Origin of the sequence: uncultured Arthrobacter sp. (assembly GCF_947493765.1) — a bacterium.
GTDB lineage: Bacteria > Actinomycetota > Actinomycetes > Actinomycetales > Micrococcaceae > Arthrobacter_D.
Map to the genome: position 1 here is coordinate 57,672 of NZ_CANLSZ010000003.1, position 57,328 is coordinate 114,999.

Consider the following 57,328-nt stretch of genomic DNA (forward strand, 5'->3'; position numbering starts at 1 on the left):
GCGCCGTACGGCCGACGAGGCCGCGGACCGGCACGTGCCCCTCCTGGTCAAGATCGCGCCCGACCTGCTGGACCAGGACATCGACGACGTCGGTGCGCTGGCGCTGGAACTCGGCCTCGACGGCGTGGTGGCCACCAACACGACGATCACGCGCGGGAACCTCCGCACCGCTCCGGACACCGTCATCGCGCAGGGAGTCGGCGGCCTCAGCGGTGCCCCCCTCAGAGCGCGATCCCTCGAGGTCCTCGTCCGTCTCCGGGCGGCCGTGGGTCCCGAGCTGGCCATCATCGGCGTGGGCGGCATCGAGAGCGCCGAGGACGTCGTGGAACGGCTCGAGGCCGGGGCCACACTCGTCCAGGGCTACACCGGTTTCCTCTACGAGGGGCCCTTCTGGGCGCGGCGGATCAATCGTGCGCTGGCCGCACGGGTACGATCGACCGCCTGAGGCCCGATCGACCGGGACGAGCGAGGGCAGCGCCGCGTCAGAGCGCCCCGGTGTGATCGCGCCCCCGGGTGCGATCGCGGGGTGTGATCGCGGGGTGTGATGCCGGGGTGCACCCCTGGTCGGTGGCTACGACGGGTAGTCGCCCCGGCGCACCTGCGGCTTGGGCAGCCTGAGCCGGCGCAGTTGCAGCGCGCGGGTGGTCGCGTACCAGAGATCGCCCTGGTTCGGTTCCCCGAACTTCTCCGTGAGCCTCTTCTTCACCTTCCGCCGCATCACGATCGTGTCGAGGACGACGGCGACGATGAGCACCCAGAACGCCATGAGGACGGCGCTCTGGACCGTGAGTGACCGGAAGAAACTGAGCACCACGAAGAAGAGGGCCGCGATCATGAGGAACTCACCGAGATTCACGCGCGCGTCGACGAACTGGCGGATGTAGCGGCGCTGCGGCCCCTTGTCGCGCAACGGCAGATAGCGCTCGTCGTCGGTGTCGAGGGCCTGACGCGTCCGTGCCCGCTCGTCCCGCGCGACGGAACGGCTCTGGTCCCGGGCGGCCTTGCGGTCGTCCGGCACGAGGGGCCGCCGACGTGCGGCCTCCTGCACGCTGCGCTTGGGCGTGGGTGCGCCCTTGCCGGGCGAGCGGCGCTCCTCGGGCAGCTTCGAAGCGTTGTCGACCACTTCCTGGGCAGGGGGGGCTTCTCTGTTTCGTCCGAACACCTCTTCAGGATACCGGGTGATCACCGGCCCGCCCTGACCGTCGGGGCGTACGAGGCACACCAGGCACACGAGGGGCCGCCCGGGAGCGATCCGGACCTCCGTCGCGGGAACCGGGACGCTCCGTCCGAACGGTCTGTGTATAGGGTGCTGGCATGACAGATACCTCCAGCACGCCATCGAACGATACGACGCGCATCCCCGACCTCCTGCGGAGCAGCGTCGATGCCGCCTTCCCGCGCATCGTCGAGCAACTCTCGGACCTCGTCGCGATCCAGGGGATCGCCTGGGACGCCTTCGATTCCAGCGAGCTCGACCGCAGCGCGGACGCCGTGGTCGACCTGATCCGGGGCGTGGGCATCGACGACGTCCGGATCCTGCGGGTCGACAACGACGGCGTCCCGGGCGGGCCGGCCGTCGTCGCCCGCCGCACGGCCGCCGAGGGTCGGCCGACGGTGCTGCTGTACGCCCACCACGACGTCCAGCCGCCGGGGGACGAGGCACTGTGGGAGACGCCGCCGTTCGTCGCGACCGAACGTGACGGCAGGCTGTTCGGCCGCGGGGCAGCCGACGACAAGGCAGGCATCATGGCGCATATCGGGGCCTTCGGGGCGCTCGGCGAGGTGCTTGGTGACTCCTTCGGCGTCGGCGTGACCCTGTTCATCGAGGGGGAGGAGGAGGCGGGTTCGCCGACCTTCCGCACCTTCCTCGAGACCTACCGCGACGATCTCGAGGCGGACGTCATCGTCGTCGCCGACTCGAGCAACTGGAAGGTCGGCGTGCCCGCCCTGACCACGAGCCTGCGTGGACTCGTGGACGGCACCATCGAGGTGCGGGTGCTGGAGCACGCCGTGCACTCGGGAATGTTCGGCGGCCCGGTGCTCGACGCCCCGACCCTCCTGGCACGACTCATCGCCACCCTGCACGACGACGCCGGTGACGTGGCCGTCTCCGGGCTCACCGGCGGCGACCACGCCTCCGTGGACTATCGGGAGGAGGACTACCGGTCCGACGCATCGGTGCTCGACGGCGTCGAACTCGCCGGGACCGGCTCGATCGCCTCACGCCTGTGGCACAAGCCGGCACTGTCCATCATCGGGATGGACATCCCGAGCGTGGCACTGTCCTCCAACACCCTGCTGCCGCAGGCCCGCGCGAAGTTCAGCCTGCGGCTCGCACCGGGGCAGGACCCGGCAGCGGCCATGGACGCCGTCCGGGCGCACGTCGAGGCGCATGCACCGTTCGGGGCGCAGGTGACCTTCACTCCGGGGGAGACGGGAAGTCCCTTCCGAACGGACACTTCCGAGCCGGCGTCACGGGCCGCCCTGGAGGCCCTCCGGGAAGCATGGGGGGTCGACGCCGTCGAGGCAGGCATGGGCGGATCCATCCCCTTCATCGCGGACCTCATCGAGGTGTTCCCCGCGGCGCAAATCCTCATCACCGGCGTCGAGGACCCCGACTCGCGGGCCCACAGCGCGAACGAATCCCTCCATCTCGAGGAGTTCCGGAAGGCGATCCTGGCCGAGGCGATCCTCCTCGCGCGGATCGACGACGGCGCGTTGACGCGGCCGTAGGGTCCACGGCGGACGACCGGGAGGAATGGACGGCTCCTCCCGGTCGTTCCACCCGGTGAGGCGCCCGGCGTAGAATTGACCCAGGCCGCATCAGACAGCGGCATTCAGAGCGGACGCACCGAAGGTCCGAGCTAGGAGAAACACCATGAGCACGCCCACCGAGACCGCACCCACCATGGATACCGCAGAACTCGCCGCCCACGAGGTGGAGCTCTCCGAGGTGGCCGCCGGGAAGGTTCGCAGCCTGCTCGAGCAGGAGGGGCGGACGGATCTGCGACTTCGCGTCGCCGTCCAGCCCGGAGGCTGCTCGGGCCTGATCTACCAGCTGTACTTCGACGAGCGCGTCCTCGAGGGCGACGCGGTCCGCGAGTTCGACGGCGTCGAGGTCATCGTCGACAAGATGAGCGTCCCCTATCTGTCGGGTGCCTCCATCGACTTCGAGGACACCATCTCGAAGCAGGGTTTCACCATCGACAATCCCAACGCGGGCGGATCCTGCGCCTGCGGGGATTCCTTCCACTAGCACGCGAGGACGGGGCCCGGAATTCGCCGAAACGGCGGGTTCCGGGCCCTTCCCATGTCACCGAATCGCCGGTCGTACAGGTAAGCTCTACAGTGAGTAGTAAAACTGGAGGTGCACCCCGGACAGCTTCCTGGGCGGGTGGCAACGCACGTAGAAAAGGAAGGTCCGTCTGTGAGATCGCAGGACCGAACCGGTAGCAGGAGCGTCAGGATCGCGAAGATCTCCAGCATCTCGCTGGCCGGCGCTCTCCTACTGAGTGGTTGCTCGGCAGAGGCCCAGAAGGGCTGGCTGCCGGCAGACCGCGACAACACCAACCACACCGGTCTCGTGACCGACCTCTGGGTGAATTCCTGGATCGCCGCGACGATCGTCGGACTCATCACCTGGGGTCTGATCATCTGGTGCATGGTCGCCTACCGCCGGCGCAAGAACGACACGGGATACCCGCGCCAGATCAGCTACAACCTGCCCCTCGAGGTCTTCTACCTGACGATCCCGGTCTTCATGGTGCTGGTGTTCTTCTACTTCACGGAACGTGACATCGCCACGATCGATGCCCGCGTGGACGACCCGGACGTGGTCGTCGATGTGCGCGGCAAGCAGTGGTCCTGGGACTTCAACTACGTGAAGGAGGACAAGTACTCCACCGGAGTGCAGGCCAACCTGAACGGCGAGGAGGGAGTCCCCGACAATCTCCCCACCCTCTACCTCCCGGTCAACCGGTCGGTCGAGCTGCAGCTCAACGCCCGCGACGTCCAGCACTCCTTCTTCGTGCCGGCGTTCCTGCAGAAGCGTGACCTGTACCCGGGCCGCACCAACTACATCAACCTGACCCCCACGAAGGAAGGCACCTTCGCAGGCAAGTGTGCCGAACTGTGCGGTCAGTACCACTCGGAGATGCTGTTCAACGTCGAGGTGGTCTCCCAGGCCGAGTTCGACGCACAGATGGCACAACTCGAGGACGGCCAGCTCGGAGACGAGTACGACCGCGACTCCTACCCGGATGATGATCCCGACACCGACCCAGCCAGGAGCAGCAGCTGATGTCCACCTTCGAATACACCCTCGAGGAAGCCGGCACCGTCGCCGCTCCACGTGTTGTTCCGAGGTCCAAGGGACGCATCGTCGTCAACTGGATCACGTCGACCGACCACAAGACCATCGGGTACATGTACCTGATCGCGTCCTTCGTCTTCTTCTGTTTCGCCGGGGTCATGGCGCTGATCATCCGGGCCGAGCTGTTCGAGCCCGGCATGCAGATCCTGCAGACCAAGGAGCAGTACAACCAGCTCTTCACGATGCACGGCACCGTGATGCTCCTGATGTTCGCCACCCCGCTGTTCGCAGGCTTCGCGAACGTCATCATGCCCCTGCAGATCGGTGCCCCCGACGTCGCCTTCCCGCGGCTCAACGCCCTGGCGTTCTGGTTCTTCCTGTTCGGCAGCACGATCGCGGTGTCCGGCTTCATCACGCCACAGGGCGCCGCGTCGTTCGGCTGGTTCGCCTATGCACCGCTGTCCAGCACCACCTTCTCCCCGGGCGTGGGCGGGGACCTCTGGGTCTTCGGTCTGGCCCTGTCCGGCTTCGGGACCATCCTCGGCTCGGTCAACTTCATCACGACCATCATCTGTCTGCGTGCTCCCGGCATGACCATGTGGCGGATGCCGATCTTCACCTGGAACACGCTCATCACCGGCATCCTCGTGCTGATGGCCTTCCCGCCCCTCGCCGCGGCCCTGTTCGCCCTGGGAGCCGACCGTCGGTTCGGTGCCCACATCTTCGACCCGGAAGCCGGTGGGGCGATCCTCTGGCAGCACCTCTTCTGGTTCTTCGGGCACCCCGAGGTCTACATCATCGCGCTGCCCTTCTTCGGCATCGTCTCCGAGATCTTCCCGGTCTTCAGCCGGAAGCCGATCTTCGGCTACAAGGGCATCGTCTTCGCGACCATCGCGATCGCCGCGCTCTCGGTCACCGTCTGGGCCCATCACATGTACGTCACCGGAGCGGTTCTGCTGCCGTTCTTCGCCTTCATGACCATGCTGATCGCGGTGCCCACCGGGGTGAAGTTCTTCAACTGGATCGGCACCATGTGGCGAGGGTCGATCACTTTCGAGACGCCCATGCTCTGGAGCATCGGCTTCCTGGTGACCTTCCTCTTCGGCGGGCTGACCGGCATCATCCTGGCGTCGCCGCCGCTGGACTTCCACGTCTCGGACACCTACTTCGTGGTTGCCCACTTCCACTACGTGGTCTTCGGCACCGTGGTCTTCGCGATGTTCGCCGGATTCTACTTCTGGTGGCCGAAGTTCACGGGCAAGATGCTCAACGAGCGGCTCGGGAAGATCCACTTCTGGATGCTCTTCCTCGGGTTCCACGCCACATTCCTGATCCAGCACTGGCTCGGCGTGGACGGTATGCCCCGCCGCTACGCGGACTACCTGCCCGAGGACGGGTGGACCGCCATGAACCAGTTCTCCACCGTGGGATCGTTCGTGCTCGGCGCCTCGATGATCCCGTTCTTCTGGAACGTGTACATCACCTGGCGCACCGGTAAGAAGGTGGACGTGGACGACCCGTGGGGCTTCGGAGCGTCCCTTGAGTGGGCCACCTCCTGCCCGCCACCACGGCACAACTTCACCTCCCTGCCGCGCATCCGCTCGGAGCGCCCGGCACTCGACCTGCACCACCCGGAGCTGCAGCAGACCCACACTCCCGATGAGAGTGCTGCGGGCTTCATGGGGGCGGCCGACCGACAGGACACCAACGCGTGAAAATCGAGACGAAGCTCTTCACCTACCTCACCCCGTTCTTCTTCCTGGTCGGGACCGTGTACGGCGTCCTCGTCGAGTGGCAGGAGCCCGTGGGGTTCCTGGCCCTGTACCTGTCGGGCGGACTGTCGGGCATGATCGGGTTCTATCTCGGGTTCACGGGCAACCGGGTGGGACTGCGCCCGGAGGACCGCCTCGATGCCGAGATCCACGAGGGCTCCGGCGAACAGGGGCACTTCAGCCCGTGGAGCTGGTGGCCCCTGGCCCTGTCCCTCGCCGCTGCCACGGGTTTCCTCGGTCTGGCCGTCGGATTCTGGATCCTCTACATCGGGATGGGTTTCGCAGTGATCGCCCTCGTCGGCTGGGTGTTCGAGTACAGCCGTGGGGACCACGCCCACTGACCGAATGATCAGTATCCGTCCGGGAAGCCTGCCAGCGGCAGGCTTCCCGTCGTTTAAGCACTCCCTCTCGATCAGGCCCGGCGCGAAGGGGAAGCCGCGGAATCGACGACCTGCAGAGCGGGGAGGCAGACCATGATCCTGCCTCGTCCCTTCGACGCGGAGCGCCTCGATCCTGCCTCGGCGGAGGCCAAGCACGTGCAGCTGCGGGAGAGCCTCAGGACCTACGTGGGGGAGCACGGGGAACCCGGGGCAGCGATACCCTCGGAGCGCCGGCTGGGTGAGTACTACGGCGTGGCCCGAATGACGGTCCGCCAGGCGATCGACGCACTCGTCGCGGAGGAGATCCTGGAACGGGTCGTGGGCCTGGGCACCTTCGTCTCGCGGAGCAAGCTCGATCTGCAGATGAAGCTGACGTCCTACACGGAGGAGATGATCCGCCGGGGGATGGTGCCCGATGCGAGGGTCCTCAGCTTCGAGCAGCAGGCGGCCACACCACTCGTGGCCCGGGAACTCCAGATCGAGATCGGGCAACCGGTCATCAGGTTCAGGCGGCAGCTGCTCGCGGACGGAGAGCCGATGAGCGTGGACGAGAACTTCATCCCGGCCCACCGCGTGCAGGGCATCCTCAATGGGCCTCCGCCCACCTCGCTGTACAACGTGCTCAGTGAGAAGTACGGGCTCGTCATGGAGTGGGGCGAGGACACCATCGAAGCCACGGCCGCATCACCGTCCATAGCCCGCCTGCTCAATGTGGAGATGAGCGCACCGCTCCTGAAGATCCAGCGCCACGCGTATGTGGCACGGGCCATGATCGACTACTCGGTGTCCTACTACCGGGCCGACCGGTACAAGCTCTGGGTGCCGCTGCAGCGACCCGGCGTACGCACCCCGCGGGCCTACAGCTCCAAGCGTCTCGGGTAGGACGGAGAGGGCAGCAGGAGCCTTCTACCCGGTACCCCTCGGCCGTGCCGCCGAGCAGTCCGAGCAGTCCGAGCAGAATGGGTGAGGCAGTACCGCGACCGGCACAGACGAAGGGCCCGAGCATGTGCTCGGGCCCTTCATCACTGCTCTGCGTCCGTCACCGTGCTACGGCACGGCGCTACCGACTCGAGATGGCCTCGCGGTCCTTGGCACCGGCAACCTCCTCGTGGTGGTCACCGTGCGATGCCGCGAGCTCCTTCGGGGTGACCGGGGCCACCCTGTCCTCGAAGAAGAAGCGGGACACCCGTCCGTGAACCTTGTCGAGACGGCTCACCTTGCCGTTCCTGCCCGGCGTCGGCAGTTCCGGCAGGGGCGACTCGAAGCTGGTCAGCGTGTACAGCTTGTAGTCGTCCACCGGCTCGTGCACCTCGATGAACTCACCGTGGGGGAGCCGCACGATCCGACCGGTCTCCCGCCCGTGCAGGGCGACCTCGCGGTCCTTGCGCTGGAGGGCGAGCGAGATCCGCCGCGACACCATGAATGCCAGGATCGGGCCGAGGATCACGAGGACCCGGAGCCAGTAGGTCACATCGTTCAGCGAGACCATGAAGTGGGTCGCAATGAGGTCCGAGCTGGCCGCCGCCCACATCACGCAGTAGAAGGTCACGCCGGCGACGCCGATGGCGGTGCGGGTGGGAGCGTTGCGCGGACGGTTCAGCAGGTGGTGCTCACGGGTGTCCTTGGTGACCCACGCCTCGATCCAGGGCCAGGCGAACATCAGGGTGAAGAGGATGATGGCCGGCACCAGCGCGGGGATGAGCACGTTCAGCGGCAGGGCGTTGGTACCCCACGGGAACGGGATCATGAACTCGAAGTCGAAGTTCCCGATGGTCCCGGGCATCAACCTCAGCGCACCGTCCACCCACCCGATGTACCAGTCCGGCTGCGTGCCGGCCGAGACGGGAGAGGGGTCGTAGGGCCCGTAGTTCCAGATCGGGTTGATGGTGAACGCCGCCGCGATCGCCGCGAGGATGCCGAAGACGATGAAGAAGAATCCACCGGCCTTCGCTGCGTACACCGGGCCCACCGGATAACCGACCACGTTGGTGTTCGTGCGGCCCGGGCCGGGGAACTGCGAGTGCTTGTGCAGGACCACGAGGAAGAGGTGCAGGCCGATCATGAGCAGGATGACCGCTGGTACCAGGAGGATGTGCAGCACGTACAGGCGGCCGATGATGGCGGTACCGGGGAACTCCCCACCGAACAGGAAGAAGCTGAGGTAGGTCCCGACCACCGGGATGGCCTTCATGACGCCGTCGATGATGCGCAGTCCGTTGCCCGACAGCAGATCATCGGGCAGCGAGTATCCGGTGAAGCCGGCCGCGAGGCTCAGGATGAGCAGCGTGCAGCCGATGACCCAGTTGAACTCGCGGGGCTTGCGGAACGCTCCGGTGAAGAAGACGCGCAACATGTGGACCGCCACGGCGGCGACGAAAAGCAGCGCCGACCAGTGGTGGACCTGCCGCATGAAGAGGCCGCCGCGGATGTCGAACGAGATGTCGAGCGACGAGGCGTAGGCGACCGACATCTCCACGCCGCGGAGAGGCAGATAACTGCCCTCGTAGGTGGTCTCCGCCATGGAAGGGTCGTAGAAGAAGGTGAGGAACGTTCCGGAGAGGAGCAGGATGACGAACGTGTAGAGCGCCACCTCCCCGAACATGAACGTCCAGTGGTCGGGGAAGATCTTCCGGCCGAACTCCTTGACGATCGTGGAGCCGCCGACGCGTGAGTCGACGTAATCGGTCACCTTCCCGACGCGGGTCTTCGGTACATAGGGTTGCGTCGCAGTTGAGCTGCTCATGTCAGCCTCGCTCCCAGAAACTAGGTCCTACGGGTTCTTGGAAATCGCTCGACGCGACGAGGTAGCCCTCGTCGTCGACCTCGATCGGTAGCTGCGGCAGCGGGCGGGCCGCTGGTCCGAAGATCACCCTCGCCTCGTGCTCCACGTCGAACGTCGACTGGTGGCAGGGGCACAGAAGGTGGTGCGTCTGCTGTTCGTAGAGTGCTACGGGGCAGCCGACGTGGGTGCAGATCTTGGAGTAGGCGACGATCCCGTCGTACGCCCAGTCCTCCCGGCCGGGGGAGGGATTGAGTTCGTTGGGATCGAGGCGCATGAGGAGGACGACGGCCTTGGCCTTCTCCTCGAGCTTGTGCTCGGCTTCGTTGAGCCCCTCCGGGATGACGTGGAAAGCCGATCCGATGGTGACGTCGGCGGCCCGGATGGGAGTTCCGCTCGGGTCCCGTGTGAGGCGGACACCCGCATCCCACATGGTCTCCTTCAGCGCGTTGCCCGGCAACGGTCCCAGGTCGCGGAAGATCGCGATCGCCGGGAGAGGTGCCAGCAGGGCGGCTCCGAGGAGCGTGTTGCGGATGAGGGGGCGGCGCTTGATCCCCGACTCGTCGAGGATGTCGTTGACGATCTTCTCGGCGTCCTGACGATCGCTTTCCGGACGAATGTCGTGGCGATCCTCGGTGACCTCGTGGTCGGGCATGAGCGTCTTGGCCCAGTGCACGATCCCGACGCCGATCCCGAGCATCGCGAAGGCGGTACCCAGGCCGAGCATGAGATTCTGCAGCCGCAGTCGCTCGATCGTCTGGTCGAGCGGGATGAAGAAGTACCCGACGAAGAACAGGAGCGTCCCGACGACGGAGATCGCGAAGAGCAGGGCCACCTGGCGCTCGGCGCGCTTCTCCGCTCGGGGATCCCGGTCCGCCAGCCGCGGCCTGTGCGGCGGCAGGCCCGGATTGTCGAACTCGTCCAGCTGCCGGCCCGTCGAACCGACGGCGACCGTGGTTCCCGGGGTGCCGTGACTAGAGTCGGCCATGATCCCTCGCATCCTTCTTCAGGTGTAGCAGTGTTCGTAGATCTACGGGTGATTCGTCGACGGAAGACTTCCGGATGGTCATGAGGACCTTGACGTGAGCCACACCGTGAAGGCGATGATGACGCCGAGCCCGGCGACCCAGATGAACAGTCCCTCCGAGACCGGTCCCAGCGAGCCCAGGTCGGCTCCGCCGGGGGAGCCCTGCTCCTCGATGGTCTTGAGGAACGCGATGATGTCCTGCTTGTCCTCGGGCGTGATGTTGGCGTCGCTGAACACCGGCATGTTCTGCGGGCCGGTGACCATGGCCTCGTAGATGTGCTTCTCGCTGGTGCCCTCGAGGGAGGGAGCGTACTTGCCCCGGGTCAGTGCACCGCCCGCTGCTGCCGCGTTGTGGCACATGGCGCAATTGACGCGGAACAGCTCACCGCCGGCCGATGTGTCACCCTCAGCGGGATCGAGGATCTCGTCCGACGGGATGGCGGGCCCAGCTCCCAGGGACGCGACGTATGCGGCCATCTGGCGGATCTCCTCGTCGTCGAACTGGACCGGCTTGACCTGGGCCTGCGGCCCGTCCATCTGCATGGGCATGCGTCCGGTACCGACCTGGAAGTCCACGGAGGCCGCGCCGACACCCACGAGGGACGGCGCCGCGTCGGAACCGGTAGCGCCCATACCGTGGCACGAGGCGCAGTTGGCGGCGAAGAGCTTGCTTCCCTCATCGACGTCGTCGGCCGTGAACGCGGTGGTCTGTGCCTGTGCTTCGTTGGCGGTGCTGGCCGCGGCGTAGATCCCGCCGGTGGCGAGCAGCGCCATCAGGAGCAGCACGACAGCTGCTAGGGGGTGACGCCGCCTCTGCGAGAGTGCCTTCACGGGTTGTTTCCTGCCTCTTGTGGTACCGGAGCTGCCGGACTTCTTCATTGAATTCTACCTCTAGTAGAAGAGCGTACGGGTGCCAATTACTGGAGGAAGTAGATGATGAGGAACAGGCCGATCCACACGACGTCCACGAAGTGCCAGTAGTAGGACGTCACGATCGCCGAGGTGGCCTCGAAGTGACCGAACTGCCGTGCGATGAAGGCGCGGCCGATGATCAGCAGGAAGGCGATGAGCCCGCCGACCACGTGGATCCCGTGGAAGCCCGTGGTGATGTAGAAGGCCGAACCGAACGGGTTGGACGACAGGGAGACGCCCTCGGAGACGAGCTCCGCGTACTCGTAGGCCTGCACGGAGACGAAGATGGCGCCCATGAGGAAGGTGAGGAGGAACCACTCGACCATGCCCCAGCGCGCGATGGCGAAGGGCCCGCCCGTCCGGCGGGGCTGCAGGCGCTCGGCGGCGAAGACTCCGAACTGGCAGCTGAAGGAGCTCGACACAAGGATGATGGTGTTGACGAGGGCGAACGGCACGTTCAGCTTCTCGGTCTCCAGGGCCCACAGCTCGCCGGAGGTGGAGCGCAGGGTGAAGTACATGGCAAAGAGGCCTGCGAAGAACATCAGCTCGCTGGACAGCCAGACGACGGTCCCGACGGAGACCATGTTGGGGCGGTTCAGCGCGGGATGCGGCGCGGCACTGGGGGCTTGGGTCGCGGAGGTCACGAGATCATTATGGCCCCAAGCGCCGCGCGATCACCAACGCGAAACGGCCCCGGGAGTGGTTCGGTCAGGGGTGGCCTGCGGCGACCCCCGTGTTCACGCGGAACTTCTGCGGCATGACTTTCTACAATTCGTAGATAATCTGGGACCGTGAGCCTGCCGACAACCCCCTCAGCACTGCCGTCCACCTGGCCCTCGATCTTCTCGGCCCTCCTGGCGGGGAGCGATCTGGGGACGGAGCAGAGCCGCTGGGCGATGCACTCGATCATGGCGGGCGAGGCGAGTCACGCCCAGATCGCGGGGTTCCTCGTGGCGCTGCGGGCGAAGGGGGAATCCGTCGACGAACTCGCCGGCCTCGTCCAGGCGATGCTCGACAGGGCGCACCGGATCGAGGTCGCCGGGCCCACGCTCGACATCGTCGGCACCGGTGGCGACGGTCTGAACACGCTCAACATCTCGACGATGAGCTCCATCGTGGCCGTCGGCGCGGGAGCCAAGGTGGTCAAGCACGGCAACCGGGGGGCGTCGTCGGCCTCCGGGGCGGCGGACGTGATCGAGGAGCTCGGCGTCCGGCTCGACCTGGCGCCCGCCGATGTGGCGCGGACGGCCGAGCGCGCGGGCATCACCTTCTGCTTCGCGCAGGTCTTCCATCCGTCCATGAAGCACGTGGCGGTACCACGCCGCGAACTCGGGGTGCCGACGGCCTTCAACTTCCTCGGTCCGCTGAGCAATCCGGCCGGGGTGAGCGCCCAGGCGCTCGGCTGCGCCGACGCCCGCATGGCACCCCTCATGGCCGGTGTGCTCGCCGCCCGGGGCATCCGTGCGCTCGTCTTCCGGGGCGACGACGGCAGGGACAAGTTGACGACGAGCGGTACCTCCACGATCTGGGAGGTCCGTGACGGCGCGGTCCGGGCGCACGGCGTCCATCCGGCGGACTTCGGCCTCGACGTCGTACCCGTCGACGCGCTGCGGGGCACCGATGCCGGGGGCAATGCCGCGGTGGTGCGTGCCGTCCTCGGCGGCGAGGCCGGACCCGTGCGGGACGCCGTCGTCCTGAATGCTGCCGCCGGTCTCGTGGCCCTCGAGGAGCGGGCGGACGGCGGTCTCGTCGATCGGATCACCTCGGCCATGGCCCGCGCCCGCGAGTCCATCGACTCGGGCGCCGCCGCGGGCGTCCTGGCGCGGTGGGTCGAGGTCAGCAGATCCTACTGAGTGCCGCCGCGACCTCGTTCGACGAGGCCGGGTGCAGCGTACCGTCGGGCAACTGCGGAACCGGGAGCTCCCGAACCGTCGGCTCTCGAAGCACCAGCGCTCGAACCATGAGTTGTCGAATTGTCAGCGATCGTCAGCTGTCGAAGCCGAGCGAGAAGGCGGCATCCAGATCGTGCTGGGAGTAGGAGCGGAAGGCGATCTGGGTCGTCGTCGAACGGATGCCCTCGATCTTCGACAGCCGGTCGGCGATGACGTCCGCGAGATCCTCGTGCCTGCTGACGCGGGCGATCGCGATAAGATCCCATTCGCCGGTGACCGAGTACACCTCGCTGATGCCCTCGATCTCGGAGATGGACTGGGCGCTCTCGGGGATACGTGAGGCATCGGTCTGGATGAGGACGAACGCGGTGATCATGGCATGCCTTTCGCGGAACCGGGGAGTGGTCGTCCTACGCTACCGGCATGCGTGACCGCCGCCGCGCGAGGGCGCCACCGACGAGCCGGGGCGCCAGGAGCAGAAGGCCGAGCACGAGCAGGGTGACGAGCTGGAAGCTGAGGGCCACCGAGACGCCGGAGAGAGCCCTGAGCAGCAGACCGCCCGCAACGGTCCCCAGCCACAGGACGACGCCGGTGGGCCAGGGGCTGCCGGCGGACCTCCAGGAGCGGGCAGCAGCGGCGGCGAGCGTGTAGGCGAGCAGGAAGGGCCACGCCGTCTGCAGGATCCCGATCGGTGTGATGCCGTGCTCGTGTGTTCGCCGGCCCAGGGCTGCGAACACGAGGACCAGGGCGACGTCGGCAGCGGTCCAGGCCGCTGCGCCGCCCGGTCCGCGGTGCCCGCGCGATCGGCGGGCGACGGGGGAGTCCGGGGGGCGGGCCATGGTGCAAGCGTAGCCCCGGGAACGGGTCGACGCCGAAGGACCCCGCGGATCCGCGCGGACCTCCACGGGTGCAGCACTCCGGGAGAGACACGCGCCGGCAGGAGCGGTCAGGGCAGGCGGCTGGGGAGGCGGACCGAGGCGACGTGGGCCCTGCCGGCGTCGAGCGGGACCGGACTGACGAGCACGGCGGGTCCCCGGTGGAGGACCCCGCTGCCCAGGGGGCGGCACCGGATACCACCCCGTCCCCGCATCGCCTTATGAGCTCCCGGTGCCAGGACCCGGTCCATCCAGACGCAGGGGTGAGCGGGCCGCCCGCCGTGGAACGAGACACTGCTGCCGGCGGACTCGAGGACGAAGTCCTGGCCGACGAGCGGGGCGAGTTCCGCCCCCCGCAGGACCACATTCCGGCGCGGGAGCATGGGATCGAACGGGGATGACCCGAGCTGGCGTGCGATGTCCTCCAGCGACTCGACGGCGAAGAGGGTCACCGCGGCGTCCATGTGGGCCGCCTTGCCGAAGAAACGATCACCCACGATGCCCTTTCCGGCGACGACATCCACGCTCTCGGCGTCGGTCGTGGCGACGTCCGCCGCGCCGTCCCGGGAGCGTCCGAAGTAGGCATGGTCCTTCGACACCAGCAGGTGCAGTATCTCGACGTCGTAGCGGTGCTCGTGGTCCATACCGCAACGCTAGCCTGTGCGCGGACCCAGTGCCGTGCCTCTCCGGTGTCCACCTCAGGCGAAGAGGCTCTGACCGATGTAGGAGCCCGCCCGGACGCCGGGCGGGACCGCCCACAGTCCGGAACCGGTGTGCTCGAGGTACTCCATCAGGGCGTCGTCGCGGGAGAGGGTGTTCTGCAGGGGGACATAGCGGCTCTGCGGCTCGCGGACGAAGGCGATGAAGAACAGCCCGGCATCGAGCCTGCCCAGGGCGTCGGCTCCGTCGGTGAAGTTGTAGCCTCGACGCAGCATCCTCGTGCCGTTGTTGTGAGCGGGGTGCGCCAGCCGGAGGTGGGAGTCCAGCGGGATGATCGGACCGTCCCGGCCGTCCAGGGCGAAGTCGGGTGCGCTGAACTCGGTGCCACCGGACAGGGGCGCACCCTCCACGCGGTCCCGTCCGATCAGGGTCTCCTGCTCCCGCAGGCTGGTCCGGTCCCAGGTCTCGATCCGCATGCTGATGCGTCGCGCCACGAGGTAGGAGCCGCCGGCCAGCCAGTCGGCCGCGGGATCGTCGTCCCTCCGGACCCAGACGAACTCCGCCAGGCCGTCCGGGTCCTCGGCCTTCAGGTTCGAGGTCCCGTCCTTGAAGCCGAACAGATTGCGGGCCGTGGTCTGTGCAGTGCTGGTGGACGACGTGCGGCCGAATCCCAGCTGGGCCCAGCGCATGGCGACCGTGCCGAAGCCGATGCGGGCGAGGTTCCGGATGGCGTGGACCGCCACCTGGGGGTCGTTGGCACAGGCCTGCACGCAGAGGTCACCGTCGCTGCGAGCGTCGTCGAGATTGTCCGCGGGGAAGTGGGGGAGCCGGCGCAGTTCCCTGGGCTGACGGGCCCTCAGCCCGAAGCGGTCCTCCCCGTCCTTCTCGAACAGGGTGGGACCGAAGCCGAACGTGATGGTCAGCCCCGCCATGTCGAGGTCCTGGGTCTCTCCCGTGTCGTCGGGTGGTGCATCGTAGGGGAGGGGTGAACCCCCGCCCACGGGGTGCCCCGCAGTCATGGCGGCGGCCGCATCGGTCCAGGCCTGCAGCAATTCCACGAGTGCGTCGCGGGACTCGGTGGTGACGTCGAAGGCGGCGAAGTGCAGCCGGCTCCTGTGCCGGGGTGACGATGCCGGCCTGATGGTCGTCGTGGAAGGGGTATTCCAGGGGTCCGTCGGCGGGCGCCGGCTCCTGTGCCTGGGCGATACCCCAGCCGCTCACACCGGATGCTCCAGCAAGGGCAGTCACGCCGACGGCGCCGAAGAGCCCTCGCCGCGAGACGCCGTTCCTGGAGCCTCCCGCTCGGTCATCACGCTTCGCCCTCACAGGATGATGGCTCCCGTCATCTTCGACAGCGGTTCGCCGAGAGAGTTGACGGCGTCCGAGAGTTCCTTCCGTTCCGACTCCCCGACGGTGTCGTAGAAGACGAACCCGCCGTCGTCCGTGCGGTACCGGTCCAGGAGTCGCTGCAGCGCGTCGAAGCGGGCGGCGATCTCCTCCGAGAGCGCCTGGTCCTTGACCGCGAGAAGTGGTTCGACCCCCTCGTACGCCACCCGGGCGCCGTCGACGTTGGCCTGGACGTCGTAGAGGTCGGTGTGGGACCAGATGTCCTCCTCACCGGTGATCTTGCCGGCCGCGACCTCGTCGAGCAGCCCCTTGGCCCCGTGCCCGATATCGGTCACGGTGTAGGACTGGTCCTGCAAGCGTTCGTCGAGGAGTTCCGTGGTGCTCATCAGATCGGCTGCGACGGGCTCCCTGGCCTCGCTCCCGAGCGATTCGTAGCCCGACGCCGGGGGCCACAGATCCTTCTCGATGCGATGCCACCCGGTCCACTCCTGGCCGGGCTCGAGATCCGCCTCGCGCAGATCCATCCTCGGGTCGAGGTCCCCGAAGGATTCGGCCACCGTCTCGATCCGTTCCCAATGCTGGCGGGCGGTGGGGTAGAGGTCGCGCGCCCGGTCGTCGTCACCCGTGGTGTAGGCGGTGAGGAACGCCTCGGTGGCGCTCACCAGCTGCTGTCCCTGGTCCCGCACGTACGCCGCGTACCGGATCTCTGCGGCCGAGATGTCGGCTTGGTCGATGCCCCGCACCGACAGATCCTCGCCGGATTCGCTCACCGTGAAGGCGCTGCGGATCCCTTCACCCTGCATGCCGGGCTTGCATGCGGTGATGTAGTCCCCGGCCGGGGCACGGACCACCAGGTCGCGCGTGAGGCCGGGGCCGAGGTTCTCGACCTCCCCGACGATGCGCAATCCGTCCGACCCGTAGAGGTAGAACTCCGTCACGTCGTCGCCCTCGTTGCTCACGCGGAACGAGAGGTCTCCCGAGCCCACCTCGGCGGTGGACACGGTGCAGTCCTCGGCCGTCGAGGTGACGGTGATGACGCCGTCCTCGCCAGAGGCGGTCTCAGGGGCCTCGTCCGTGCCACACGCACTCAGTGAGAGCAGCAGCATGGAGAGGGAAACGGGAATGATCATCTTCACAAATGGTCCTAGGAGGATCGGCGGGGCAGCGGTCAGCATCCCTGCAGTTGTCTTGAGATTAGCGGAGCCTAACCTAACCAAAACTTACTTCGGGATAGAACCGCTCGCTCCTTACTGATCAGCCGCCGACGTGCGCGCGTCGAGCACAGGGAAGGCCCGGACGGGGGCGGTCAATGCGAACCTGTTGACAAGGGTTGCGACGGACGACGCACGGAGTCGGATCACATGGAGTCGGCTGTCGCTGTCCTTCTGGCGATCCGGAGAGGTCGTCGAGGTGCACCTTGACGTCGTCATCGACGGCCGACTCAGCTTTGCAGAAGTGGTCACGGAGTTGGCGATGAGGGGACCGGTCGATGAGTCTCTGACGTAATCGTTCAGGATTCAACTTGACATAATGTAGATTATCGGCAATTTATTAGGAAGCAGAAGAGGGGCTGCGTGGAGCCTCGCAGGACCGATCGCGGATTGACATCCTGCGGTGTCAGCCGGCCACGTACTCCGCCAGGTGCCGGCCCGTCAGCGTCGCCCGCGTCGCCACGAGATCGGCCGGTGTTCCCTCGAACACGATCCTGCCGCCGTCGTGCCCGGCGCCCGGTCCGAGGTCGATGATCCAGTCCGCGTGCGCCATGACCGCCTGATGGTGCTCGACGACGATCACCGAGGTGCCGGCGTCGACCAGGCGGTCCAGCAGGCCGAGCAGATTCTCGACATCGGCCAGGTGCAGTCCGGCGGTCGGCTCGTCCAGCACGAGGACACTGCCCTTCTCGCCCATGCTGGTGGCGAGTTTCAGGCGTTGGCGCTCGCCACCGGACAGGGTGGTCAGGGGCTGCCCGAGGCTCAGGTACCCGAGCCCGACGTCGGCCAGGCGGTCCAGGATCGCGGCCGCGGCGGGCACCCTCGACGCTCCTGCCGCGAAGAAGGTCGCGGCGTCGCTGACGGGGAGCGCCAGGACCTCGCTGATGTCGAGACCGCCGAGGGTGTACTCGAGCACCTCCGCCATGAAGCGTCGACCGCCGCACACCTCGCAGGTGGTCGCGACACCGGCCATCATCGCCAGATCGGTGAAGATCACGCCGGCGCCGTTGCACGTGGGGCATGCACCCGCGGAGTTCGCGCTGAACAGGGCGGGTTTGACTCCGTTGGCCTTGGCGAAGGCCTTCCGGATGGGCTCCAGCATGCCGGTGTAGGTTGCCGGATTGCTGCGCCGGGAGCCCCTGATGGCCGTCTGGTCGACGGCGACCACGCCGTCCCTGCCGGAGACCGAACCGTGGATCAGCGAACTCTTGCCGGAGCCGGCCACGCCGGTCACGACGCACAGCACGCCCAAGGGGATGTCGACGTCGACGTCCCGGACGTTGTGCGACGTGGCCCCCCGGATCTCCAGGACGCTGCGCGGAGTCCGCACCGAGTCCTTGAGTGCGGCGCGGTCATCGAGATGGCGGCCCGTGAGTGTCCCACTGCGGCGCAACTCCCCGACCGTGCCCTCGAAGCACACCGAGCCTCCCGCGGCGCCTGCTCCCGGGCCGAGATCGACCACGTGGTCGGCGATCGCGATCAGCTCCGGCTTGTGCTCGACCACCAGGACGGTGTTGCCCTTGTCCCGCAACCTGAGCAGCAGTGAGTTCATGCGCTCGATGTCGTGCGGGTGCAGGCCGATGGTGGGTTCGTCGAAGACGTAGGTGATGTCCGTCAGGGACGAGCCGAGGTGGCGGATCATCCTGGTGCGCTGGGACTCGCCCCCGGACAGGCTGCCGGAGGGCCGGTCCAGGCTGAGATACCCGAGGCCGATCTCCACGAAGGACGCGAGCGTCTCCCCCAGCGCGGCGAGCAGTGGCGCCATGGTCGGCTCGTCGAGCCCGCGCACCCAGTCGGCGAGGTCGCTGATCTGCATCCTGCAGGCATCCGCGATGCTCACGCCGTCGATCCTGGAGGACCGGGCGGCCTCACTCAGCCGGGTGCCGTTGCAGTCCGGGCACGGCGTGAAGGTGACGGCGCGGTCCACGAAGGCGCGGATGTGCGGCTGCATCGCGTCCCGGTCCTTGGCGAGCATCGACTTCTGGAGCTTCGGGATCAGCCCCTCGTAGGTCACGTTGATGCCATCCACCTTGATCCTGGTCGGTTCCCGGTGGAGCAGGTCGTGCAGCTGTTCCTCGGAGAAGTTCTCGATGGGTGTGTCGGCATCGAAGAAGCCGCAGCCGCCGAAGATCCGCCCGTACCAGCCGTCCATGCTGTACCCGGGAATGGTGAGCGCTCCCCCGTTCAGTGACTTCGTGGCGTCGTAGAGCTGCGTGAGGTCGATGTCCGTCACGGATCCCATGCCCTCGCAGCGCGGACACATGCCGCCGGTGATCGTGAAGCTGCGGCGTTCCTTGACCGTCGTGTCCCCGCGCTCGAACGTCACCGCACCGGCGCCGCTGATCGAGGCGACATTGAACGAGTACGCCTGCGGCGACCCGACGTGGGGCTGCCCGAGACGCGAGAAGACGATCCTCAGCATCGCGTTCACGTCGGTCGCCGTGCCGACGGTGGAACGGGGATTGGCGCCCATGCGCTCCTGGTCCACGATGATCGCCGTCGTGAGTCCCTCGAGGAGGTCGACCTCGGGCCGCGCCAGCGTGGGCATGAAGCCCTGCAGGAAGGCGCTGTACGTCTCGTTGATCATGCGCTGCGACTCGGCGGCGATGGTGTCGAAGACGAGCGAGCTCTTCCCCGACCCCGAGACACCCGTGAAGACCGAGAGCCGACGCTTCGGGAGGTCGATGGTGACGTCCTTCAGGTTGTTCTCCCGCGCCCCCCGAACCCGGATCAGGTCGTGCAGATCCGCCGCGTGGCCCGCGTCGACTGCGGTTCCGGTGGGTGTCATGTGCGTTCAGCCTCCAACAGCCGGGTGCGTGTCGCCGTGCTGCACGTCCGATTCTCCGCCGCCGGCCGCCGCCCGGCAATGGGCGTGCCCGACCGGCCCTGCCCTGTGGTTGGCTGGAGCGATGAGACCCGCCTCCGAGAGTCCGCCCGACACCACCTCGCGCGAGGAGCTCGCAGCGCTCGTGGCGGCCGTCCTCGCCGTGGACCTCCCGCCGATCGTCCGCGCCGGCCATCCCGTGCTGCGGCGCAGGGCGCAGGACGTCGCCGGCCGGCTCGACGACGCCACCCTCGCCAAGCTCGTCACCACCCTGCGGGCCGTGATGCGTGCAGCCCCCGGGGTGGGACTGGCGGCGCCGCAGCTCGGCATTCCCCTCCGGATGGCCGTCCTCGAGGACGGCGGAGTACAGGACGCGGACATCGCCGCAGCCCGCTCACGCACTCCCCTGCCGTTCACCGTCGTCGTCGATCCGAGCTACGAGCCCGCGGACGACAGGCTCGAGGCGTTCTACGAGGGCTGCCTGTCGGTGCCCGGCTACCAGGCCGTCGTCGAACGCCACCGGAGCATCATCGCGAGCTACACCCGGCCCGATGGCACGGCGGTCCGGACGGTGCTCGAGGGGTGGCCGGCCCGCATCTTCCAGCACGAGACCGACCACCTCGACGGACGGCTCTACCTGGACCGCGCCGTGCTCCGGTCCCTCACGGCCGACGCGGAACGGGACCGGTGGAATCAGCCGACGGTCGATGCCGCCCGGCGCGGTCTGGGCTTCTGACCGGCGCGTCCGGTCCTCCCGGACCCCGCTACGGCGCAGCAGGATCGGCGGGGTTGGCGTCCGTCGGGAGATAGGTCGACCACCAGCGGAGGATGTGCTCGAAGCGCTGCCGGCGGTGCCAGGGTGAGCCGGACCGGGAGAGTTCGTGGGTCTCCCCCGGGAAGACGAGCAGTTGCGTCTCCACACCCTGCTTCTTCAGCGCGGTGTAGTACCGCTGGGCCTGCTCGATGGGGCAGCGCAGATCCTCCTCCGAGTGGACCACGAAGGCCGGCGTGCGGACATTCCCGATCTTCGCGAAGGGGTTCTGCTCCTCCACGCGCGCCGGGTCGGTGCCCGTGTAGGCCTCGGAGAAGAACCAGCCGATGTCGGACGAGCCGACGAACGACGGCGGGTCGAGATAGCCGCGTTCCACGATCGCGGCGCGGAACCGGTGATCGTTCGCGATCGTCCATGCGGTCAGGTACCCGCCGTAGGACCCGCCCATGACGCCGAGCCGTGCGGGGTCCATGGATCCGAACTCGGCGAGCGCTCCCTCGAGATAGGCGAGGACGTCGTCGAGGTCCACCGTGCCCATCGCCTCCTTGATCACCCGGCCGTGGGCCTGGCCGTACCCTGCCGCCCCGCGGGGATTGCAGAGCAGCACGGCGTACCCGGCAGCCGCGTACACCTGCGCCTCGTCGAAGTAGCCCCAGCCGTACTGGGCGAACGGCCCGCCGTGGATGACGAGGAGGACGGGGTGCGGGCCCTCCCCCTCGGGCAGCACCACCCACCCGTGGACCGGCGTCCCGTCCGGCGCCGGGAACGAGCGTTCCTGCGGTTCGCCCACCCGGGTGTGCCGACGCAGCGGCGCCGAGAAGTCGGTGAGTCGGTGCAGGGAGCCGTGCTCGACGACGGCAGCGTCCCCCGCGGTCGACGGGTCGGTGAAGGACACGACCACGGTCCCCGCCGACGACGCAGCGCCCGTGACGACGGTGGGACCGGCCACGAGGGTCTCCGACTCCCCCGAGGCCCGGAAGTGCAGCAGCTCGCCCGAGCCCCGCGAGCGGTTGACCACGAGGACGGCGTCCGGGCCGTCCGGGACGATCTCCTGGACGTCGCCGATGTCGACGGTCTCGGGATCGCTGAGGCGGGTGACCGAGCCGGGATCGTCGGAGCGCATGACGTACAGGGCGGTGTTCCGGGCGACGAAGTCGAGGCCCGTGGGTGAGAGATCGGAGGCGAGGAAGAACAGCCACGTGCCGTCCCTGCTGGGCTGGGCCGCGCCGCACCCCAGGAGGGTGTCCCCCGTCGGATTCGTGAGCTGTCGGGAATCACTGCCGTCGAGCGCCATCGAGTGGATGTCGGAGACGAGCGTGGTGTCCGCGTCGGGCCGCAGGGCGGCGGTGAAGACGATGCGCTGCCCGTCCGCGGTGAAGACCGGCTCCAGGTGGTCCGCGTCCGCCGAGGTCAGCCGGCGGGCCGTGGGCAGGCCGTCGTGTTCCCCGGTGTCGGCGCCCTGCTGTGTGTCCTGCGCGGCGCGGCCCACGGCCTCGATGTACGGTTCGGCGTCGAGATCGGGGACGTCCACGCAGAACAGCTGCGAGCGCTTGTCCGTGGTGTAGCCGAGGCCGTTCATCCGGTACTTGTTCTGCGTGATGAGCCGGGCGTCCTCCAGGCCCGGGGTGATGCCGTCCACCGTCCCGTAGCGGCCCGGTTCGGGCACGCGGGCGGCGAACACGATCTGCGACGAGTCCGGGGAGACGGCGAACTGCCCGACGCCGAGCGGCTGGTCCGCCACCTGCACCGGTTCGCCCCCGCTCGCCCGGACGGCGAACAGCTGCGGCTTCCCCCCGGCGGCGGCGCGGAGGAAGAGCAGCACCGAACCATCGGGCGTGTACCGGGGGTCCGTGTCCCGGAAGCCACGCGTCAGGCGGCGCTGGTCGCCGTCGAGCGTGACCTCCCAGAGCTGACCCACGTAGGAGTCGGCGCGGAAGTCCGGTCGCGTCGCAGCCACGACGAGGCGGGAGCCGTCGGGGTGGAGGGCTGGTGCGCCGAGCGTGGTCAGGAGGTCGATCTGGTCTGGTTTCACTCTCCTGATCAGACCGGAAACAGTAGCCTGAGTCAACGGTAGGGCCGATGTTTCTCTAGGCTGGGGTCATGTCCGCCCTGCCCCGTACCCTTCTGGTCTGCCCTGTCTGCGGGGAGCCCCTGACCGGTGCCGACCGCGGGCTCGCGTGTCCGCGGGGCCACCGCTACGACAGGGCCCGCCAGGGCTACGTCAATCTGCTCACCGGCAAGGGGTCGCCCTTCACGGGTGACACCGCCGGGATGGTGGACGCCCGGGAGGCCTTCCTCCGTGCGGGCCACTACGATCCGCTCCGCTCCGCTCTCGTCGCGGCCGCGCGGACGCAGGTGGTGTCCCCCGGCGTCGTTCTCGACGCCGGTGCGGGCACCGGGTACTACCTCGAGGGCGTCGTCGGCGCCTGGCCCGCGGCGTTCCCCGTGGCGCTCGACATCTCGAAGACGGCCCTCCGGCGGGCGGCCCGCGCACTTCCCGGCGGGATCAGTATCCTGTGGGACCTCTGGCGGTCACTGCCGCTCTCGGACGGCTCCGTGGACCTCCTCCTGAACGTCTTCGCACCGCGGAACCCCGCAGAATTCGCGCGGGTCCTCGCGCCGGGCGGCTGTGCGGTCGTCGTCACGCCGCGTCCGGGCCATCTGGCCGGCCTGGAGCTCGTGGGCCCGCTCCTCGCGGTCCCGGAGCAGAAGGCCGACGACGTCGTCGGGGCCTTCGAGGGCCTGCTGGTCGAGGTGCACCGCGAGGAGCTCGACTACGTGATGACCCTGCCGCAGGACCTGGCCCGCTCCGCGCTGGCGATGGGTCCCGCGGCCCACCATGCATCATCCGCTCCATCGCCCACCGCACCGCCCGCCGCACCGCCCGCCGCAACGTCCGGACCCGACGCCGAGCTCCGGGTGGACGCGCGCTTCACCGTCCAGGTCCTGGCCCGGGACCAACCGGCCCGCGCGTCGTGGGCTCCGGCAGGGCAGGGCACGGAAGAGTAACGACGGCCCGGCGCCGCCGCAGGGGCCTAGGTAATGTCGGAGGCCTTTGCGATGATGGTCACAGGGCTCCGCTCCACGCGGCGCCGGATCAAGGGGTGTGCACCATGGAGTGGTTGCTGGACAACGGGTGGATCATCTGGCTCATCCTGTTCCTGGGGCTTGCCGCAGTGGAGACCATCACGCTGGACCTGTTCTTCATCATGCTCTCGGTCGGAGCCCTCGGCGGGCTCGTCGCCGCCCTGACAGGCGTCGGGGCCGTCCTCCAGATCGTCGTCTTCGCCGTGGTGTCCCTGCTGATGATCCTGCTCGTCCGACCCGTGGCGGTACGGCACCTGAGGAAGGGCCCGGCGGACCAGCTCGACAACATGGACCGGCTGGTCGGGGCCACGGCGCTCGCCCTCGAGCCGGTGACGAGCCTGTCCGGGACGGTCAAGATCGGCGGGGACACCTGGACGGCGCGCTCGGCCGACGGCGTCCCGCTTCCCGCCGGAGCGCGGGTGTCGGTGGCACGCATCGACGGCGCCACGGCCGTCGTCGAACCGGCCCTGTCCGGACCGGACGGCCCTCCACAGCCGACCGTGCACGGCTAGATCGGCACCATCACCACCTCCGAGCCATCCTGCGTCCCTGTCGGGGTGCATCACCACAACCAAGGGGATCCATGAACGGCACACCCGGAACGATCGGACTCACACTGGTCCTGGTCGTCCTCATCATCTTCGTCCTCGTCGTCCTCGTGAAGTCGGTCCGGATCATCCCGCAGGCCCGCGCCGGCGTCGTCGAGCGGCTCGGCAAGTACCAGCGCACGCTCAACCCGGGTCTGACCATCCTGATCCCGTTCGTCGACCGGCTCCTGCCGATCCTCGACCTCCGTGAGCAGGTGGTCTCCTTCCCTCCGCAGCCGGTGATCACCGAGGACAACCTCGTGGTCTCGATCGATACCGTGGTGTACTTCCAGGTGACCGATGCCAGGGCGGCCACCTACGAGATCGCCAACTACATCCAGGCGGTCGAGCAACTGACCACGACCACGCTGAGGAACGTGGTGGGCGGGCTGAACCTGGAGGAGGCGCTGACCTCCCGCGACCAGATCAACGGCCAACTGCGCGGCGTGCTCGACGACGCGACGGGCCGCTGGGGCATCCGCGTGGGACGGGTGGAGCTCAAGGCCATCGACCCCCCACTGTCCATCCAGGACTCCATGGAGAAGCAGATGCGTGCCGAGCGTGACCGCCGTGCGGCGATCCTCACCGCCGAGGGCACCAAGCAGTCGCAGATCCTGACCGCAGAGGGCCAGCGCCAGGCCGCCATCCTGGCGGCGGAGGGCGACGCGAAAGCCGCCATCCTCCGGGCCGATGGTGAGGCCCAGGCGATCCACAAGGTGTTCGACGCCATCCACAAGGGCAATCCGACGCAGAAGCTGCTCGCCTACCAGTACCTCCAGACCCTCCCGAAGCTCGCCGACGGGTCCTCCAACAAACTCTGGATCATTCCGAGCGAGGTCGGCGAGGCACTGAAGGGGATCGGCAACGTGCTGGGCACCACCACCCCGGACTCCCCGTCCGACGGACCGGAGCTCACCGGCCGGGACTGATCGGTTCCCGGCGTGCGTGGCCGTCACCGCCCGGCGGTGGCGGCCACGCCTGTATACCCAGACCTGTATACTTAGGTGTTTGGATGCGTACACCCCGCCTCGGAACATCGCCGACCCGCCCGGTGTTGCACTGATACCAGCCTGAAGACGATACAAGCCTGAAGACACAGACGTGAACGCACCGGTACCAGGGCACAGGTACGCAGACACAGGTGTGCAGATGCACCGCCCGACGGTGCGCGCCCACCAGGACCGGTCCCGGTGGCATGAGCGGTGAGGGACAGCAGAGACGGCCGGCCGACATCCGGACGGCCACAGTGAGTAGGAGAAGACCATGAGCGATCGCAGCCTGCGCGGCATGCGCCTCGGAGCGCAGTCGATGGAAACGGAGTCCGGCGTCGAGCCTGCTCCCCGCCAGCGGGTGGAGTACCGCTGCGCCGACGGAGAGCGCGTGTTCGTCACCTTCTCCTCGGAGGCCGAGATCCCTGCCACCTGGGTGTCGAAGACCGGCAAGGAAGCCCTCCTGGTCGACGGGGAGAAGCCCGATACCTCGAACGACAAGCCGGTGCGCACCCACTGGGACATGTTGCTGGAACGGCGATCCATGGAGGAACTCGAGCAGATCCTCCAGGATCGACTGACCATCCTCCGTGAACGCCGGGGAGAGCGTCGCTCGGCCTGATACTCCGCCGACAGCTCAAGAGGCACCCGTCACGACGGGTGCCTCTCGTCGTCCGGCCCGCCTGTGTGTTGTCGCGGGGTGGAACGGGACTGTGCCGAACGGGACTGTGCGGATTGAAACTATGCCGAACCGACTATGCCGAACGGGACTGTGCGGCAGAGCCGGTGAGCTTCTTCCAACGGGCGTGCAGACCCCAACGCGTCACATTGACGATGGCTTCGAGCACGATGTTCCCGCTCATCTTGGACGCGCCGAGCTCGCGTTCGACGAAGGTGATGGGTACCTCGACGATCCGCAGGCCCAGCCGTGCCACCCGGAACGTCATGTCCACCTGGAAGCCATAACCCACGGATTCCACGGCCGACAGATCCAGGGCCTCGAGCGTGGTGCGCCGGAAGACGCGGAAACCGGCGGTGATGTCGCGGACGGGCAGACCGAGCATGGTCCTCGAGTAGAGACTCCCTGCACGGGAGAGCAGCGTGCGCCGTAGCGGCCAGTTCTCCACGCTGCCGCCCCTGACCCAACGGCTGCCGATCACCAGGTCGGCCCCGTCGACGACGTCGAGCAGGCTCTGCAGCTGTTCGGGACGGTGCGATCCGTCGGCATCCATCTCCACGAGAAGGTCGTAGCCCCGCTCCATCCCCCAGCGGAAGCCCGCGATGTACGCGGCGCCCAGACCTTCCTTGCCGGTCCGGTGCAGCACGTGCACCTGGCTGTCGCCCGCGGCCGCGCGATCGGCGAGCTCTCCCGTGCCGTCCGGACTGTTGTCATCGACGATCAGCACGTCCGAGGAGGGAACCGCTGCGCGAAGACGCCCGAGGGTGAGCGGGAGCGACTCGATCTCGTTGTAGGTGGGAATGATCGTGACGACTCGCACGCAGGTGGACCTTCCGTCGGGGCGCGCTCAGCGCAGGATTCGCTCCGAAGGCGGAGCCAGTCTGCCAGTATAGGCGACCGCGGAGAGGCTGCGGGGTTGCCGGGCAGGAACGGTGGTCCGACGGGCAGGTGCACCGGACAGATCCACTCACCTTCGTACCGGTGACCGCACGCATGCGATCACTGTTCTCTGCTGATGGGTGGACCTGCCCTGTGCGTGCCGACTCCACCGGTCAGGGCACCACGCGCGGCGGCCGATGCAGTGTGCCTGTGGAGTCCGGCCAGGTTCCCTCCGGCAGGAGGTCTGCGAACCCGTAGGGAAAAAGTTTACGTGCTGTGGAGGAGGTGTCAACGAGACTCTGACCTGCGACGATGTGCTTCGCCGCAGGTCAGAGGCGGGTCGGCGGGCTGTGCCGAACGGCGCCGGTCCTAGGCGGCGGGGAAGCCGTCGAGGTGGTACAGCCGACGCCCCTCGTGCACGGTCTCCAGGCACAGCGGAGCGTTCTCGGTGTCGAGGGCCGGCAGCAGCGGGGTACCCGCCCGGGGGTCGGTGCTCCAGGACTGGACCCGCGTGTCGGGTGCCTGCACCATGAGTTCGTCCACCTTCCAGACCGCGAACGACGCCGGTGTGCCGGGCGCCAGCTGGCCCAGCATCGGGCTGCTGCCCGAGAGCCGCCAGCCGGCCCGTGTGTGCGCGATGAAGGCGGCGCGCCCGGAGATCCTTTCGGCCTCGGTGTTGTGGTGCAGGCAGGCACGGACCGACGCCCACGGATCGAGCGGGGTCACGGGGCTGTCCGAGCCCAGCGCCACGAGGCCACCCCGTGCGAGGAGGGACGCGAAGCGGTTCATCCCGGCCCTCCGCCTACCCAGGCGCTGTTCGTAGAGTCCGTGCGCCGGGCCCCACAGGGCGTCGAAGACCGGCTGTCCGCTGACAGCCACGCCGAAGTGCACGAGCGCCGCGATGGCGTCGTCGTCCGCGAGTTCCACGTGCTCCAGCCGGTGGCGGGCGCGCCGCACCGCTTCCACGCCCGTCGCCCGGGCCGTCCGCTCGAGCGCGCGGAGCACGACGTCGAGACCTGCGTCGCCGATCACGTGGAAGCCCGCCTGGACGGTCTCGCTCGTCGCGGCGAGGAGATGGGCGGCGACGTCGTCCTCCCCCAGATAGAGCGTGCCCCGGTTGCCGGCGTCGTCGCTGTAGTCCTCGCGGAGAGCCGCGGTCCGTGAGCCGATGGACCCGTCGACGTTGAGATCGCCGGCGAGGCCGGCCAGCCTGCCGTCGAATCCCTGCATCAGGTCCCGGACCTCCGTCGCCGAGGAGGTCAGTTGGGCCCAGTACGGGATCACCTCGGGCAACGGTAGATCCCGGTGCGGGCCGTCGAGGGAGAGCAGCACCTCGAGGTCCTCACGGGGGGCTATGTGCGGCGCGGCCATCTCGGTGAGCGCCACGTAGCCCTGCGAGGCGGCGTGCAGCAGGGCCGCCTGCTGATAGGTACGGCGCTGGTCGGGGGTGAGCAGCCTGGTGGCCTGCCGCACGGCTTCGTGGGCCGCGCGGACCACGAAACCGTCGTCCCAGCCGTCGATGCCGGCCAGTCCGAGCCCCGCCGCGAGTGAGCCGGAGACGACCCCCGAGTGGATGTCGGCACGGACCAGGTAGACGAGTGCTCCGCCACCGGCGCGCTCCAGCTCGGCGGCGGTGGGCACGCGTTTCTCCGGCCACCCCGATTCGTCCCAGCCGTACCCGAGGATCGTCGAGGCGCCCGAGGCGGCCGCGCCGGACACGGCCCCGAGCAGCTCCTGGAGCGAGCGGCAGGCCGTGAGATCGATGGACCCGAGGGCGATGCCTGTCTCCGTGGTGTGCATATGGGCGTCGACGAACCCGGGCGTGACCAGGGCACCGTCCAGATCCACGGTGACGACGTCGGGCCCCACGAGATTCGCGGCGGCGTGTTCGGAGCCCACCCAGGCCACCGTCTGCCCGTCGACGAGCATGGCGGTGGCGAAAGGATCGGCCGGGCTGTACACCGAACCGTTGCGGTAGAGGATCGGCTTCGGGCGCTCAACGGGTGACATCGGAGATTGTGAGGACTTCCTGTGGGGTCGTGGACGGGTGGTCATGCGGTGACGTTCGAGTAGGCCACCACGCCGCGACGGACCAGGCGGATGGCCCGCACGCAGGTCTGGTGCAGGTTCCCGGGCAGATCGGGCACCTTGGCCAGTTGGTCGAGGAGGTCGATCACCTGCTTGGACCAGCGCACGAAGTCCCCGGCGGCGAGTTCGGTCCCGCTCAGGGCGGACTGCAGGGATCGGCCCTGGGCCCACTTGAACATCGGCCAGACGAGCGAGAGCTCGGGTTCTCCCGTGACGGGGAGGCGATGCTGCTCCTCGACGTCGTTCAGGCGGGACCACTGGCGGATCATCGTCTCGACCGACGCCTCGAGGGCCGCGCTCGGCATCACCGGGCGCATACCGCGCTCCTCCCGTTTGGCCTGGTACACGAGCACCGTGGTGACCGCGGCCAGTTCGGCGGCATTGAGCCCGCCGAACGCCCCCTCCTCGATGCTGAGTGCGATCAGGAGATCCTTCTCGCCGTAGATGCGGCGGAGCTTCTGTCCGGAGGCGCTGACGACGACGCCGTCCTCGCCGGTCTCCAGGTAGCCGTAATGCCCGAGGACCTCGGACACGCGGTCGAAGGTCTTGGCGATAGTGTTCGTCCGTCCCTTGATCTGTCCGGCGAGCTTGTCCGTCTCGCGCCGGAGCTTCCACCAGCGCTCGGCCCAGCGGGCATGCTGCTCGCGGTCGCTGCAGCCGTGGCACGGATGGGCGCGCAGGCGGCGGCGCAGGTCGGTGATCGCCCGCTCCTCCGCGGCGGCGGAGGCGGAGTACCCTGCGGCGATACGGTCCGCGCCGGGTCGGGGCGGACGCCTGTCGTGGAGGGCGTTGCGCAGGGAGGACGTCAGGTCGCGCCGGTCCTTGGGGCTCCGGGCGCTGAAGTTCTTCGGGATCCGGATGCGCGAGAGCACCTCGACCGGTCCGTCGAGATCCTGGGCGCCCACGCGCCGTATCTGGGTCTCGAGCGTCAGGACCGTGGGTCGCGGTTCCCGGGCGGAGTCACTGTCCAGGACGACGGCGTAGCCCTGGCTGCGCCCACCCGGGACATCGATGACATCGCCCGGCCGCAGGGACTCCAGCGAGGACTCGGCGGCCGAGCGCAGCGTGCGGGACCTGTCGCGGGACGCCCTCGACTCGAGGTCGGACAGTTCACGCCGCAGTTTCGAGTACTCGCCGAAGTCGCCCAGATGGCAGGTCATGGACTTCTCGTACCCTCTGAGCGATTCCTCGCGGCTGCGGACCTGCTTGGCCAGGCCCACCACCGAGCGGTCCGCCTGGAACTGGGCGAAGGAGGTCTCGAGGATCTCGCGTGAGCGGGCTCGCCCGAACTGGGCCACGAGATTGATGCTCATGTTGTAGGTGGGCCGGAAGCTGGAGTTCAGCGGGTAGGTGCGCCGCGAGGCGAGACCGGCGACGGCGCCCGGATCGGTGCCCGGTTGCCAGAGGACCACGGCATGGCCCTCGATGTCGATGCCCCGTCGTCCGGCCCGTCCCGTCAGCTGGGTGTACTCCCCTGCAGTGACGTCGACGTGTGCCTCGCCGTTGAACTTGTCCAGCTTCTCCAGCACCACGGTGCGCGCCGGCATGTTGACGCCGAGCGCCAGGGTCTCCGTGGCGAAGACCGCCTTGACCAGCCCGCCCGCGAAGAGGCGCTCCACGATCTCCTTGAAGGTCGGGAGCATGCCCGCGTGGTGGGCGGTGAAACCCCGGAGCAGTCCTTCACGCCAGGTCCAGAAGCCGAGGATCTCGAGATCGTCCCGCGGGATGTCCATCGTCGCGGCGTCCACCGTCGCGCTGATCCGGTCCTGTTCCTCCTCGGTCGTCAGCCACAGTCCGGCGTGCAGGCACTGGGTGACGGCGGCCTCGCAGCCGGCCCTGGAGAAGATGAAGGTGATGGCGGGCAGCAGATCGGCCCGGTCGAGGGCACCGATCACCTGGGGCCTCGTGGCACGCCGCACCATGGTCGTGGGCGGAGGTCCGCCCCGGCCGTTGCGTGACTTCCCACGCCGTCCGTTCCCACCCCATGCGGCCCGCTGGTTCAGCCGGACCTCGTTGCTCGCGAGGTCCAGCAGTTCCGGATTGACCTCGTACTGGTCCCGGGCACCGGACACGGCGCCGCCGGGGGCCGCCTCGTCGAACGCGATGTCACCGGCGAACAGGTCGATGAGATTGTTCCCCACCATCACGTGCTGCCACAGCGGGACCGGCCGGTGCTCGGAGACCACCACGTCCGTGTCCCCGCGGACGGTGTCCAGCCAGGCGCCGAACTCCTCCGCGTTCGAGACCGTGGCGCTGAGGGAGACCACCTTGACATCGGTGGGCAGGTGGATGATGACCTCCTCCCACACCGCCCCGCGGAAGCGATCGGCGAGGTAGTGCACCTCGTCCATCACCACGTAGCCCAGCTGGTCGAGTGCATCCGAGTTGGCGTACAGCATGTTGCGCAGCACCTCGGTGGTCATGACGATCACCTCGGCATCCGGATTGATGCTCGTGTCACCGGTGAGCAGGCCCACGCGGTCACCGCCGTGCACGGCGGCGAGCTCGGTGTACTTCTGGTTGCTGAGCGCCTTGATCGGCGTGGTGTAGAACGCCTTGAGTCCGTGCCGCAATGCCAGGAAGACGGCGAACTCCCCCACCACGGTCTTTCCGGCTCCGGTGGGAGCGGCGACGAGCACGCCGCGTCCCCCCTCGAGGGCGGTGCAGGCCTCCCGCTGGAACGGGTCCAGGTCGAAGTCGAGCGTCTGCTCGAACCGCGAGAGCTGGGTGCGGGAGTGTTCCGTGCGGGCCCTGGCTGCTGCGTATCTCTCCGCGGGGGTGCTCATCGTTCCAGCCTAAGCGTTCGGCGCCGGCGGGGCGTGCCCGCTTCCGGTCCGCGCGCCTACAGGGCCTCCAGCGGCGACGCGGTGTCGGCGCCGGCCTCGACGGCGGCCTCGCGGGCGGCACTGCGCCGGGCGCGGCGCCGGTCGTTGAGCAGGCACAGGCCGATCGCGACGAAGAACAGCAGCAGCAGCGGCACGGCGAGATAGAACATGCTCAGGGCGTCTCCGCCCGGTGCGGCCATCGCGGCGAAGAGGGACACGAGGAAGACGGTGATGCGCCAGGCCTTGAGGATCTGCTTCCCCGAGACGAGACCCACCATGTTCAATCCCACGAGCAGCACGGGCAGCAGGAAGGCGATCCCGAAGGCCAGCATGAGGCGCAGGACGAAGGTGAAGTACACGGAGACGTCGATGAGGTTGGAGAAGTCCTCGGGCGTGAACTCGGTGAGGACGCGGACGGCGTTCGGCAGGATCAGCCATGCCAGGCCGATCCCGGCCAGGAACAGGGGCACGGCAACAGCGATGAACGCGAGGGCCGTGCGACGCTCCTTGGTCTTCAGCCCGGGCGTGATGAAGGCCCAGATCTGGTACAGCCAGACGGGCGAGGAAATGATCACGCCGAGGAAGACCGAGACCTGGATGAGCAGATCGAAGGGGGACGCTGCGGTGGCGAAATTCAGCGACGCCGTCCGGCCCTCCTGCTCATTGATTGCGATGATCGGCGACGCCAGGGCCCGCTGCACCGGGTTGTAGAGGAAGAAGCCGCCGACTGTACCGAGGATCACCGCGATGGCGGCGATGAACAGGCGGTTGCGGGCCTCGCGCAGGTGCTCCTTGAGCGCCATCCGGCCCTCGGGGTTCGCTTTCCTGCCGCGCGCTCGGGCTTTCGCGGGTGACACGGTGATCCTCGCCGGCTACCGGTTCGTGTGCGACGAGCCGCTCTGCTGCGCCGGACCCGGGTCGTCCCCCGCCTGATGCGGCGCCCGTCCCGCGGAGCCGTGCCCGGTGGATCCAGTGACCGTAGATTCATGGTCGCCTGAGCCGTACCCGGTGGAGCCGTGTCCGGGATCCTGCCGCGTGGAACCGTAGGAATCCTGGGTGTGACCGACCACGCGACCCTCCACGGGACCGGTCGCGGTGTCGTCCGCCCCGTTCTCGTCCTTCATCTGCTTCACCTCGGACTTGAAGATCCGCAGGGACTGGCCCACGCTCCGGGCGAGGCCGGGCAGTTTGGGGGCGCCGAACAGGACGATCGCCAGGACGACGATGATCACGATGTGCCAGCCTTCGAGCCTCATGCCCAGTTCCTCTCGTTGGTCACCCCAGTCTAGGTCACAGGTGGGGCATGTCCCGCAGCAGTTGCGGCTGACGGCGCCGCACGCGCAGTTCCACGCGCCTGCTGCGGCGGTCGTCGAGGCGCCGTACCGTGGCGCGCTCCCGTGCAGCCCGCACGTCCTCGGGTGCGGAGAACACGGCAGGAACCGGGATGTCGGGAACTCCCGGCCCGCGCGTCACCGCCTCGTCGGCCGGGGTGGCATCCACCTGCAGCCGGTCCAGGGCGTCCCCGACGTCGGCGAACGTCCTGACCCCGCGCCGGAAGACCCGGTACCCGACGATCGCGAGGAAGACCGCCCCGACGAGCACGAGGGCCACCCAGAGCACGATCCACATCCACCAGAGCATGGTCCCAGTCTAGGCCAGCGCGTGGTGCGCGCGGGCCGCCTCGAGCCACCGCACGGTCTCCTCGCGGACGGCCTCGGGCGCCACGACCGCCGCCGATCCCCCGAGACCCGCCACGAGGCCGGGGATCCAGGCGCTCGAGGCCACGCGGAGGCGGGCGGCGAGCCGGTCCTCGCCCAGCTCCTGCACGGCCTCCGCGTTGTACTGCGCCGCGATCCAGCGGGCCCGCGGTTCGAGCACGAGCGTCACGGTCTGATCGGCGTCGGCACCGCGGTAGGGCGAGGACGTGCGCCGGGTCCTGGCCAGCGACGCCTCGTCGCGGCCGGCCGTGGCGGGTTCGTCGGTCAGGCGCGCACTCTGGATGCGGTCGAGCCGGAAGTTGCGCAGCCCGTCCGCCTCGATGCTCCACGCCTCGAGGTACCAGGTGTCCTGGTGGAGGAAGATCCTGATCGGTTCGAGCAGGCGGTGCGTGATCTCGTCGCGCGTGGGGACGAAGTAGTCCACAGCGATCCGGACACCGCCCTGCAGCGCAGCCTGGAGGACCTCGAGCGTCGGGTCGAGGTCGTCCTCGGTGAGCTTCGTGGCCACGGCGGTGCCGATACGGGCCGCATCGCCGGCGGCGATCGACAGTTTGGTCTGCGCACTGACGATCGCCTCGTTGTCCCGCATCCCGGTCAGCTCCCGCAGCGCCTGCAGCCCCACGATCAGGGAGCACGCCTCGTCCATGCTCAGCTTCACCGGTTCCGCGAGATCGCGGGCGTTGCTCAGGTAGATCCTGCCGTCCTCGATGTTCACGTCCATGAGGGCGTCAGGATAGTGCCGGGGACCGCTGACGAACAGGAGATCGAGGTCCTTCGTGAGCTGGCTCTCGCTGATCTCGAACCTCCGGGCCGTCTCGCCGATCTCCGCGCCGGGATGTGCCAGGAGATAGGGGACGAGATCGAGCAGACGCAGCAGATGATCCTGGGAGGATGCCTTCCGCCGCGGGGGCGGACGCACCCCGTCGGTGATCTCGAGATCGTGGGGCGCTCTCCCGGCGGCCTCGTAGGCGCCCTCGAGCAGGCGCACCACCTCGTCGGCCAGCTCCTGCGGCTCCTCCACCCGCGCGTTGACGCCCAGCCCGGCGATGGTGGCCGCCATGGGGCTGGAGGCGGCGTAGGGGACGCGCAGCAGGTCCCACTCCTGTCCGGTCCGGGTCACCTCGGTGTCCTTGCGGACGCGCAGCACCTGGCAGGAGCCCGGGCGGACGGCGACGACGGCGGTGCGGTCCGGCTCGGTGCGCGCCAGCGAGGAGAGCGTCCTGTTCATGTCGAAGGAGGCGGGGACCTCGAAGGTGCCCCCGAGCACGACGGGCTCGCCGGTCATGCGGGAGAGCCTGAAGAACCGCTCGGCCTCCCGCGTGGTGTCGTACCCCACGACGTACCAGTGGCCGAAGCGGGCCCCCATCCCCCACGGGTGGATGGTGCGGATCTCCTCGCGCCCGGTACTGGCGGCCCGGTACGGGAAGCGCAGCGGGCTCCGCGTCGTGAGCGCCTGCCAGACGATGTCCCAGTACGGGGCGTCCGTGGTGATCCGCGGCTGGATGAGCGGAGTGAGCTCGATGTCGCCGTCGGTACTGCGCGAACTGAGCTTCCGCAGCGCCCGGGACGCCGCGGAGTCGAGGGATCCCTGGTCCCACACACCCGCGGCGAGATTGAGGACGGCGTACTCCTCGGGCAGGAAGGTCACGCCGCCCAGACGGTAGTCCTCGGCGTTGATCCGGTAGCGCTGCACGGTGTTGTCGTTGTCGAACATGGTGTCCTCGCTGAACGACTCCAGCGGGATCCCCTGCTCACGCAGGGCGGCCTTGTCCCGGTCGAAGAGCTTCTCGCGCGCGGCGGTGGACGTCGCTTCGCGGTACAGGTCGATCTCGGAGAACAGGTCCTCCTTGGTGAACCCGCGGCGGCTCGACAGGAGCATGATCACGAGCGTGAGGAGACGCTCGGTACGTTTTGCGGACACGGTGGAACCCTACCTTCGTGGCACTGGCGCAGGGGACGCACGCCGGCCCCGGCCGACCTGCGTCCCCTGCGGACAAAGCTGCGGTGCCCGGGCGCGGGCACCGATGGATGGTACTAGCGGACACCCAGCAGGTCGACGACGAAGATCAGTGCCTCGTCGGGACCGATGGCCGAGCCCGCACCACTGGAGCCGTAGGCCAGGCTGGACGGGATCTCGAGACGCCGTCGCCCGCCGACCTTCATGCCGAGCAGACCCTGGTCCCAGCCCTCGATGACCTGCCCCGCCCCGACCTTGAAGTCGAGGGGTGTGCCGCGGTTCCAGGAGGCGTCGAACTCCTCGCCGGTGGAGAACGCCACTCCCACGTAGTGGGCGGAGACCGTGTTGCCGGGCTTCGCCTCCTGGCCGGTTCCGGGGATGAGGTCCTCGACGAGGAGCTCGGTGGGTGCCCCGTGGTCGGGGAAGTCGATCTCGGGCTTCTCGCGGTCGAGCTTGCGCTGTCCGAAGGACATGATGGTCTCTCCTGGTTCTCGGTGGGTGCGTGGCTGTTGCGGACTATTCCGCGGAGTCCTTGCCGACGAGTTCGACGAAGAACACGAGCGTCCCCTCGGGACTCCCCTGCCCCGCCTCCGGGTAGGCCCAGGGCTCCGGGATGACCAGCATGACCTTCGAGCCGACCTTCTGACCGGCCAGACCCTTCGTCCACCCCTGGATCACATTGCTGAGCGGGAACGTGGCGGGTTCGCCGCGGTCGTAGCTCGAGTCGAACTTCTCGCCGTCGCTGTAGGTCCAGCCGGTGTAGTTCGCGGTGATCGTGTCGGCCTCGGTGACGGTCTCGCCGTCGCCCTCCTCCAGGACCTTGACCACGAGATCGTCGGAGGGCTCGTTGTCGGGGATGCTGACCGCCGGTGCGCCGTCGTCGTCGAAGGTGAAGGTGGGCAGTCGTCCCTCGTCGTCGAGCTCGTCGACGTCCTCGGGCGAGAGGATCTCCGGCTCGGGCGGGGGCGGGGGAATCTCCTCGGCGGAGATGATCCGGAACACGATCAGCTGCTGTGGTGTCGCGGCCGGTCCCTCCGCGGGTGCGTCGACCGGCCTGGTGTAGGCCACCTGCGCGCCGACCTTCGTCCCGACGAGGACGTCGTACAGTTCGGCGTCCTGTTCCTTGAGGGTGTCGTCGACCGGCAGGGGCTGCGGCTCGCCGCGGCTGTAGGTGTCACCGAGCACTTCGCCGTCCTCGGCGTTCAGCGAGATCAGCTGGTAGGTGACACGCTCGCCGGCCTCCACCTCGTCGCCGTCGCCCTCGACGACCGTCTTCGCGGCGACACCCGTGATGTCGAGCGGCGGGTCGAACTCCACCGTCGGGGGTTCCTCGTCGGTGCCCCCGCTCACGGTCACCGAGTCGAGGATCTCGGTGGCACCCGCGGCGTTCCCGGCGGATCCCCCCATCACGTCGTCCGTCGTCATCCCGCCGCACGCGGTCAGCGTGAGCAGCAGCGGAAGCAGGATTGCAGGTACTTTTCGCACAGAACCACTTTCGAGTCGATGTCCGGTCAGGGAGGTGCGCGGACGGGGAAGCTCCGACAAGCCTAACGGCTCAGGGGCGCCGATCGGTTCCGGGCCGCTGCGCGGCAGGGTCCCGGCGACGCAGCGCCCGCCGCCTGCTACAGCTGCTGCAGGAGCTGGTCCACGCGCTCGTCCACCGAGGCGAAGGGATCCTTGCACAGGATGGTCTGCTGGGCCCGGTCGTTCAGTTTCAGGTGCACCCAGTCCACCGTGTAGTCGCGGTTCGCCTCCTTCGCGCGGCGGACGAACTCCCCGCGCAGCCTCGCGCGCGTGGTCTGGGGAGGTGTGTCCACGGCCTCCTTGATCACGGTGTCGTCGATGACGCGCGCCGTCTCCCCCCGTGCCTGCAGCAGGAAGAAGAGCCCACGCTGCCGGGAGATGTCGTGGTAGGTCAGATCCAGCTGGGCAGCCCTCGCGGAGTCGAGGTCGTCCCCGGACCGGGCGAGATAGCGGTCGATCAGCTTCTTCTTGATCGCCCAGTCCACCTCCGTGTCGATGCCGGTGGTGTCGCCGGTCTCGACGGCGTCGAGGACCCGCTCCCACAGGTCGAGGATCGCGGGCACGTGGTCGTTGTGCGCGCCGTGCCGCTCCACGAATGCGCTCGCGCGCCCGAGGTACTCACGCTGCATCTCGACGGCGCTCAGCTGCCTGCCGTTGGCCAGTCTGAGCAGCTGGCGTCCGCTCAGGTCGTGGGAGATCTCCCGGATGCTCCGGATGGGGTTCTCCAGGCGGAAGTCCCGCATCTGCTCCCCGGCCTCCACCATGCGCAGGAGGAGGTCGACGGAGCCGATCTTCAGGAGCGTGGTGGTCTCCGACATGTTCGAGTCCCCGGCGATCACGTGCAGGCGGCGGTAGTGCTCCGCGTCGGCGTGGGGTTCGTCGCGGGTGTTGATGATCGGCCGGGACCGGGTGGTGGCCGAGGAGATGCCCTCCCACAGGTGGTCGGCGCGCTGCGAGAACGCGTAGAGGGAACCGGTCTGCGTGGCGAGGACCTTGCCCGCGCCGACCAGTAACTGCCGGGTGACGAGGAAGGGGATCAGGATGTCGGCGAGGCGGGCGAACTCCACCCTGCGGGGGATCAGGTAGTTCTCGTGGCTCCCGTAGGAGTTGCCGGCCGAGTCCGTGTTGTTCTTGAAGAGGTAGATCCGGCCGTCGTAGCCCTCCTGCGCCAGCTTGCGCTGGGCCTCCTGGACGAGGTCCTCGAGGATCAGCTCACCGGCGCGGTCGTGGGCGATGAGCTGCGCGAGGTCGTCGCACTCGGCGGTGGCGTACTCCGGGTGTGAGCCGACGTCGAGATACAGCCGGGATCCGTTGGTGAGGAAGACGTTCGAGGACCTGCCCCAGCTCACCACCTTGCGGAAGAGGTACCTGGCCACCTCCTCGGGAGAGAGCGGGCGGGAGTTGGGGCCGGAGTAGGAGATGCCGAACTCGGTCTCCACGCCGAAGATGCGTCGTTCCATCAGGTGTCCTGTTCCTGCTGCAGCAGCGTGCCGAGTTCGGGTTCGCCGATGCGGCGGAACGCCCGGCGGCTCCCCCGGAGCGTGTCCGGGTCGCGTTCGAGGAAGGCCACCTCGAGCACCGATGCATCGGGTGTCCGGGCGCCGGACGTCTCGTCGGAGCTGTCGGCAGAAGCCCTCCGCAGGGAGCGGGCGGAGGCCTGCACCGCCTCGTGGAGGCCCAGGTCCGGGGACCAGGAGGCCCGCAGTGCGTCGACCACGGCGTCCGCAGCGCCACCCATGACCACGAAGCCCGCCTCGTCCGCGATCGAGCCGTCGAACATCAGGCGGTAGAGGTGGTCCGACTCCTGGGTGCGGCCCACCTCGGCCACCACGAGTTCCACCTCGAACGGCTTGCTCTCCGCCGTGAAGACCGCGCCCAGGCTCTGCGCGTACACGCTGGCGAGCCCGCGGGCCGTGACGTCCTCACGCGCGTACGAATAGCCGCGGATGTCCGCATACCGCACGCCGGCCTGCCGGAGGCTCTCGAACTCGTTGTACTTGCCCACCGCCGCGAACGCGATCCGGTCGTAGATCTCGCCGAGCTTGTGCAGGGAGGGCGAGGGATTCTCGGCGACGAGGGCGATGCCGTCCCGGCAGCTCATGACCACCACCGAGCGCCCGCGGCCGATGCCCTTCCGCGCGAAGTCCGCGCGGTCCTTCATGAGCTGCTCCGGGGACACGTAGAACGGCTGTGTCATGCCCTACGCCTCCCGTCCGGCGGAGGAACGGGCGCCGATGAGCTCCCGGGCGACCGCTTCGAGCTCCCGATCGGGGACCCGCCGCGTACCGGTCCCGTCCACCACGTAGACCACGGGCCACAGTCCGCGGACCACGTCCGGGCCCCCGGTGGCGGAGTCGTCGTCGGCGGCGTCGTAGAGCGCCTCCACACCCACGCGGACCGCCGCTGCCTCGTCCAGGTGGGGGTTCCAGAGCTTCTTCAGGGCGCCGCGGGCGAACACCGAGCCGGAGCCGACCGAGTGGTGTTCGTGTTCCTCGTAGCGTCCGCCCGTGGCGTCGAAGGAGAAGAGCCGGCCCACCCGGCGCTCGGTGTCGAAGCCGGCGAACAGGGGCACGACGGCGAGGCCCTGCATCGCGAGGGGCAGATTCTGGCGCACCATCGCGGCGAGCCGGTTGGCCTTGCCGTCGAGGCTCATCCTCGTGGCCTCGATCTTCTCGTAGTGCTCGAGCTCCACCTGGAACAGGCGTGCCAGGTCCACCCCGATCCCGGCGCTGCCGGCGATCCCGAGGACGGAGTAGGCGTCGGCGGGGAAGACCTTCTCGATGTGGCGGCTCGCGATGACGTTGCCCATGGTGGCGCGCCGGTCCCCCGCCATGAGGACGCCGCCCGGGAAGGTCATGGCGACGATCGTCGTCGCGTGCGGTGCCAGCTGGCCGGCTCCGGTCGGGGCGGCGGCCACGCCCGATGTGGCGGTCGTGGGCGTCCCGGCCGAGGGCAGGAGGGCGGGGTGATGGACGGACAGGTAGCCGGCGAACGAACCGGCCGCGGCCCCGGGTATCGCTGATGCCGCATCCTCCGGGAGCATCCGCTACTGGCCGCCCTTCTGCACGAAGCCGCGGACGAACTCCTCCGCGTTGGACTCCAGGACGCCGTCGATCTCGTCCAGCAGGTCGTCCACGCCCTGGGTCTGCGCGGAGCCCTGGGCTGCGGGGGCAGCGTCGACGGGCTCCGGGGTCTCCTCCTCCGCCGCGGCCGACGAGGAGGTGGTGCTGCGGTCCTGTGTTGCCATGATGGTCACCCTTTCCGTACCCGCGATCACCGAGATGATCAGGTTGCTCAGGCTCCTATGGTGCCACGCGCCGATCCGGTCCGCTCAACAGCCGGGCGAGAAAATCCTCGGCATCGCTCGCCCGGTCGAAGAGCTCCGCGGTGAGCTCCGCGGTGCCACGCAGCGGCTCCCGGGTCTGGACCCGCTGCAGGCGCCGTTCCCCTGCGAGTTCGAAGATCAGCGAGTCCCAGCTGGCTCCGACCACTTCCGCCGGATACTCGGCGATGCAGCGCCCGCGGAAGTAGGCCCGGGTGTCACGCGGGGGTTCGACGGCGGCCCGTGCCACCTCGGCTGCGTCCACGAGGAGCTCGGCGTCGCCACGCCGTGCCAGCCTGGTGTAGATCCCCCGATCGGGTCGGAGGTCGGCGTACTGCAGGTCCACGAGCGCCAGGCGGGCGTCCGTCCAGGCCAGTCCGTCGCGGGCGCGGTAGGCCTCGAGCACCTTGAGCTTGGCGATCCAGTCGACCTGGCGCGAGGCGTCCGCCGGGTCCCGGCGCAGCGTGGTCAAGAGCGCCTGCCAGCGCTCGACGACGTCGCGCGTCTGCTCGTCGGCGTCCTCCGGGAGCGCCCGCAGGACCGCGTCGCAGTAGACCTCCTGCAGGTCGAGACCGGTCATGGTCCTGCCGTCGGTGAGGCGCACGCGGGCCCGCAGCGTGGGGTCGTGGCTGATGGTCCTCAGGGCGTCCACCGGGTCCTCGAGCGCGGGCACCGGCGCGAGGCCCTGCTCGACGAGGGCGAGGACGAGCGCCGTCGTCCCCGTCTTGAGGTAGTTGGCGACCTCGTTCAGATTCGCGTCGCCGATGATGACGTGGAGGCGGCGGTACTTCTCCGCGACGGCGTGCGGTTCGTCCCGCGTGTTGATGATGGGCCGCCGCACGGTGGTCTCCAGCCCGATCTCGTTCTCGAAGAAATCGGCGCGCTGGCTGAGCTGGAAACCGGCCTCCTGGTTCAGCGGCCCGCGCCCCACGCGACCGGCCCCGCAGATGACCTGGCGCGAGACGAAGAACGGGATGAGCGCCTCGGCGAGCCGGGAGAACGGGACGCTGCGCGGCACGAGGTAGTTCTCGTGCGAGCCGTAGGAGACGCTCTTGCTGTCCGTGTTGTTCTTGTACAGGATCACGGGGGAGAAGCCGGGTGTGGCGTTGATCCGGTCCATCGCCGCGGCGGCCACGTGGTCCCCCGCCCGGTCCCAGAGGACCGCGTCGAGGGGGTTCGTCACCTCGGGCGAGGAGTACTCGGGATGGGCGTGGTCGACGTACAGCCGGGCGCCGTTGTTCAGCACGAGGTTCATGAGGACGGCGATCTCCTCGGACCCGCCGCGCTCGAGGGCGATCTGCTCGGCGCTGAGCTCGGGGGGTTCGTCGGTGAGCTGGCTCGGGTGGGCGCTGGCGCGGTCCATGCGGAACCCGCGGGCATCGGTCAGCGGCGTCTCGTCCGTGTAGTCCCAGCGGGTTCCCGCCAGGTTGCCCAGTCCCTGGCGCAGGGTGGCCGCGTACGCGTTGACCACCTGCGAGGACAGGAGGGTCGCATTGGCGGACGGCAGGTCCGGCGCGATGATGCCGTACTCCGTCTCGGTGCCCATGACCCGGTGGACGGAGATCCCCTCCCCGACCGGTGGGAGTCCCGCCGGTCGGGAGGCCGATCGTCCTGGGGAGCGGATCACAGATACTGGCCGGTGTTGGCCGTGGTCTCGAGCGACCTGCCGGGTTCCTGGCCGGTCTTGCCCTGCACGATGGTGCGGATGTACGTGATGCGCTCGCCCTTCTTGCCGGAGATGCGCGCCCAGTCGTCGGGATTGGTGGTGTTGGGCATGTCCTCGTGCTCGCGGAACTCGTCCACCACGGCGCGCATGAGGTGCTCGATCCGCAGGCCCTTGCTGCCGTCCAGGAGCAGGTCCTTGATGGCGTACTTCTTGGCCCGGTCCACCACGTTCTGGATGACGGCTCCGGAGTTGAAGTCCTTGAAGTACAGCATCTCGGTGTCCCCGTTGGCGTAGGTCACCTCGAGGTACTCGTTGGACTTGTCGGTGGAGTACATCTGCTCGACCGTCCGGCGGATCATCTCGGAGATGGTGGTCTGCGCGTCGTCGCCGTTCTCCGCGAGATCGTCCGCGTGCAGCGGCAGGTCCGCGGTGACGTACTTCGCGAAGATCTCGGCCGCACCCTCGGCGTCGGGCCGCTGGATCTTGATCTTCACGTCGAGGCGACCGGGCCGGAGGATGGCCGGGTCGATCATGTCCTCGCGGTTGGACGCCCCGATCACGATCACGTTCTCGAGCTTCTCGACGCCGTCGATCTCGCTGAGCAGCTGGGGGACGATGGTGGTCTCGACGTCGGAGGAGACGCCGGTACCCCGTGTGCGGAACAGCGAGTCCATCTCGTCGAAGAACACGACCACGGGGCTGCCGTCCGAGGCCTTCTCGCGGGCCCGCGCGAAGATGAGCCTGATGTGCCGCTCCGTCTCCCCCACGTACTTGTCGAGCAGTTCGGGGCCCTTGATGTTGAGGAAGTAGCTCCGGATCTGCTCGACGCCGGCGCGCTCCGCCGCCCGGGCGGCGAGGGAGTTCGCCACGGCCTTCGCGATGAGCGTCTTGCCGCAGCCCGGGGGGCCGTAGAGGAGGATCCCCTTGGGCGGCTTGAGGCCGTGCTCGCGGTAGAGATCGGGGTGCAGGAAGGGGAGCTCGACGGCGTCCCTGATCTGCTCGATCTGCGGTCCGAGGCCTCCGATGTCGCCGTAGGCGATGTCGGGGACGTCCTCGAGGACGAGATTCTCCACCTCGCTGCGCGGGACCTTCTCCAGCCCGTACCCGGATCTCGCGTCCATGGCCAGGGCGTCGCCCACCCGGACCTTCTCCGCCTGCAGCGGCCCCGAGAGCTTGATCAGGCGTTCGTCGTCGGTCCGTCCCACCACGAGGGCGCGGTCGGTGCCGATGACCTCCTTGACGGTGACGAGCTCCCCGGCACGCTCGAAGCCCAGGGCCGCGACGATCGTGAGGGACTCGTTGAGGAGCACCTCCTGTCCCGGGGCGAGCCGCCGGACGCTGATGAGGGGGCTGACCGTGACGCGCAGCTTGCGCCCGGACTGCAGGATGTCAGCGGTGTCCTGCACCGTGGCGTCGGTGGTGACGCCCGGTTCGGACGCCCGCTTCGGGTTCACCTGCATGACCGTGGCGAAGCTGAAGGGCGCCGCACCCTCCTTCTCGAGGGCTGCCTTCAGTCGCACGATCTCCGTGCGGGCGGCTTCCAGCGCGCTCACGAGCTTGGCGTTGTTCTGCGTGGCCGCCGCCAGCTGACGGTCGATGCTCCGCAGCTTGTCCCGCACCACACCGAGCTGACGCTGCGCCACCGAACTGTCGACGGCGGGCGAGCCGGCGCCCCGCTGCTCGTCCGCGGGAGGATTGACGTCGGACTGCGCCATGTTGTTCGCCACCTTCGGTTGGTCCCTCGGCTGTCTTTCGACTGTAGCGCAGACACCTGACGGTCCTGCGTGGAGGTCGGGATCCGGACCGGGTGCCCCCGTCCGGCCGGCGGGGCGGACTACTCGACAGCCCCGCCGTCGGCGATGGCGTCGCGGCGCGCCTGGGCCTCGTCCGGCGGGAGCGCACCGCGCTGGATGGTCGACGCCGCATCGCGCGCCACCCTCCGCAGCCGCTTGTCGGACACCTCCCGCTCACCCACGGCCTGCGGTGTCCACGCATTGAGGTCCTCCTCGCTGAACCCGGTCTTCGACGGGCGGCGCTTGGGGGTGAAGCCCACGGCGCCGTCGGCGAGTCTGCGCGCCGTGAGCAGGAACCCGGTGTGGGCCACCATGCGGTGGTCGGGCCGCACCGCCAGTCCCTCCAGGTGCCAGCCGCGCACCATCGACTCCCAGCCCTCGGGCTCCGTGAAGCGGCCGTCCGCCCTGATCGCCTCGGCCGTGCGGGAGAGCTGCGTGACCGTGGCGACGTAGCTGATCCACACTCCTCCGGGAGCCAGGACGGTCGCGACGGCGTCGAGGCATTCCCAGGGGGCCAGCATGTCGAGCACCACCCGGTCCACGGACCCGGGCTCCTCGTGCTCCACCACCTGCTCCTGGAAGTCCCCGAGCGTGACCCGCCAGGCGGGATGGGCGCCGCCGAAGATGGTCTCCACGTTCCCCCGGGCGATGTCGGCGAACTCCGGACGGCGCTCGAAGGAGTGGAGGTAGCCGGCGTCGCCCACGGCCCGCAGGAGCGAGATGGACAGGGCGCCGGAGCCGACGCCCGCCTCGACCACGCGTGCACCCGGATAGATGTCGGCCATCGTGACGATCTGCGCGGCGTCCTTCGGGTAGACCACCGCCGCGCCGCGCGGCATGGACAGGACGAAGTCCGACAGGAGCGGCCGGAGCGCCTGGTAGAGCTGCCCGCTGGTGTTCTCGAGGATGGTGCCCTCGTCGGAGCCGATGATCGCATCGTGCTGCAGGAAGCCCTTGTGGGTGTGGAACGCACCGTCGGGTGTGAGCGTGATGGTGTGCATCCGGCCCTTCTCGTCGGTCAGCTGCACGCGCTCCCCCGGACGGAACGGGCCGCGGCGGGCTGCGGCGCCGTGGGGGGTGTCCTGCACGGACGGGGTGGTCGGTGTGGGGGGCTCGATCGGCTCGGAGGTCATGCGTGGTCCTTCGGCGTGCGCCGGCGTGGCCGGCGGGAGGATGGGAACGGTCTTCGGTGGTACTGCCGGCTCGCTGTGGCTGCCGTCGGGTCGGCGTGCTGCCCGGGGTGGCGCGCTCCGTCCGGCTCAGGGGCCGGGGGCGTTCCTGCCCGTGATGGCCTGCACCACGGTCCGCTGGTGGAGGACACCGGTGACGGCACCGCGGCGGTCGATCACGGCGTACTCACTGCCCTCGAGCCGCGCCAGGAACTGCACGAGCTCCTGGCCCTCGGCGTTCTCGGGGACGTAGGCGCCGGCGCCGAGGCGGCGCGCGGCGGACGACACCGGGGTCGTGTCGGCGAGGTCGTCCGGTACGGCCAGGAGCGCGGTCTCGTCGACCACCGCTTCCGGGATCCCCGCTGCCCCGGTCAGGACGACGACGGTGCCCGGGTTCTCGCGCAGGAGGCGGCGTGCGGCGAGGACACTCGTCGCCGCCGGAAGGCCGACGGCCCGGCGCTGGAGGCGTCCGGCGCTGACCTCGGGGAGCCGCAGCCGCATGCGCGCGTTCTCGATCACGGCCGAGGCCCCCATCCACAGGAAGGCACCCATGACGACGGCGATGACGATGATCGTCAGATCGGGCGACCGGCCCTGCAGCAGGGGCGGGCCGATCACGGCCAGGAGCAGGAGGACCACGATCACCCGGCCCGCCCAGCCGGCGGCGATCGTCCCCCGCTCCTGGCTGCCGGTCGCCTTCCAGACCGCGCTCTCGACCAGGCGTCCGCCGTCGAGGGGCAGTCCGGGCAGCACATTGAACACGGCGAGCAGCAGATTCGCCCAGACGAGGATGGTCGCCAGGAGATAGGCGACGGAGCCCGACTCCATGAGCTGCAGGACACCCCAGCCGAGCGCCGCGAGGAGGAAGTTCGCGGCCGGTCCTGCGAGTGCTACGAGGAGGGACCGTCCCGGTGAGGCGTTGTAGGTGGCGAACTGGGTGTGGCCGCCCCAGAGGTTCAGCACGATGCGCGTGGTGGGCCAGCCGAAGGCCCGTGCCGTCAGGGCATGGGCCAGTTCGTGGAGGAGCACGGAGACGGCGAGCAGCAGGGCGTAGCCCAGGGCGACGACGTACGACCCGGCACCGATGCCGGGGAACGCCGCAGCGACCCGCGGCCCGAAGACCAGTGCGATGAACACGGTGATCACGAACCACGACCAGGCCAGCACCACGGGGATCCCCAGGATGCGCCCGAGGGAGAGTCCCGGTGCGGGCTGGGCCCGGGCCGGCTTCGGCGTGGTGCTCATGCGTGCGGTGCCACGGCGTCGGGGTGCACGCCCGCGGAGAGCAGGCCGGCGAGGTCCGCGGGGGTCCTGCCCGCCAGGGTGTCCCAGTCCGAGCGGCGCGCATCCGGCGGGAGCGTGCCGATGTGGGGGACGGCGAGGGTCACGACGCCGGCGGCGAGCGCCGAGGTGACCCCGGGCAGTGAATCCTCGATCGCGACCACGCGGTGCTTGGCGAGCCCCGGATGATCCGCGGCCAGGAGGTCGAAGCCCAGCTGGTAGGCCTCCGGGTCGGGCTTGCCCTGACGCACGCGGTCACCCGTGACGAGGTGGGAGAAGGTGCCTTCCGGGAGCTGATCGGCCACGGCTCCGGCCAGGAGGGGTTCCGACATGGTGACCAGGGCACAGGGGATCCCGTCGTCGTGCAGTGCCGCGAGCAGCTCCCGGGCTCCGGGCCGCCAGGGTGTTCCGGCCCGCACCTGGGCCGCGACCTGCTCGGTGAGATGGTCGATGATGTCACGGATCCCGAGCCGGACTCCGGCACGCTGGAGCTGCGCGGCGGAGTACTGGAGTGCCTGCCCCACGAGTTCGAGGGCCTGCTCGGGCGTCCACGTGCCCCCGTGGGCCTCCACCAGCTCCTTCTCGGCACGGATCCAGAAGGGCTCGGTGTCGACGATGGTGCCGTCCATGTCCCAGAGCACCGCCTGGAGCCCCTGGGCCTCCGACCGGGTGGAGTCTTCGTCGCGTGGATCGTGGTGGAGCGGGGCCCGGACGCTGTCGGTGGAGGAGGGTGCCATGGTCCCAAGTCTACGGCGGGCTCCTCCCGGCCCCGGTGCCTATGCTGTGCGCGAAGCCGCCCGGGCACGCCTGACACGCCCGGGCGGCGGGGCTAGGGTGAGAAGCGTGGACAGCTTCGACGAGAACCAGCAGGGCGGGGTACAGGGTCTTTTCCAGGATGCCGACGAACCCGAGCGGCGCATCACCATCATGCTCGCGGCGTTCGAGGGGTGGAACGACGCCGGCGAGGCGGCCAGCGACGCACTGAAGTACCTGGGCCGGTTCTTCGGGAGCGAGCGGATCTCCACGATCGACGCCGACGAGTTCTACGACTTCCAGTTCACGCGGCCGATGGTGTCGCGGAACTCCTCCGGCCAGCGCCGGATCACCTGGCCCACCACGCGCATCAGCAAGACCGAGGTGCCGGAGTCGAACGTGGACCTCATCCTCGTCAACGGTGTGGAGCCCTCCTACAAGTGGCGTGCGTACACCGCCGAGCTCGTGGCCCTCGCGAAGGAGCTCGAGGTGGACTGCATCGTCCTGGTCGGGGCACTGCTCGCCGACGTGCCCCACTCCCGTCCCATCCCCGTGACCGTCACCTCCGACGACGCGATGGTGCGCGAGAGCCTGGACGTGGAACCGTCCACCTACGAGGGTCCGATCGGGATCGTCGGGGTGCTGGCGGAGATGGGCCTGCTCGCCGACATCCCCACCATGTCGCTCTGGGCCGCCGTCCCGCACTACGTGGGGCAGTCCCCCTCCCCCAAGGCCCAGCTCGCCCTGCTGAACAAGCTGGAGGAGGTGCTGCAGATCACGGTCGACTCGCACATCCTGACCGAGGAGGCCGAGGCCTGGGAGCGCGGGGTCGACGAGCTCGCCGTCGAGGACCCCGAGGTCGCCGCGTACGTACGCCAGCTCGAGGAGGCCAAGGACACGGTGGACCTGCCCGAGGCCAGTGGCGAGTCCATCGCACGCGAGTTCGAGCGGTACCTGAGGAAACGCCGCGGCGAGTAGCCCCCCCCCCCGACGCGTCCGCCACATCCGCCGCTCGCGCGACGGCCGGAGCCTGCGTGCCGCTCAGGCGGGGTCGAGGCGCACGCCGAGCAGGGCGTCGATCACGTCGACGAGGTGCCGGCGGGCCGATGCCGGGCGCTCGCCGGTCCCCGTGTCCGTCGACGACACCCGCAGGGTCGTGGCGTCGGCCCACGCATCGATCGCCGCGAGGGCCGAGGGGGCGTCGAGGTCGTTCGCGAGGTGTTCGCGCACGCCGGCGCTGACGAGCACGACGTCGTCCTCGGTGGCCAGATCGGCGGCCGACCGCCATGCGGCGAGGCGTGCCTCGGCCGTCGGCAGGACGGAGCCGGTCCAGGACCAGTCGGACCGGTAGTGGTGGGCGAGGATGGCGAGGCGGATCGCCGCCGGGTCCGTTCCCGAACGGCGCAGCTGCGACACGAGGACCAGGTTGCCGAGGGACTTGCTCATCTTCTGCCCGTCGTAGCCCACCATGCCGGCGTGCGCGTAGTGCTCGGCGAGGGGCTCGCCCCCGGCCGCCCAGGCGTGGGAGGCGCTCATCTCGTGGTGCGGGAAGATCAGGTCCGAGCCTCCGCCCTGCACGGTGAACGGTGCGGGCAGGAAGCGTCGGGCGATCACGGCGCACTCGATGTGCCAGCCCGGCCGCCCCTGGCCCAGGGACCCACCCGGCCAGGCGGGCTCACCGGCGCGGGCGGCCCGCCAGAGCAGTGGGTCCAGCGCGTTGCGCTTGTGCGGCCGTGCCGGGTCCCCACCGCGTTCGGCGGACAGCTCGAGCATCGTCTCCGCGTCGAGGTGCGAGACCTGGCCCAGGAACCAGCGCGCCGTGTCGCCCTCCCCGAGCGAGGAGACGGCATCGAGGGAGAAGTAGATGTCGCCGTCGGACTCACCGCCTGCGCCCGGGACGGCGTAGGCGAGACCGCGGTCCACCAGCTCCTCCACCACCGGGACGATCCACCCGATGGACTCGACCGCGCCGATGTAGTGGTCCGGCGGCAGCACGTTGAGCGCTTCCATGTCCTCCCGGAACAGCTCGGTCTGCTCCGCTGCGAGGTCCTGCCAGGCGACGCCCGTCGCGGTGGCACGGGCAAGCAGCGGATCGTCGACGTCGGTCACGTTCTGCACGTAGGAAACTCTCGACCCGGCATCGCGCCAGGTCCGGTTGAGCAGGTCGAAGGCGACGTAGGTGGACGCATGGCCCAGGTGGGTCGCGTCGTAGGGGGTGATCCCGCAGACGTAGAGGCTGCGCTCGGCTCGCACCGGCAGGGGGACGAGCTCCTGGCGCGCCGTGTCGAACAGGTCGACGTCCGACTGGGCACCGTCGACGTCGGGGACAGGGGTCGAGTTCCACGCAATCACACGTTCCAGCTTACGGCCCGGTGTCAGGCGGTGATGACCCCGGAACCCAGGAGCGCGTAGAGGGCCACGCCGAGCAGGATGCGGTACCAGACGAAGAGGCCGTAACCGCGCGTACTGACGAACTTCAGGAACCACCCGATGATCGCGAAGCCGACCCCGAAGGCGACCAGGGTGGCCAGGGCCGTCTCGGGCAGGGCGTACGGCCCCTGCTCGTCCCAGCTCTTGACGAGCTGGAAGACCCCGCTGCCGAACACCGCGGGGATGGCCAGGAGGAAGGAGTAGCGGGCGGCTGCCTCGCGGGTGTAGCCCATGAGCAGACCTGCGGTGATGGTGCCGCCGGAACGGGAGACCCCGGGGATCAGGGCCAGTGCCTGTGCGAAGCCGTACAGGATGCCGTGCCGGTAGGTGAGCTGCGTGAGCTCGCGGGTCTGGCGACCCACGTGGTCGGCGACGGCGAGGATCAGGCCGAAGACGATCAGCATCGTGGCGACGATCCACATGCTGCGGAACGTGCTCTCGATCTGGTCCTGGAACAGGAGGCCGAGCACCACGATGGGAAGACTGCCGATGATCACGAGCCAGCCCATCCGGGCGTCGGGATCGTCACGCGGCACAGTGCCCCTCAGCGCGCCGAACCATGCCCTGACGATCCGCACGATGTCGCGCCAGAAGAAGACGACGACGGCCGTCTCCGTGCCCAGCTGCGTGATGGCGGTGAACGCCGCCCCGGGATCCTGTGCGCCGGGCAGCAGTTCGCCGATGATGCGCAGGTGGGCGCTCGATGAAATGGGTAGGAATTCGGTAAGGCCCTGGACGAACCCCAGGATGATCGCTTCTATCCAATTCACGCTTCCGACCCTAAGCCATCGGCGACCCGGGAGCCTCTAGGCTGGGCCTATGCAGAGGCGAAACGTGGGAGCGAGCGGCCTGTCCGTGTCGACGCTGGGACTGGGCACCATGACCTGGGGCAGCGAGGTGGCGGAGGATGCGGCGCGCGAACAGCTGCGCCTGTTCACCGAGGCCGGGGGCACTCTCGTGGAGACAGCGGCCCGCTACGGGGAGGGCCAGGCGGAGGCCATGCTCGGTGGCTTCATCGGCGACACGGTGGCCCGCTCCGAGGTGGTCCTCGCGGTGCAGGGCGGGACCACCCGTTCCGGCAGTCGGCGCCTCGACAGCTCGAGGCGGGGGCTGCTGGACTCACTGGACAGTTCGCTGTCCCTGCTCGGCACCGACCACGTGGATCTCTGGCTCGCCCCCTCCCCCGATCCCGCCGTCCCGCTGGAGGAGACCCTCAGCGCCCTCGGGACCGCCTACAGCAGCGGCAGGGCCCGCTACATCGGGCTGTCCAACTACACGGGCTGGGAGTTCGCACGGGCGGCCGCCACGGCGTCGTTCCCCATCGTGGTGGACGACGTCGAGTACTCCCTGGTGAACCGCACCGCCGAACGCGATGTGCTGCCCTCGGTGGAAGCCTTCGGGGCAGCCATCCTGGCGTGGGCGCCGCTGGGGCGCGGCGTCCTCACGGGCAAGTACCGCGGGCGGACTCCCGCCGAGTCACGGGGAGGGTCCGATGTGTGGGCGCCCTACGTGGAGCCGTATCTGTCGGGCAAGCCCCAGCGGGTCACGGAGGCGCTGTGCACTGCCGCGCGGGGGCTCGACCTGCGGCCGCACGAGCTCGCCCTCCGCTGGCTGCTGCACCGCGAACGCGTGGCCTCCGCGATCGTCGGGGCCAGGACCCCGCAGCAGCTCGAGGAGATCCTCGCCGCGGGTGGCGGACCGGTGGCGGAACCGATCGCGGAGGTCCTGGACGAAGTCTCCGCGCTGCTCGACTGAGAACCACCTGCGGCGGTGCTAGGCCTCCCGGACCGGCTCGACCTCCGCGTCGATCAGCTCGGCCACGTAGCCGGACTCCTCATCGTCCCCGTCGTCGTCCTCCCGGTCGTCGCCGTCCTCGTCCCGGTCGTCGTCGTCATCAACTTCGTCGTCGCGTGTGCGGTCGTCGTCCCCGTCGTCGTCCGTCTCCTCGTAGATCTCGAGCGGGGTGACCTCCCCGAAGGCGTCGTACAGGGCTTCCTCGTACACCTCGAACGCAGCCGCGATGCTGCGATACGCTGCATCCACCGCAGGGTCGTCCTCCTGTCGTCGAGATGCCGAGGACGCGAGATGCTCCTCGAGCGCCGACACCAGGGACTCGAGCGCCACACGCGGATCTATGCTCATGGCCTAGACGTTAGCGGTAAAGAGAGCACAATTGGAGGCATATGCGAGAACAAATCCAGAATGCGACGACCGTCCGCAAGCGCGACTACGGCAAGCAGTACGAGTACCTGGTCCTGACGGTGTCGGCGAACGAGTCACTGCCCGCAGCCCGGAGCCTGGTCACCGAGCACGCGGAGTACGGCAAGTGGGAACTGGAGCGCAGCTGCATCTACATCGGTGGTGCCCGTCGGTACTGGCTGCGGCGCAAGGTGCTCCGGGTGGAGCGCACGGCGTAGCCCGCCGGGACCGGCGATCACTCCGAGGGCGGCCCGAGGAGACCCGTCGCGACGGTGGAGCGCGCCGACTCCTCGGTGGAGGGGTGGAACTGTCCGGCGAGGGCGTCACGGTGCAGGCGGACGATCTCGGACGTCGCCGCGAAACCGGACCCCCCGCCCACGTGCAACGCCACACCGGTCGCCGCCACGGCGGCATCCACCGCATGCGTCTTCAGCGTCACGAGCCGTGCGAACCACCGGGGGCCGTCGTCCACGCCTGCGTCGAGATCCTCCGTCACGTCGCGCAGCTCCGCGGCGGCCCCCGTCCGGGTCATGGCCGCTCCGGCCAGGAGCTGGCGCAGGACCGGATCGTCCGACAACGGCCGGCCCGCCACATGGCTCCGACGGCGCGTGAGCGCGTCGGCTGCGAGGTCGAGGGCGCGATCGGCGATCCCGAGATAGACCGAGGCGATCAGCGTCTCGAACGCAGCGAAGATCCCGAAGACCAGCAGATCCGCGTTCGGTCCCACCGGGGTGCGTCGGAAGACCGCATCGGCAGGTACCCGGACGTCCGCGAGGCGTGTCGTGTTGGACCGGGTCGCCCTCATGCCGAGCGGATCCCAGTCGTCCAGGGTCTCCACGCCGGACGCTCCCCGGGGCACGAAGGCATGGAGGATGGAGTCCCCGTCGCCCTCCGAGCCCGCGAGCTTGCCGAAGACACCCAGCCGGGTCCAGACCGGCGACAGACTCGTGAAGACCTTGGTGCCCGTGTAGCTGTAGCCGTCGTCCACCGGTTCCACGCGGGTCAGCGAGTCGAAGAGCACGGCGTCGTTCCCGGGTTCGGACACGCCGAAGGCGAAGATCTCGCCGCGCCGCACCTCGTCCAGGACGAACAGGAGCGAGTCGTCGCCGCGATCGGCGAGGAGCCCGGCGACGGCCGTCCAGATCAGGTGCATGTTGACCCCGAGGGCGGTGGCGGGAGCGGCCGCGGCCAACCGGCGCTGGGTGCGGGCGGCCTGCTGCATGCCGCCGGCAGCGCCGGGCCTGGTGTGCGCGAGCAGCTGCAGGTAGCCGTTCTCCTGCAGCTCTGCGAAGTCCTCCGTGAAGAACGAGTCACCGGCGTCGTAGCCCGCGGCCCGTCCCCTGAAGCGCTCGATCAGATCGTCGGGCAGGAGCTGCTCGATCGTGACGGCAGCGTCTGCGGTCGGATGGGAAGTCCTCGTGTCGGTCATGGATGTCCTGTCGAATAATGTCCTGCCGGGCTGAGTCCTCCCGGGCTGAGTCCTGCCGGTCGAGTCTCAGCCCGGGAGGACTCAGCCCGGCGGGCGGGGCTCAGTAGGTGGTCAGGAGTCGGGCGAGCACCTTCGCACCGAATCGGAGGGAGTCCGTGGGGACCCGCTCGTCGACCCCGTGGAACATGCCCGTGAAGTCGAGCTCCTCCGGTAGCTGCAGGGGCGCGAAGCCGTAGCCCGTGATCCCGAGGCGACTCAGCGACTTGTTGTCGGTCCCGCCCGAGAGCGTGTACGGCAGCACCCTGGCGCCGGGGTCCTCGGCGTGCAGGGCGTCGATCATGGAGTCGACGAGATTGCCGGCGAACGGCACCTCGAGCGAGGTGTCCTTGTGCTCGTAGCTCACCTCCACACCCTCGCCGGCGAGGCCCCGGATGATCTCGAGGACCTGGTCCTGCTGCCCCGGCAGGGTACGCACGTCGATCAGGGCCTCGGCGGTGCCCGGGATGACATTGTGCTTGTACCCGCTCTTGAGGACGGTGGGGTTCGCGGTGTTCTGCAACGTCGCACCCACGAAGCGCGCCACCGTGCCGAGCTCGCGCAGCAGGATCTCGGGATTGTCGGCGTCGAACTCCACACCCGTGAGTTCCGTGACGCCGTCCAGGAACTGGCGTGTAGTGGGGGTGAGTTCGATCGGCCACAAGTACTCGCCGATGCGGGTGACGGCGCGGGCCAGTGCCGTGACGGCGTTGTCGGTGTTGATCTGCGAGCCGTGACCGGCGCGGCCGTGGGCCACGAGCCGCAGCCAGGAGATGCCCTTCTCGGCCGTCTGGAGCAGATAGGTGCGCTGACCGCCGATGGTCGCGGAGAAGCCGCCGACCTCCGAGATGGCCTCCGCTGCACCCTCGAAGACCTCGGGCTTGTTGTCCACGAGCCAGGACGCCCCGTAGGCTCCGCCGGCCTCCTCGTCGGCGAAGAAGCCGAAGATCAGATCGCGTTGCGGCCTGACGCCGTCGCGCTGCATGGAGCGCAGGACGGACAGGATCATGGCGTCCATGTCCTTCATGTCCACGGCTCCGCGCCCCCAGATCAGGCCGTCCTTCTCCTCGCCGCTGAACGGGTCCACACTCCAGTCCTCCTTCTGTGCGGGGACGACGTCGAGATGACCGTGCACCACGAGGGCGGGCAGGGAGGAATCAGTTCCCTCCATGCGGGCCACGACGGAGGTGCGTCCCGGTGCCGCTTCGAAGAGCTCCGAGGACAGGCCCACCTCCTCGATGAGCCCCGCCGTGTACTCGGCGGCCTGGCGCTCCCCCGGGCCCTCGTTGCCGCCGAAGTTGGAGGTGTCGAAGCGAATGAGTTCCTGGCAGATCCTGACGACTTCGTCTTCGGGTGTGATGCCCACGTGGTCCTCCTGGGTAGCGGTTTCCACCCAGCCTACCGAGGCTTCACGGAGCGCAGGCGTGAGCTACTCCCTCTTGGGCGGTGTGGCGTCCGTCAGGGGAAGCGAATACCCTGGCCCTCTTGGCGGTGTCTGGGCAATGAAGAGGGATATTGCCGGTACTGCATCCGAACCTCCGCCATCTCGCGCAGATTGACCGGTCGAACTCGTAGCGGCGTCGTGAGAATTCCAGAAGGTCATGGCGCGGAGCCGCCGATACCTCGACGCGGCAGCCGCTCGTGCTCGCACATAGACCGGCCGGCTCAAGAATCTGGACGCACGACCTTGTACGGCTCGACCTTTTCGCGGTGCATAGTCGATCCCTGCAAAACGCGATTCCAGGCAGTACCGTTTGGGGTGGAGTGCTGGTTGTCGCACTCCATTCCGTTCCTGGTGAAGCAAAACTTGGAAGTAGCTCGCGCCAGTTGCGGGGGCGCACAGATTGCTGTGATCAGGGCGCTGCCACGGGAGCCCCCAGATGCTCGAGTCCCTGCTCGAGCGCTCCAGCAAGACTGCGGGAGTAGGTCGCGGTGAGATGGCTCGAGTCCCGATAGACCAGAACATTTCCGATCACCGGCGCGCATCGATCCTCGGGGCAGATCAGCTCATTCAGATTGACCGAGGCGACTCCCTCCACCTGGTCGAGTGCTGCTCGCTGCTCAGGCCACGCATTGGCGAATGCATCCTTCTGTGACGTGGTACAGGAAATCAGGTCCTCCTCGTTCGCTGAGACACACTCCGGGATGTCCTGACTCGGCAGCGGCGTATCTGCAATGACCACGAGGTTGAGCCCGGCGTTGCTGAGTGGTTGCCACGCGCGGGCAAAAGCATCACCCATCGGCTTACCGTTGACGGCGCGATGCGTGGTCGAGGAGAGGACGACGAGGTCGGGTTGGTCCCGCAGGAGAAGCGACGTAACCTTCTCGTTCCATCTGCCACAAGACTCGTAGGACTGGTCCTTGCCGGTGAGGAAGATCATGGTGCCTACTAGAGGACATGACGATTTCGTGTACGTCGTTAGTTTCCAGTCGTTCTTCGTTGCGAGCTCCTCCAGAGCGGGAGCCCACTGCGCTGCATGTGAGTCCCCGACCAACGCCACCTCATATGATGAGTCCTCCGCACCGTATGTACATGGCACAGGGGAATCCTCGACGGCGTCCTGGTGGCATCCATCCGCGTACGGAGCGGGATTGTCGTCCGGGGCTGCCACTGCCGATGGTGTGAACGGCGCAGCTGATTCAACAGGGGCACCGGCGGACGGGTCGTCCGCGAGAATCTGGGCCCCGATCCTCCTATCCTCCGGCCCGCCGGACGTACTTCCCGAAGCACTCTGATCGTGGGGACCAGGCGTGGCTGAAAGGACAGTTACAGCGAGCACCCCGGTGAGGACCATCCCGAGCATTCCCAGTCCGAGGGTTCGGACATCTACGGTCAGAGCTCTCGACCGAAGAACCGGTTGTTCTACATAGTGGGAGCTGAGAAAGGCGGGCACTATAGCGAGAAGGATGATCAGAACGCCCTGGTAGAACTCGAGGCCCCCCAGCAGATAGGTTCCAATAACAATCAACGGCCAGTGCCAGAGGTACAACGAATAGGAGATGTCGCCGATGAACTGTAGCGGGCGAATGGAAAGGGCTCTTGTCACCACCGTCCGCTTATCCGTACCTGCCAGGATCACCGCCGCTGCACCGAGGGTAGGAAGCAGAGCTGCACTACCCGGGAATCGAGTATCCGCGGAATAGAAGGCGGCAGCAGCGAGCATTGCGCCGATCCCTGCAGTTCCCAGGATCACTGCTACCCGCGGACTGAGCTTGGGCACCCAGGGCAGCACGATTGCGAGGATGCACCCGATGCCGAGTTCCCACATACGAGTGGTGGTGACGAAATACGCTGCGTCCGGGTTGTGCACGGTGTAGAAGATCGAGTATCCGAGGGAAGGAACAGTAATGAGGAGCGCTGCGCCGAACGCCTTCCTGCGGAAACGGGACTCGCTTATCCGTGTGGCGTGGACGTCTTTGGCCCGCCTGGCCAAAATGACAGCTCCAACCAACAGTAGGGGCCACAGAAGGTAGAACTGCTCCTCGACCGACAGCGTCCAGTAATGCTGGAGAGGGCTCGGCGCGCTGTCGCTGCGAAGATAATCCGTGGCGGTTGCGGCGAAGATCCAGTTCACGACACTGAACGCGGCGCCGAGCGTCTGCAGACCGACGTCGTCCCAGCGAGTTCTGGGGAGCACGATCAGCGTAAGGGCCCCCGACACGACCAGTACGAGGAGGGCCGCCGGAAGAATACGCTTTGCTCGCTTGGCGTAGAAGGCGGCAAGACCGATCCGACCATCGCTGGTCGCCTTCTTGAGCAGGATCCCCGTGATGAGGAAGCCCGAGATGACGAAGAAGATGTCGACGCCGACGAAGCCGCCGGGCATGAACGGGGCCCCGGCATGGTAGAGGAGAACGACACCAACAGCGATAGCGCGCAGACCTTGGATATCGAGCCGCTTGCCGTTCGGGTTGGTCCCGGAAGCTAATCCGAAAGATCGCCGCTGAGTAGTGCGCAAGAAGAATTCCCCTAAGACATGAGGCAGCATCCGGAACCGCTGACAACGATTATGCCCGAGCCGGGCTTATCGTGCGTCCGATACGTGCGGTCGGTGAACCATCGACAGCCGTTGGGCCGTAGGCTTCTTGTCGTCCGATGCTGCCTGACGAGAAAGCCCCCGGCCGGATGACTCCGACCAGGGGCTCCACTGTGC

At 68.6% G+C, this 57,328-nt stretch carries 50 protein-coding genes, 1 tRNA gene and 2 pseudogenes (2 of these 53 only partly in view); 16 read left to right on the forward strand and 37 right to left on the reverse strand.

From position 1 onward, the window contains the following. On the forward strand, window positions 1-445 hold the end of the coding sequence (locus tag Q0747_RS05435; RefSeq protein ID WP_298252392.1) for a quinone-dependent dihydroorotate dehydrogenase. It extends 635 nt beyond the left edge of the window; the window shows 445 of its 1,080 coding nt (coding positions 636-1,080); its start codon lies off the left edge, out of view; it ends in the stop codon at window positions 443-445. A 126-nt stretch (window positions 446-571) separates the two neighbouring features. On the opposite strand, the gene Q0747_RS05440 is transcribed toward Q0747_RS05435, so the two are convergent. Then, window positions 572-1,123, reverse strand: coding sequence for a DUF3043 domain-containing protein (locus tag Q0747_RS05440; RefSeq protein WP_367277671.1), 552 nt, complete (start codon window positions 1,121-1,123; stop codon window positions 572-574). Window positions 1,124-1,314: 191 nt separating this feature from the next. Between Q0747_RS05440 and Q0747_RS05445 the strand changes: the two genes are divergently transcribed. From Q0747_RS05445 to Q0747_RS05470, 6 genes are all read left to right on the forward strand, one after another. Continuing rightward, window positions 1,315-2,733 carry a dipeptidase gene (locus Q0747_RS05445; RefSeq protein WP_298252396.1) on the forward strand — a complete coding sequence of 473 codons (1,419 nt, stop codon included), beginning with the start codon at window positions 1,315-1,317 and terminating at the stop codon, window positions 2,731-2,733. Between the two features lie 145 nt (window positions 2,734-2,878). Further along, window positions 2,879-3,256 (forward strand): iron-sulfur cluster assembly accessory protein, encoded by a 378-nt coding sequence (locus tag Q0747_RS05450; protein ID WP_298252398.1) that lies wholly within the window; start codon window positions 2,879-2,881, stop codon window positions 3,254-3,256. Window positions 3,257-3,427: 171 nt separating this feature from the next. Continuing rightward, complete coding sequence (gene coxB / locus Q0747_RS05455) at window positions 3,428-4,300, forward strand: cytochrome c oxidase subunit II (RefSeq protein WP_298252400.1); 873 nt, start codon at window positions 3,428-3,430, stop codon at window positions 4,298-4,300. Next, on the forward strand, window positions 4,300-6,027 hold the full coding sequence (gene ctaD, locus Q0747_RS05460; RefSeq protein WP_298252401.1) for a cytochrome c oxidase subunit I: 1,728 nt from the start codon (window positions 4,300-4,302) through the stop codon (window positions 6,025-6,027). The genes coxB and ctaD overlap by 1 nt, the downstream gene beginning before the upstream one ends. Next, window positions 6,024-6,425, forward strand: coding sequence for a cytochrome c oxidase subunit 4 (locus Q0747_RS05465; RefSeq protein WP_298252403.1), 402 nt, complete (start codon window positions 6,024-6,026; stop codon window positions 6,423-6,425). Before ctaD ends, Q0747_RS05465 begins: the two co-directional genes overlap by 4 nt. Before the next feature lie 132 nt (window positions 6,426-6,557). Continuing rightward, window positions 6,558-7,346: a GntR family transcriptional regulator gene (locus Q0747_RS05470; protein WP_298252405.1), complete on the forward strand. Its 789-nt coding sequence runs from the start codon at window positions 6,558-6,560 to the stop codon at window positions 7,344-7,346. 178 nt (window positions 7,347-7,524) lie between these two features. Here Q0747_RS05470 and Q0747_RS05475 read toward each other — a convergent pair whose 3' ends face one another. The 4 genes from Q0747_RS05475 to Q0747_RS05490 all read right to left on the reverse strand — a co-directional run bounded on the left by Q0747_RS05475 (window position 7,525) and on the right by Q0747_RS05490 (window position 11,826). Then, the gene (locus tag Q0747_RS05475; protein ID WP_298252407.1) at window positions 7,525-9,207 is read right to left on the reverse strand and encodes a ubiquinol-cytochrome c reductase cytochrome b subunit; all 1,683 of its coding nucleotides are present in this window, start codon (window positions 9,205-9,207) and stop codon (window positions 7,525-7,527) included. 1 nt (window position 9,208) lies between these two features. Beyond that, window positions 9,209-10,231, reverse strand: a complete 1,023-nt coding sequence (locus Q0747_RS05480) for a ubiquinol-cytochrome c reductase iron-sulfur subunit (protein ID WP_298252409.1) — start codon at window positions 10,229-10,231, stop codon at window positions 9,209-9,211. A gap of 78 nt (window positions 10,232-10,309) precedes the next feature. Further along, the gene (locus Q0747_RS05485) at window positions 10,310-11,101 is read right to left on the reverse strand and encodes a c-type cytochrome (protein ID WP_298252411.1); all 792 of its coding nucleotides are present in this window, start codon (window positions 11,099-11,101) and stop codon (window positions 10,310-10,312) included. A gap of 86 nt (window positions 11,102-11,187) precedes the next feature. Next, window positions 11,188-11,826: a heme-copper oxidase subunit III gene (locus Q0747_RS05490; RefSeq protein WP_298252413.1), complete on the reverse strand. Its 639-nt coding sequence runs from the start codon at window positions 11,824-11,826 to the stop codon at window positions 11,188-11,190. Window positions 11,827-11,973: 147 nt separating this feature from the next. Between Q0747_RS05490 and trpD the strand changes: the two genes are divergently transcribed. After that, the gene (gene trpD / locus Q0747_RS05495) at window positions 11,974-13,035 is read left to right on the forward strand and encodes an anthranilate phosphoribosyltransferase (protein WP_298252415.1); all 1,062 of its coding nucleotides are present in this window, start codon (window positions 11,974-11,976) and stop codon (window positions 13,033-13,035) included. Between the two features lie 133 nt (window positions 13,036-13,168). Here the strand turns inward: trpD and Q0747_RS05500 are convergent, their stop codons facing one another. The 6 genes and pseudogenes from Q0747_RS05500 to Q0747_RS05525 form a co-directional block, all read right to left on the reverse strand. Next, on the reverse strand, window positions 13,169-13,450 hold the full coding sequence (locus Q0747_RS05500) for an Lrp/AsnC family transcriptional regulator (protein WP_148600176.1): 282 nt from the start codon (window positions 13,448-13,450) through the stop codon (window positions 13,169-13,171). Window positions 13,451-13,484: 34 nt separating this feature from the next. Beyond that, window positions 13,485-13,913, reverse strand: coding sequence for a DUF3054 domain-containing protein (locus tag Q0747_RS05505; RefSeq protein ID WP_298252418.1), 429 nt, complete (start codon window positions 13,911-13,913; stop codon window positions 13,485-13,487). Window positions 13,914-14,020: 107 nt separating this feature from the next. After that, on the reverse strand, window positions 14,021-14,593 hold the full coding sequence (locus Q0747_RS05510; RefSeq protein ID WP_298252420.1) for an MOSC domain-containing protein: 573 nt from the start codon (window positions 14,591-14,593) through the stop codon (window positions 14,021-14,023). Window positions 14,594-14,647: 54 nt separating this feature from the next. Beyond that, window positions 14,648-15,935: pseudogene (gene efeB, locus Q0747_RS05515) on the reverse strand (iron uptake transporter deferrochelatase/peroxidase subunit). After that, window positions 15,932-17,086 carry an iron uptake system protein EfeO gene (gene efeO / locus Q0747_RS05520; protein WP_298253039.1) on the reverse strand — a complete coding sequence of 385 codons (1,155 nt, stop codon included), beginning with the start codon at window positions 17,084-17,086 and terminating at the stop codon, window positions 15,932-15,934. Before efeO ends, efeB begins: the two are co-directional and overlap by 4 nt. Before the next feature lie 487 nt (window positions 17,087-17,573). Then, window positions 17,574-19,955: an excinuclease ABC subunit UvrA gene (locus Q0747_RS05525; RefSeq protein WP_298252422.1), complete on the reverse strand. Its 2,382-nt coding sequence runs from the start codon at window positions 19,953-19,955 to the stop codon at window positions 17,574-17,576. Between the two features lie 121 nt (window positions 19,956-20,076). On the opposite strand from Q0747_RS05525, the gene Q0747_RS05530 reads away from it, so the two are divergent. After that, the gene (locus tag Q0747_RS05530; protein ID WP_298252424.1) at window positions 20,077-20,727 is read left to right on the forward strand and encodes a peptide deformylase; all 651 of its coding nucleotides are present in this window, start codon (window positions 20,077-20,079) and stop codon (window positions 20,725-20,727) included. A 28-nt stretch (window positions 20,728-20,755) separates the two neighbouring features. Here the strand turns inward: Q0747_RS05530 and Q0747_RS05535 are convergent, their stop codons facing one another. Beyond that, window positions 20,756-22,795 carry a S9 family peptidase gene (locus Q0747_RS05535; RefSeq protein WP_298252426.1) on the reverse strand — a complete coding sequence of 680 codons (2,040 nt, stop codon included), beginning with the start codon at window positions 22,793-22,795 and terminating at the stop codon, window positions 20,756-20,758. 68 nt (window positions 22,796-22,863) lie between these two features. On the opposite strand from Q0747_RS05535, the gene Q0747_RS05540 reads away from it, so the two are divergent. From Q0747_RS05540 to Q0747_RS05555, 4 genes are all read left to right on the forward strand, one after another. After that, a complete protein-coding gene (locus tag Q0747_RS05540; protein ID WP_298252428.1) occupies window positions 22,864-23,772 on the forward strand; it encodes a putative RNA methyltransferase in 909 nt (302 codons plus the stop codon). Window positions 23,773-23,876: 104 nt separating this feature from the next. Continuing rightward, window positions 23,877-24,362 (forward strand): NfeD family protein, encoded by a 486-nt coding sequence (locus Q0747_RS05545; RefSeq protein ID WP_298252430.1) that lies wholly within the window; start codon window positions 23,877-23,879, stop codon window positions 24,360-24,362. 71 nt (window positions 24,363-24,433) lie between these two features. Then, window positions 24,434-25,366 (forward strand): SPFH domain-containing protein, encoded by a 933-nt coding sequence (locus tag Q0747_RS05550; protein WP_298252432.1) that lies wholly within the window; start codon window positions 24,434-24,436, stop codon window positions 25,364-25,366. Window positions 25,367-25,700: 334 nt separating this feature from the next. After that, entirely contained in the window at window positions 25,701-26,048 is a 348-nt protein-coding gene (locus Q0747_RS05555; RefSeq protein ID WP_298252435.1) for an RNA polymerase-binding protein RbpA, read from the forward strand. A 133-nt stretch (window positions 26,049-26,181) separates the two neighbouring features. Here the strand turns inward: Q0747_RS05555 and Q0747_RS05560 are convergent, their stop codons facing one another. From Q0747_RS05560 to Q0747_RS05645, 18 genes and pseudogenes are all read right to left on the reverse strand, one after another. After that, on the reverse strand, window positions 26,182-26,925 hold the full coding sequence (locus Q0747_RS05560) for a polyprenol monophosphomannose synthase (RefSeq protein WP_298252436.1): 744 nt from the start codon (window positions 26,923-26,925) through the stop codon (window positions 26,182-26,184). Between the two features lie 428 nt (window positions 26,926-27,353). Next, complete coding sequence (locus Q0747_RS05565) at window positions 27,354-28,994, reverse strand: amidohydrolase (RefSeq protein WP_298252439.1); 1,641 nt, start codon at window positions 28,992-28,994, stop codon at window positions 27,354-27,356. A 41-nt stretch (window positions 28,995-29,035) separates the two neighbouring features. Then, window positions 29,036-31,858 (reverse strand): RNA helicase, encoded by a 2,823-nt coding sequence (locus Q0747_RS05570; protein ID WP_298252441.1) that lies wholly within the window; start codon window positions 31,856-31,858, stop codon window positions 29,036-29,038. Window positions 31,859-31,914: 56 nt separating this feature from the next. Then, entirely contained in the window at window positions 31,915-32,700 is a 786-nt protein-coding gene (tatC, locus tag Q0747_RS05575; protein WP_298253041.1) for a twin-arginine translocase subunit TatC, read from the reverse strand. A gap of 69 nt (window positions 32,701-32,769) precedes the next feature. After that, window positions 32,770-33,153: a Sec-independent protein translocase subunit TatA gene (gene tatA, locus Q0747_RS05580; protein WP_298252443.1), complete on the reverse strand. Its 384-nt coding sequence runs from the start codon at window positions 33,151-33,153 to the stop codon at window positions 32,770-32,772. 34 nt (window positions 33,154-33,187) lie between these two features. Further along, window positions 33,188-33,538, reverse strand: coding sequence for a hypothetical protein (locus Q0747_RS05585; RefSeq protein ID WP_298252445.1), 351 nt, complete (start codon window positions 33,536-33,538; stop codon window positions 33,188-33,190). A gap of 9 nt (window positions 33,539-33,547) precedes the next feature. After that, window positions 33,548-35,536, reverse strand: a complete 1,989-nt coding sequence (locus tag Q0747_RS05590; RefSeq protein WP_298252447.1) for a YafY family protein — start codon at window positions 35,534-35,536, stop codon at window positions 33,548-33,550. 113 nt (window positions 35,537-35,649) lie between these two features. Continuing rightward, complete coding sequence (locus tag Q0747_RS05595; RefSeq protein ID WP_298252449.1) at window positions 35,650-36,045, reverse strand: FKBP-type peptidyl-prolyl cis-trans isomerase; 396 nt, start codon at window positions 36,043-36,045, stop codon at window positions 35,650-35,652. 43 nt (window positions 36,046-36,088) lie between these two features. Continuing rightward, window positions 36,089-37,057, reverse strand: coding sequence for an FKBP-type peptidyl-prolyl cis-trans isomerase (locus Q0747_RS05600; protein WP_298252451.1), 969 nt, complete (start codon window positions 37,055-37,057; stop codon window positions 36,089-36,091). A 137-nt stretch (window positions 37,058-37,194) separates the two neighbouring features. Beyond that, a complete protein-coding gene (gene pafA, locus Q0747_RS05605) occupies window positions 37,195-38,556 on the reverse strand; it encodes a Pup--protein ligase (RefSeq protein ID WP_298252453.1) in 1,362 nt (453 codons plus the stop codon). Then, entirely contained in the window at window positions 38,556-39,293 is a 738-nt protein-coding gene (prcA, locus tag Q0747_RS05610; protein ID WP_298252455.1) for a proteasome subunit alpha, read from the reverse strand. Before prcA ends, pafA begins: the two co-directional genes overlap by 1 nt. 3 nt (window positions 39,294-39,296) lie before the next feature. Further along, a complete protein-coding gene (gene prcB, locus Q0747_RS05615; protein WP_298252457.1) occupies window positions 39,297-40,139 on the reverse strand; it encodes a proteasome subunit beta in 843 nt (280 codons plus the stop codon). Between the two features lie 3 nt (window positions 40,140-40,142). After that, on the reverse strand, window positions 40,143-40,343 hold the full coding sequence (locus Q0747_RS05620; RefSeq protein ID WP_298252459.1) for a ubiquitin-like protein Pup: 201 nt from the start codon (window positions 40,341-40,343) through the stop codon (window positions 40,143-40,145). 55 nt (window positions 40,344-40,398) lie between these two features. Then, entirely contained in the window at window positions 40,399-41,964 is a 1,566-nt protein-coding gene (gene dop / locus Q0747_RS05625; protein WP_298253043.1) for a depupylase/deamidase Dop, read from the reverse strand. Between the two features lie 77 nt (window positions 41,965-42,041). Beyond that, window positions 42,042-43,727 (reverse strand): annotated as a pseudogene (gene arc, locus Q0747_RS05630) (proteasome ATPase); the annotation flags it as partial. Window positions 43,728-43,918: 191 nt separating this feature from the next. Continuing rightward, window positions 43,919-45,010 carry a tRNA (adenine-N1)-methyltransferase gene (locus Q0747_RS05635; protein ID WP_298252461.1) on the reverse strand — a complete coding sequence of 364 codons (1,092 nt, stop codon included), beginning with the start codon at window positions 45,008-45,010 and terminating at the stop codon, window positions 43,919-43,921. Window positions 45,011-45,136: 126 nt separating this feature from the next. Then, window positions 45,137-46,291 (reverse strand): site-2 protease family protein, encoded by a 1,155-nt coding sequence (locus tag Q0747_RS05640; RefSeq protein WP_298252463.1) that lies wholly within the window; start codon window positions 46,289-46,291, stop codon window positions 45,137-45,139. Continuing rightward, window positions 46,288-47,064 carry an HAD family phosphatase gene (locus Q0747_RS05645; RefSeq protein WP_298252465.1) on the reverse strand — a complete coding sequence of 259 codons (777 nt, stop codon included), beginning with the start codon at window positions 47,062-47,064 and terminating at the stop codon, window positions 46,288-46,290. Before Q0747_RS05645 ends, Q0747_RS05640 begins: the two co-directional genes overlap by 4 nt. A gap of 106 nt (window positions 47,065-47,170) precedes the next feature. On the opposite strand from Q0747_RS05645, the gene Q0747_RS05650 reads away from it, so the two are divergent. Further along, a complete protein-coding gene (locus Q0747_RS05650; protein WP_298252467.1) occupies window positions 47,171-48,058 on the forward strand; it encodes a PAC2 family protein in 888 nt (295 codons plus the stop codon). A gap of 63 nt (window positions 48,059-48,121) precedes the next feature. On the opposite strand, the gene mshC is transcribed toward Q0747_RS05650, so the two are convergent. Then, entirely contained in the window at window positions 48,122-49,432 is a 1,311-nt protein-coding gene (mshC, locus tag Q0747_RS05655) for a cysteine--1-D-myo-inosityl 2-amino-2-deoxy-alpha-D-glucopyranoside ligase (protein ID WP_298252469.1), read from the reverse strand. A 23-nt stretch (window positions 49,433-49,455) separates the two neighbouring features. After that, on the reverse strand, window positions 49,456-50,280 hold the full coding sequence (locus tag Q0747_RS05660; RefSeq protein WP_298252471.1) for an undecaprenyl-diphosphate phosphatase: 825 nt from the start codon (window positions 50,278-50,280) through the stop codon (window positions 49,456-49,458). A 49-nt stretch (window positions 50,281-50,329) separates the two neighbouring features. Here Q0747_RS05660 and Q0747_RS05665 point away from each other — a divergent pair, with 49 nt between their 5' ends. Further along, window positions 50,330-51,265 carry an aldo/keto reductase gene (locus tag Q0747_RS05665; protein WP_298252472.1) on the forward strand — a complete coding sequence of 312 codons (936 nt, stop codon included), beginning with the start codon at window positions 50,330-50,332 and terminating at the stop codon, window positions 51,263-51,265. A gap of 18 nt (window positions 51,266-51,283) precedes the next feature. Here the strand turns inward: Q0747_RS05665 and Q0747_RS05670 are convergent, their stop codons facing one another. Then, window positions 51,284-51,652: a primosomal protein gene (locus tag Q0747_RS05670; RefSeq protein ID WP_298252474.1), complete on the reverse strand. Its 369-nt coding sequence runs from the start codon at window positions 51,650-51,652 to the stop codon at window positions 51,284-51,286. A 41-nt stretch (window positions 51,653-51,693) separates the two neighbouring features. On the opposite strand from Q0747_RS05670, the gene Q0747_RS05675 reads away from it, so the two are divergent. Continuing rightward, window positions 51,694-51,927 (forward strand): DUF5703 family protein, encoded by a 234-nt coding sequence (locus Q0747_RS05675; protein WP_298252476.1) that lies wholly within the window; start codon window positions 51,694-51,696, stop codon window positions 51,925-51,927. Window positions 51,928-51,944: 17 nt separating this feature from the next. Here the strand turns inward: Q0747_RS05675 and Q0747_RS05680 are convergent, their stop codons facing one another. The 4 genes from Q0747_RS05680 to Q0747_RS05695 all read right to left on the reverse strand — a co-directional run. Beyond that, window positions 51,945-53,138, reverse strand: a complete 1,194-nt coding sequence (locus tag Q0747_RS05680; protein ID WP_298252478.1) for an acyl-CoA dehydrogenase family protein — start codon at window positions 53,136-53,138, stop codon at window positions 51,945-51,947. Between the two features lie 100 nt (window positions 53,139-53,238). After that, complete coding sequence (locus tag Q0747_RS05685; RefSeq protein WP_298252480.1) at window positions 53,239-54,567, reverse strand: M20/M25/M40 family metallo-hydrolase; 1,329 nt, start codon at window positions 54,565-54,567, stop codon at window positions 53,239-53,241. A 460-nt stretch (window positions 54,568-55,027) separates the two neighbouring features. Beyond that, complete coding sequence (locus Q0747_RS05690) at window positions 55,028-57,133, reverse strand: acyltransferase family protein (protein WP_298252482.1); 2,106 nt, start codon at window positions 57,131-57,133, stop codon at window positions 55,028-55,030. Window positions 57,134-57,325: 192 nt separating this feature from the next. After that, a tRNA-Leu gene (locus Q0747_RS05695) sits at window positions 57,326-57,328 on the reverse strand; it runs 81 nt beyond the window's last position.

Bases quoted from the DNA above. Each gene is read 5' to 3' on its own strand.
- Q0747_RS05445 (WP_298252396.1), top strand. From the start codon at position 1,315: ATGACAGATACCTCCAGCACGCCATCGAACGATACGACGCGCATCCCC.
- Q0747_RS05450 (WP_298252398.1), top strand. From the start codon at position 2,879: ATGAGCACGCCCACCGAGACCGCACCCACCATGGATACCGCAGAACTC.
- ctaD (WP_298252401.1), top strand. From the start codon at position 4,300: ATGTCCACCTTCGAATACACCCTCGAGGAAGCCGGCACCGTCGCCGCT.
- Q0747_RS05470 (WP_298252405.1), top strand. From the start codon at position 6,558: ATGATCCTGCCTCGTCCCTTCGACGCGGAGCGCCTCGATCCTGCCTCG.
- Q0747_RS05475 (WP_298252407.1), bottom strand. From the start codon at position 9,207: ATGAGCAGCTCAACTGCGACGCAACCCTATGTACCGAAGACCCGCGTC.
- Q0747_RS05480 (WP_298252409.1), bottom strand. From the start codon at position 10,231: ATGGCCGACTCTAGTCACGGCACCCCGGGAACCACGGTCGCCGTCGGT.
- Q0747_RS05500 (WP_148600176.1), bottom strand. From the start codon at position 13,450: ATGATCACCGCGTTCGTCCTCATCCAGACCGATGCCTCACGTATCCCC.
- Q0747_RS05505 (WP_298252418.1), bottom strand. From the start codon at position 13,913: ATGGCCCGCCCCCCGGACTCCCCCGTCGCCCGCCGATCGCGCGGGCAC.
- Q0747_RS05510 (WP_298252420.1), bottom strand. From the start codon at position 14,593: ATGGACCACGAGCACCGCTACGACGTCGAGATACTGCACCTGCTGGTG.
- efeO (WP_298253039.1), bottom strand. From the start codon at position 17,086: ATGATCATTCCCGTTTCCCTCTCCATGCTGCTGCTCTCACTGAGTGCG.
- Q0747_RS05525 (WP_298252422.1), bottom strand. From the start codon at position 19,955: ATGACACCCACCGGAACCGCAGTCGACGCGGGCCACGCGGCGGATCTG.
- Q0747_RS05530 (WP_298252424.1), top strand. From the start codon at position 20,077: ATGAGACCCGCCTCCGAGAGTCCGCCCGACACCACCTCGCGCGAGGAG.
- Q0747_RS05540 (WP_298252428.1), top strand. From the start codon at position 22,864: ATGTCCGCCCTGCCCCGTACCCTTCTGGTCTGCCCTGTCTGCGGGGAG.
- Q0747_RS05545 (WP_298252430.1), top strand. From the start codon at position 23,877: ATGGAGTGGTTGCTGGACAACGGGTGGATCATCTGGCTCATCCTGTTC.
- Q0747_RS05550 (WP_298252432.1), top strand. From the start codon at position 24,434: ATGAACGGCACACCCGGAACGATCGGACTCACACTGGTCCTGGTCGTC.
- Q0747_RS05555 (WP_298252435.1), top strand. From the start codon at position 25,701: ATGAGCGATCGCAGCCTGCGCGGCATGCGCCTCGGAGCGCAGTCGATG.
- Q0747_RS05565 (WP_298252439.1), bottom strand. From the start codon at position 28,994: ATGTCACCCGTTGAGCGCCCGAAGCCGATCCTCTACCGCAACGGTTCG.
- Q0747_RS05570 (WP_298252441.1), bottom strand. From the start codon at position 31,858: ATGAGCACCCCCGCGGAGAGATACGCAGCAGCCAGGGCCCGCACGGAA.
- tatC (WP_298253041.1), bottom strand. From the start codon at position 32,700: ATGGCGCTCAAGGAGCACCTGCGCGAGGCCCGCAACCGCCTGTTCATC.
- tatA (WP_298252443.1), bottom strand. From the start codon at position 33,153: ATGAGGCTCGAAGGCTGGCACATCGTGATCATCGTCGTCCTGGCGATC.
- Q0747_RS05585 (WP_298252445.1), bottom strand. From the start codon at position 33,538: ATGCTCTGGTGGATGTGGATCGTGCTCTGGGTGGCCCTCGTGCTCGTC.
- Q0747_RS05595 (WP_298252449.1), bottom strand. From the start codon at position 36,045: ATGTCCTTCGGACAGCGCAAGCTCGACCGCGAGAAGCCCGAGATCGAC.
- pafA (WP_298252453.1), bottom strand. From the start codon at position 38,556: ATGGAACGACGCATCTTCGGCGTGGAGACCGAGTTCGGCATCTCCTAC.
- prcA (WP_298252455.1), bottom strand. From the start codon at position 39,293: ATGACACAGCCGTTCTACGTGTCCCCGGAGCAGCTCATGAAGGACCGC.
- prcB (WP_298252457.1), bottom strand. From the start codon at position 40,139: ATGCTCCCGGAGGATGCGGCATCAGCGATACCCGGGGCCGCGGCCGGT.
- Q0747_RS05620 (WP_298252459.1), bottom strand. From the start codon at position 40,343: ATGGCAACACAGGACCGCAGCACCACCTCCTCGTCGGCCGCGGCGGAG.
- dop (WP_298253043.1), bottom strand. From the start codon at position 41,964: ATGGGCACCGAGACGGAGTACGGCATCATCGCGCCGGACCTGCCGTCC.
- Q0747_RS05635 (WP_298252461.1), bottom strand. From the start codon at position 45,010: ATGACCTCCGAGCCGATCGAGCCCCCCACACCGACCACCCCGTCCGTG.
- Q0747_RS05640 (WP_298252463.1), bottom strand. From the start codon at position 46,291: ATGAGCACCACGCCGAAGCCGGCCCGGGCCCAGCCCGCACCGGGACTC.
- Q0747_RS05645 (WP_298252465.1), bottom strand. From the start codon at position 47,064: ATGGCACCCTCCTCCACCGACAGCGTCCGGGCCCCGCTCCACCACGAT.
- Q0747_RS05665 (WP_298252472.1), top strand. From the start codon at position 50,330: ATGCAGAGGCGAAACGTGGGAGCGAGCGGCCTGTCCGTGTCGACGCTG.
- Q0747_RS05670 (WP_298252474.1), bottom strand. From the start codon at position 51,652: ATGAGCATAGATCCGCGTGTGGCGCTCGAGTCCCTGGTGTCGGCGCTC.
- Q0747_RS05675 (WP_298252476.1), top strand. From the start codon at position 51,694: ATGCGAGAACAAATCCAGAATGCGACGACCGTCCGCAAGCGCGACTAC.
- Q0747_RS05680 (WP_298252478.1), bottom strand. From the start codon at position 53,138: ATGACCGACACGAGGACTTCCCATCCGACCGCAGACGCTGCCGTCACG.